Annotated in this window: 51 protein-coding genes and 1 tRNA gene (1 of these 52 running past the window's edge); 34 read left to right on the top strand and 18 right to left on the bottom strand. The window is 69.6% G+C overall.

Annotation, left to right across the window (positions count from 1 at the left end):
* From QJS31_RS11000 to QJS31_RS10965, 8 genes are all read left to right on the top strand, one after another.
* Positions 1–801, top strand: the 3' portion of a protein-coding gene (locus QJS31_RS11000) for a hypothetical protein (protein WP_029924304.1). 69 nt of this gene lie to the left of the window's left edge; 801 of the gene's 870 nt are visible here — the last part of the coding sequence; its start codon lies beyond the left edge, outside the window; the stop codon is at positions 799–801.
* Entirely contained in the window at positions 798–1,442 is a 645-nt protein-coding gene (locus QJS31_RS10995; RefSeq protein ID WP_306356588.1) for a hypothetical protein, read from the top strand. The genes QJS31_RS11000 and QJS31_RS10995 overlap by 4 nt, the downstream gene beginning before the upstream one ends.
* Positions 1,443–1,625: 183 nt before the next feature.
* Positions 1,626–1,916: a hypothetical protein gene (locus QJS31_RS10990; protein WP_029924306.1), complete on the top strand. Its 291-nt coding sequence runs from the start codon at positions 1,626–1,628 to the stop codon at positions 1,914–1,916.
* On the top strand, positions 1,916–2,185 hold the full coding sequence (locus tag QJS31_RS10985) for a hypothetical protein (protein WP_029924307.1): 270 nt from the start codon (positions 1,916–1,918) through the stop codon (positions 2,183–2,185). Before QJS31_RS10990 ends, QJS31_RS10985 begins: the two co-directional genes overlap by 1 nt.
* Before the next feature lie 17 nt (positions 2,186–2,202).
* Entirely contained in the window at positions 2,203–2,814 is a 612-nt protein-coding gene (locus QJS31_RS10980) for a hypothetical protein (RefSeq protein WP_306356587.1), read from the top strand.
* The gene (locus QJS31_RS10975; protein ID WP_306356586.1) at positions 2,811–3,641 is read left to right on the top strand and encodes a hypothetical protein; all 831 of its coding nucleotides are present in this window, start codon (positions 2,811–2,813) and stop codon (positions 3,639–3,641) included. Before QJS31_RS10980 ends, QJS31_RS10975 begins: the two co-directional genes overlap by 4 nt.
* A gap of 34 nt (positions 3,642–3,675) precedes the next feature.
* Positions 3,676–5,142, top strand: a complete 1,467-nt coding sequence (locus QJS31_RS10970) for a hypothetical protein (protein ID WP_306356585.1) — start codon at positions 3,676–3,678, stop codon at positions 5,140–5,142.
* Complete coding sequence (locus QJS31_RS10965) at positions 5,139–6,629, top strand: SCO6880 family protein (protein WP_029924311.1); 1,491 nt, start codon at positions 5,139–5,141, stop codon at positions 6,627–6,629. The genes QJS31_RS10970 and QJS31_RS10965 overlap by 4 nt, the downstream gene beginning before the upstream one ends.
* A gap of 1,014 nt (positions 6,630–7,643) precedes the next feature.
* Here QJS31_RS10965 and QJS31_RS10960 read toward each other — a convergent pair.
* Both QJS31_RS10960 and QJS31_RS10955 read right to left on the bottom strand, forming a co-directional pair.
* Positions 7,644–7,781, bottom strand: a complete 138-nt coding sequence (locus tag QJS31_RS10960) for a hypothetical protein (RefSeq protein ID WP_306356584.1) — start codon at positions 7,779–7,781, stop codon at positions 7,644–7,646.
* An 84-nt stretch (positions 7,782–7,865) separates the two neighbouring features.
* Positions 7,866–8,033, bottom strand: coding sequence for a hypothetical protein (locus tag QJS31_RS10955; RefSeq protein ID WP_306356583.1), 168 nt, complete (start codon positions 8,031–8,033; stop codon positions 7,866–7,868).
* Positions 8,034–10,094: 2,061 nt separating this feature from the next.
* Between QJS31_RS10955 and QJS31_RS10950 the strand changes: the two genes are divergently transcribed.
* The 5 genes from QJS31_RS10950 to QJS31_RS10930 all read left to right on the top strand — a co-directional run bounded on the left by QJS31_RS10950 (position 10,095) and on the right by QJS31_RS10930 (position 15,332).
* On the top strand, positions 10,095–12,110 hold the full coding sequence (locus tag QJS31_RS10950) for a hypothetical protein (protein ID WP_306356582.1): 2,016 nt from the start codon (positions 10,095–10,097) through the stop codon (positions 12,108–12,110).
* Positions 12,107–12,415 carry a transposase gene (locus QJS31_RS10945; protein WP_039815235.1) on the top strand — a complete coding sequence of 103 codons (309 nt, stop codon included), beginning with the start codon at positions 12,107–12,109 and terminating at the stop codon, positions 12,413–12,415. The genes QJS31_RS10950 and QJS31_RS10945 overlap by 4 nt, the downstream gene beginning before the upstream one ends.
* Before the next feature lie 89 nt (positions 12,416–12,504).
* On the top strand, positions 12,505–13,053 hold the full coding sequence (locus QJS31_RS10940; protein WP_306356581.1) for a hypothetical protein: 549 nt from the start codon (positions 12,505–12,507) through the stop codon (positions 13,051–13,053).
* 36 nt (positions 13,054–13,089) lie between these two features.
* Positions 13,090–14,949, top strand: a complete 1,860-nt coding sequence (locus tag QJS31_RS10935) for a type IV secretory system conjugative DNA transfer family protein (RefSeq protein ID WP_282783519.1) — start codon at positions 13,090–13,092, stop codon at positions 14,947–14,949.
* On the top strand, positions 14,946–15,332 hold the full coding sequence (locus QJS31_RS10930) for a DUF4913 domain-containing protein (protein WP_282783517.1): 387 nt from the start codon (positions 14,946–14,948) through the stop codon (positions 15,330–15,332). Before QJS31_RS10935 ends, QJS31_RS10930 begins: the two co-directional genes overlap by 4 nt.
* A gap of 128 nt (positions 15,333–15,460) precedes the next feature.
* Here QJS31_RS10930 and QJS31_RS10925 read toward each other — a convergent pair whose 3' ends face one another.
* Positions 15,461–16,015: a hypothetical protein gene (locus QJS31_RS10925; RefSeq protein ID WP_039815232.1), complete on the bottom strand. Its 555-nt coding sequence runs from the start codon at positions 16,013–16,015 to the stop codon at positions 15,461–15,463.
* Positions 16,016–16,483: 468 nt separating this feature from the next.
* The gene (locus QJS31_RS10920) at positions 16,484–17,374 is read right to left on the bottom strand and encodes a peptidylprolyl isomerase (RefSeq protein WP_306356580.1); all 891 of its coding nucleotides are present in this window, start codon (positions 17,372–17,374) and stop codon (positions 16,484–16,486) included.
* Between the two features lie 148 nt (positions 17,375–17,522).
* Here QJS31_RS10920 and hisS point away from each other — a divergent pair, with 148 nt between their 5' ends.
* From hisS to QJS31_RS10905, 3 genes are all read left to right on the top strand, one after another.
* Positions 17,523–18,797, top strand: coding sequence for a histidine--tRNA ligase (gene hisS, locus QJS31_RS10915; protein WP_282783511.1), 1,275 nt, complete (start codon positions 17,523–17,525; stop codon positions 18,795–18,797).
* A 246-nt stretch (positions 18,798–19,043) separates the two neighbouring features.
* Positions 19,044–19,691 (top strand): hypothetical protein, encoded by a 648-nt coding sequence (locus QJS31_RS10910; protein ID WP_282783509.1) that lies wholly within the window; start codon positions 19,044–19,046, stop codon positions 19,689–19,691.
* A gap of 148 nt (positions 19,692–19,839) precedes the next feature.
* The gene (locus QJS31_RS10905) at positions 19,840–21,915 is read left to right on the top strand and encodes a M13 family metallopeptidase (RefSeq protein WP_306356579.1); all 2,076 of its coding nucleotides are present in this window, start codon (positions 19,840–19,842) and stop codon (positions 21,913–21,915) included.
* Positions 21,916–21,969: 54 nt separating this feature from the next.
* Here the strand turns inward: QJS31_RS10905 and QJS31_RS10900 are convergent, their stop codons facing one another.
* Positions 21,970–22,290, bottom strand: coding sequence for a hypothetical protein (locus QJS31_RS10900; protein WP_306356578.1), 321 nt, complete (start codon positions 22,288–22,290; stop codon positions 21,970–21,972).
* On the opposite strand from QJS31_RS10900, the gene QJS31_RS10895 reads away from it, so the two are divergent.
* Together QJS31_RS10895 and QJS31_RS10890 are read left to right on the top strand one after the other, a co-directional pair.
* Positions 22,271–23,017, top strand: coding sequence for a hypothetical protein (locus QJS31_RS10895; RefSeq protein ID WP_306356577.1), 747 nt, complete (start codon positions 22,271–22,273; stop codon positions 23,015–23,017). The two genes, QJS31_RS10900 and QJS31_RS10895, sit on opposite strands and share 20 nt — an antisense overlap.
* Positions 23,018–23,434: 417 nt before the next feature.
* Positions 23,435–24,817: an MFS transporter gene (locus QJS31_RS10890; RefSeq protein ID WP_282781319.1), complete on the top strand. Its 1,383-nt coding sequence runs from the start codon at positions 23,435–23,437 to the stop codon at positions 24,815–24,817.
* Between the two features lie 460 nt (positions 24,818–25,277).
* Here QJS31_RS10890 and QJS31_RS10885 read toward each other — a convergent pair.
* Positions 25,278–25,349 (bottom strand) — tRNA-OTHER (locus QJS31_RS10885).
* A gap of 54 nt (positions 25,350–25,403) precedes the next feature.
* The gene (locus QJS31_RS10880; protein ID WP_282781318.1) at positions 25,404–26,528 is read right to left on the bottom strand and encodes an erythromycin esterase family protein; all 1,125 of its coding nucleotides are present in this window, start codon (positions 26,526–26,528) and stop codon (positions 25,404–25,406) included.
* Positions 26,529–26,609: 81 nt separating this feature from the next.
* On the opposite strand from QJS31_RS10880, the gene QJS31_RS10875 reads away from it, so the two are divergent.
* On the top strand, positions 26,610–27,332 hold the full coding sequence (locus QJS31_RS10875; RefSeq protein WP_282781316.1) for a TioE family transcriptional regulator: 723 nt from the start codon (positions 26,610–26,612) through the stop codon (positions 27,330–27,332).
* Positions 27,333–27,396: 64 nt separating this feature from the next.
* Positions 27,397–28,422 (top strand): alpha/beta hydrolase, encoded by a 1,026-nt coding sequence (locus tag QJS31_RS10870; RefSeq protein WP_372341776.1) that lies wholly within the window; start codon positions 27,397–27,399, stop codon positions 28,420–28,422.
* 94 nt (positions 28,423–28,516) lie between these two features.
* Here QJS31_RS10870 and QJS31_RS10865 read toward each other — a convergent pair whose 3' ends face one another.
* Positions 28,517–29,269, bottom strand: a complete 753-nt coding sequence (locus QJS31_RS10865; protein WP_282781314.1) for an alpha/beta fold hydrolase — start codon at positions 29,267–29,269, stop codon at positions 28,517–28,519.
* Positions 29,270–29,345: 76 nt separating this feature from the next.
* Between QJS31_RS10865 and QJS31_RS10860 the strand changes: the two genes are divergently transcribed.
* A complete protein-coding gene (locus QJS31_RS10860) occupies positions 29,346–29,951 on the top strand; it encodes a TetR/AcrR family transcriptional regulator (RefSeq protein ID WP_306356576.1) in 606 nt (201 codons plus the stop codon).
* Positions 29,952–30,294: 343 nt separating this feature from the next.
* Here the strand turns inward: QJS31_RS10860 and QJS31_RS10855 are convergent, their stop codons facing one another.
* The gene (locus tag QJS31_RS10855) at positions 30,295–31,167 is read right to left on the bottom strand and encodes an LLM class flavin-dependent oxidoreductase (RefSeq protein ID WP_282781310.1); all 873 of its coding nucleotides are present in this window, start codon (positions 31,165–31,167) and stop codon (positions 30,295–30,297) included.
* A 52-nt stretch (positions 31,168–31,219) separates the two neighbouring features.
* A complete protein-coding gene (locus QJS31_RS10850) occupies positions 31,220–32,101 on the bottom strand; it encodes an alpha/beta fold hydrolase (RefSeq protein WP_282781308.1) in 882 nt (293 codons plus the stop codon).
* Between the two features lie 90 nt (positions 32,102–32,191).
* Here QJS31_RS10850 and QJS31_RS10845 point away from each other — a divergent pair, with 90 nt between their 5' ends.
* Together QJS31_RS10845 and QJS31_RS10840 are read left to right on the top strand one after the other, a co-directional pair.
* Complete coding sequence (locus tag QJS31_RS10845) at positions 32,192–33,031, top strand: N-formylglutamate amidohydrolase (protein ID WP_282781306.1); 840 nt, start codon at positions 32,192–32,194, stop codon at positions 33,029–33,031.
* A 40-nt stretch (positions 33,032–33,071) separates the two neighbouring features.
* Positions 33,072–34,076, top strand: a complete 1,005-nt coding sequence (locus QJS31_RS10840) for a malate dehydrogenase (RefSeq protein WP_282781304.1) — start codon at positions 33,072–33,074, stop codon at positions 34,074–34,076.
* 15 nt (positions 34,077–34,091) lie between these two features.
* On the opposite strand, the gene QJS31_RS10835 is transcribed toward QJS31_RS10840, so the two are convergent.
* Positions 34,092–34,964 (bottom strand): TIGR03619 family F420-dependent LLM class oxidoreductase, encoded by an 873-nt coding sequence (locus QJS31_RS10835; protein WP_282781302.1) that lies wholly within the window; start codon positions 34,962–34,964, stop codon positions 34,092–34,094.
* A gap of 247 nt (positions 34,965–35,211) precedes the next feature.
* On the opposite strand from QJS31_RS10835, the gene QJS31_RS10830 reads away from it, so the two are divergent.
* On the top strand, positions 35,212–35,961 hold the full coding sequence (locus tag QJS31_RS10830; RefSeq protein WP_282781300.1) for an SDR family oxidoreductase: 750 nt from the start codon (positions 35,212–35,214) through the stop codon (positions 35,959–35,961).
* Positions 35,962–36,520: 559 nt separating this feature from the next.
* On the opposite strand, the gene QJS31_RS10825 is transcribed toward QJS31_RS10830, so the two are convergent.
* Positions 36,521–38,254 (bottom strand): hypothetical protein, encoded by a 1,734-nt coding sequence (locus QJS31_RS10825; protein ID WP_306356575.1) that lies wholly within the window; start codon positions 38,252–38,254, stop codon positions 36,521–36,523.
* Positions 38,251–38,580 (bottom strand): type VII secretion target, encoded by a 330-nt coding sequence (locus QJS31_RS10820; protein ID WP_282783978.1) that lies wholly within the window; start codon positions 38,578–38,580, stop codon positions 38,251–38,253. Before QJS31_RS10820 ends, QJS31_RS10825 begins: the two co-directional genes overlap by 4 nt.
* 136 nt (positions 38,581–38,716) lie before the next feature.
* Between QJS31_RS10820 and QJS31_RS10815 the strand changes: the two genes are divergently transcribed.
* The 4 genes from QJS31_RS10815 (at position 38,717) to QJS31_RS10800 (ending at position 43,945) form a co-directional block, all read left to right on the top strand.
* Positions 38,717–39,709 carry an NAD-dependent epimerase/dehydratase family protein gene (locus QJS31_RS10815; RefSeq protein WP_306356574.1) on the top strand — a complete coding sequence of 331 codons (993 nt, stop codon included), beginning with the start codon at positions 38,717–38,719 and terminating at the stop codon, positions 39,707–39,709.
* A gap of 31 nt (positions 39,710–39,740) precedes the next feature.
* The gene (locus QJS31_RS10810) at positions 39,741–40,781 is read left to right on the top strand and encodes an Rv2578c family radical SAM protein (protein ID WP_306356573.1); all 1,041 of its coding nucleotides are present in this window, start codon (positions 39,741–39,743) and stop codon (positions 40,779–40,781) included.
* Positions 40,782–40,889: 108 nt separating this feature from the next.
* Positions 40,890–42,866 carry a 2-oxoacid:acceptor oxidoreductase subunit alpha gene (locus QJS31_RS10805; RefSeq protein ID WP_306356572.1) on the top strand — a complete coding sequence of 659 codons (1,977 nt, stop codon included), beginning with the start codon at positions 40,890–40,892 and terminating at the stop codon, positions 42,864–42,866.
* The gene (locus QJS31_RS10800; protein ID WP_306356571.1) at positions 42,866–43,945 is read left to right on the top strand and encodes a 2-oxoacid:ferredoxin oxidoreductase subunit beta; all 1,080 of its coding nucleotides are present in this window, start codon (positions 42,866–42,868) and stop codon (positions 43,943–43,945) included. Before QJS31_RS10805 ends, QJS31_RS10800 begins: the two co-directional genes overlap by 1 nt.
* A gap of 23 nt (positions 43,946–43,968) precedes the next feature.
* On the opposite strand, the gene QJS31_RS10795 is transcribed toward QJS31_RS10800, so the two are convergent.
* A complete protein-coding gene (locus tag QJS31_RS10795; RefSeq protein ID WP_282783988.1) occupies positions 43,969–44,559 on the bottom strand; it encodes a hypothetical protein in 591 nt (196 codons plus the stop codon).
* 595 nt (positions 44,560–45,154) lie between these two features.
* Positions 45,155–46,078: a neutral zinc metallopeptidase gene (locus QJS31_RS10790; RefSeq protein ID WP_282783990.1), complete on the bottom strand. Its 924-nt coding sequence runs from the start codon at positions 46,076–46,078 to the stop codon at positions 45,155–45,157.
* A 190-nt stretch (positions 46,079–46,268) separates the two neighbouring features.
* Between QJS31_RS10790 and aspS the strand changes: the two genes are divergently transcribed.
* Together aspS and QJS31_RS10780 are read left to right on the top strand one after the other, a co-directional pair.
* Entirely contained in the window at positions 46,269–48,065 is a 1,797-nt protein-coding gene (gene aspS / locus QJS31_RS10785) for an aspartate--tRNA ligase (RefSeq protein ID WP_282783992.1), read from the top strand.
* 219 nt (positions 48,066–48,284) lie between these two features.
* The gene (locus tag QJS31_RS10780; RefSeq protein WP_282784399.1) at positions 48,285–49,100 is read left to right on the top strand and encodes an NPCBM/NEW2 domain-containing protein; all 816 of its coding nucleotides are present in this window, start codon (positions 48,285–48,287) and stop codon (positions 49,098–49,100) included.
* Between the two features lie 25 nt (positions 49,101–49,125).
* Here QJS31_RS10780 and QJS31_RS10775 read toward each other — a convergent pair whose 3' ends face one another.
* On the bottom strand, positions 49,126–50,430 hold the full coding sequence (locus QJS31_RS10775; RefSeq protein WP_282784401.1) for a hypothetical protein: 1,305 nt from the start codon (positions 50,428–50,430) through the stop codon (positions 49,126–49,128).
* Positions 50,431–50,625: 195 nt separating this feature from the next.
* On the opposite strand from QJS31_RS10775, the gene QJS31_RS10770 reads away from it, so the two are divergent.
* Entirely contained in the window at positions 50,626–51,795 is a 1,170-nt protein-coding gene (locus QJS31_RS10770) for a phosphotransferase family protein (RefSeq protein ID WP_029924359.1), read from the top strand.
* 78 nt (positions 51,796–51,873) lie between these two features.
* Here QJS31_RS10770 and QJS31_RS10765 read toward each other — a convergent pair whose 3' ends face one another.
* Positions 51,874–53,517: an alkaline phosphatase gene (locus tag QJS31_RS10765; protein ID WP_282784403.1), complete on the bottom strand. Its 1,644-nt coding sequence runs from the start codon at positions 53,515–53,517 to the stop codon at positions 51,874–51,876.
* 117 nt (positions 53,518–53,634) lie between these two features.
* Here QJS31_RS10765 and QJS31_RS10760 point away from each other — a divergent pair, with 117 nt between their 5' ends.
* Both QJS31_RS10760 and QJS31_RS10755 read left to right on the top strand, forming a co-directional pair.
* Positions 53,635–54,981: a replication-associated recombination protein A gene (locus QJS31_RS10760; RefSeq protein WP_372341774.1), complete on the top strand. Its 1,347-nt coding sequence runs from the start codon at positions 53,635–53,637 to the stop codon at positions 54,979–54,981.
* 131 nt (positions 54,982–55,112) lie between these two features.
* Positions 55,113–55,688, top strand: a complete 576-nt coding sequence (locus tag QJS31_RS10755) for a Uma2 family endonuclease (RefSeq protein ID WP_282784411.1) — start codon at positions 55,113–55,115, stop codon at positions 55,686–55,688.
* Between the two features lie 67 nt (positions 55,689–55,755).
* Here QJS31_RS10755 and QJS31_RS10750 read toward each other — a convergent pair whose 3' ends face one another.
* Entirely contained in the window at positions 55,756–56,433 is a 678-nt protein-coding gene (locus QJS31_RS10750) for a CatB-related O-acetyltransferase (protein ID WP_372341775.1), read from the bottom strand.
* Between the two features lie 53 nt (positions 56,434–56,486).
* On the opposite strand from QJS31_RS10750, the gene QJS31_RS10745 reads away from it, so the two are divergent.
* Positions 56,487–57,671, top strand: a 1,185-nt coding sequence (locus QJS31_RS10745; protein ID WP_306356570.1) for an alanine--tRNA ligase-related protein, incomplete at its 3' end; no start/stop codon positions are given.

Here is a 57,671-nt window from a genome sequence, read left to right as displayed (position 1 = left end):
CGCGCTCCGGTGGTACGCCTGCGCAAGCGGCGCGAACACTCCGGCGACGGCGAACCCGACCCGCGCCCGATCCTGGTGGTCGGCGGCTGCGGCGGGGCCGGAACCACCACCACCGCACTCGGGCTGGCCGGGGAGTTGAGCTCGGCCGGAGCGCAGGCGGCGGCCGTGGACGCCACCTCGGCCGGAAGCGATCTGGCCCTGCGGGGCGCGGACGAACACCTGAGCCCGATCAGTCTGCAGGCGTGGCTGTACGGCCGCGGGGACGGTGAACCCGCGCCGCTGAAGGAATGCCTGTCGCGCGCCACCTCCGGCATCGGACTGCTCTGGCGCGACGCCGCCCCGCTGCGCCGCCGCGCCACCTACCTGACCGTGGCGCGCGGCATTCACGACTCCGGCTACACCGGGGTGTACGACGGCGGCAATCCCATTGCCAGCCGCCATCTGCGGCCGTTGCTGGAGGACGCCGATATCGCGCTGGTGCTCGCCATTCCGGCGCGCGCCGACGCCGCCAACCGGCTGCGCCTGACCTTGGAGTGGCTCGACGACAACTTCAGCGGACAGGGCGAGGGGCAGGGCGACGGCATCGTCGGCGACACCGTGGTGGCCGTCTCCCATCAGCTGCCCCATGGTGACTCGCGGGTCGCTGATCATTTGCGGGAACATCTCACCGGCTGGGTGCGGGATATCCGTGAGATTCCCTACGATCCGCACCTCGCGCGGGGTGAACTGGTGCGGCACAGCGACCTCGCGCCGGAGACACGCCGTGCGTATCGCCGCCTGCTTGCTGGAGTGGCATCATGACCGCAGCCATGAAGGAACACCGATCCGAACCCGCCATGGCGGCAGGTGTCGTGCCGCCGCCCGAACCACTTCGCGCACCCATCTGGGACCGACCGGTCCCCGGCGCCGGACGTGCTCCGCTGGTCTGGCTGCTGGGTGTGCACGGCGGGGCGGGCGCGTCCACGCTCGCGCATGTGCTCGCGCCCGCGGCGGATTCGCATCGCCGCTGGCCCGGAGGTTTCGACCGCGAATCACCGTTCGTCGTACTCGTCGCCCGCGAAACGATCTCCGGCCTGAGCCGCGCCCACGACCTGCTGCGCCAGCACCTCGCGGACCTCGCCGGTCCCTGTGAGGTGCTCGGCCTGGTGACCGTGGCGGCGCGCCCGGGCCGCATTCCCGCGGAGATCCGGCGCTACCGCGATCTGGTGGGTTCGCTGGCCGGTCAGGTGTGGCAGGTGCCGTGGCACGAGGAGTGGACGCTGGTCGAAGCCGACCAGTTGCCGGTCTGGTCGCCCGGTGACCCCCTGCCGCAGCAGCGGAAGCGCAAATCCGATCCGCTGCACGAGGTTCCGCTCGATATCCGCGAGCTCGGTGCGGGCATCGTGGCGGCGGTCCGGGAGGCGCTCGCCGAACCGGACCCGGAATTGGACGACGACGACTAGACCCCGGGAGAGCGATATGCGCCGAACACTCGATCTTTCGCCCCGACCGGGGTCATGGGATGCTGTAACCCGCAGCGTCCCTTCGCATTTGGATAAGACCATCGAGTCGGTCGCTGCCGGGGCCGCGCGGGCCACGGTACGCGACAGTGTGATCGACGATGTGCTAGTGGAGAAGGACAGATCATGAGCATGCTCCTCGCCGTGCACGACGCGTACGGTGCCGTCCTCGCGCAGGTCGGGAATCCGACCCCGGAGGCCCCGCCCGCGTCGGACAAACTATTGAAACTTGTTCGGTATTTCACCTGGTTCGTGCTGTTGTCCGGAATCCTCGGAATCACCTACGCGGGCGGCAAGTTCGCGTGGGAGAAGTGGACAGGAGGCGGTTTGGAATCCCCGAAGATGGTGGCTGGCGCCATGATCGGCGGCATCATCGCCACCAGTGCCGGCACGATCATGAATGCGGCGATCGGCTGATGTCCGCCTCCGCGGTGGTCACCGTGCTGGCCTACAAGCAGATGCCGGCGGACGTGATCCGGCCGATCATGCAGCTGATCGACTGGCTGCTGTGGTGCGTACTGCTGTTCTGCATGGCGTGGATGATCCTGTCCGCGGGCAAGCTGTGGTACGCGTTCCGCGGCGACATGGCCGCCAACGAGGCGACGCACGGGGTGGTGATGAGTCTGATCGGCGCCATCATGGCGAGTTCGGCCAGCGGCATCGCCCTCGCGTTGCTGCCAACGTAGGGACGCAACGGATTCCGATGGCTCCCACCCTCGCCCCCGCCCGCCTGCGCCGTGCCGTCGGCGTTCTCGGCGTCGCCGTGCTGGCCACCGCCGGCTGCGACGGCGAGGTGGCGGACCCGTCCGCGCCCTCCGGGGTGCGCTGGCAGGTGTACCAGGGGGTGTCGCTGCCGCACACCGACCAGGGTCCGAGCAGCGACTCCGGGGGCGCCGCAACGGGTTTCGAACGATCCCGAGCCGGTGCCGCCGTCGCGGCGATCACCCACACCATCCGATTGCTGGTGGCCACCGACACCCAGTGGCCGACCGTGCTCGACGCCGCGGCGATACCCGGCCCGGCCCGGGACGGCTGGGCGGTCACCAGAACACAACTGTCCATTGCCGGGCCCGCCGCACCGGAGTACGCGCCGCGGCTGCTCGGCTTCCGCATCACCGGCTACACCGAGGACAGATCCACCGTCGATGTCTACACCGAATACGCCGACAGCTCCCGGGCGGTGAACCACACCACCGTGGAATGGTTCCGAGACGATTGGCGGCTGCGGCTGCCAGAGCCCGACTCGACCGCCCCGACGGTCGAGGCCATCGATGAATTGCCCACCGACATAGTGACCGTGGAGGCACCGAAATGAGCGAGAAGGAGCCGTCCGAGCGCGGCGGCGTCTCGTTCGGTGTCATCGCGTCCGCGGCCCTGCTCGCCCTGATCCTGATCGCGGGCGTGGTCATGTGGGTGGGCCGCGACGACGACCCCGGCGAGCCCGCGGCGACGGGCGACGCACCCCCGGCCGTGGCGGGCGACACCGGGGCCACCGGATTCGCTCAGCCGGAGGTCGACATCTTCGGACGGCGCGTGGACGTGCCGAACAATCCGGCGGGGCAACCGCTGACGCAGGACGCCTCCGCCCAGCGGGAGCCCTCCGATCCGGACTGGCTGACCGCCGCGCCGCGCGGCACCACCGGACCGGGCGGCTGGCAGCGGGTATTCGGGGCGTCGGTGCCCTTCTCCACCTCCGACGGCCCGACCCGCCTGGAAGACGGTCTGGCCGTGGGGTATTCGCACACACCGCAGGGTGCGGTGCTGGCGGCGGCGCAGATCACCTATCGGCTCAACGCTCGCCCCGCCGACCGCACCCTGTACGTGCGCCAGGTGCGGGTGTCGGCCCAGCAGGTCGCCGCCTACGACCAGGCGCTGGCCGACGAACGGCTGCCGAAACAGCAGCCGGAGAAGGTGACCCGCTACCTGGTGGCGCCGGATGCCTTCCAGGTGGAGAACTATGCCGACGACATGGCGATCGTGCGGCTGGCGGCGCGCGGTCCCGTGGTGGACGGCAGACAGCTGTGGGCGGCGGTACGCCTGATCATGGTGTGGGACGCGGGGGACTGGCGGCTCAAACCGGCGACGGCGCGCGGCTCGCAGACCGAATACGTGGATTCGCTTGCGGGGTGGACGAAATGGTGAATGACCTGGCAGCAGATCAGGAGAGGTGGATCACATGCTGAGGCGCATCGTCACGATCCTCGCGGTCGTGTTCACCGTCATGGTCGCGACTCCGACGGTATCGCACGCTCAGTACGGTTTCGACCAGGCCTGCAACGAATTACACGACTCCCTCGACGGCCTCGGCATCCCCGGCATCTCCCTCGGTGATGCCGCGTCGGCGGCCTGCAAGGCCGGCAATGTGGCCACGCACCCGGGCGACGCCGCCGCGGCCGTCCGGGACAAGGCGTGGGACTCCACCTTCGGCAAGGTGGTGGACTCGCTCATGAACGGTTTGGGCGAAGCGTTGATCCTGGCGTTGACCTTCTGGATGAAGGTGCCCAACGAACGGGTCTCGGACTCCGGGGCGCTGTTCACGAAGATCAACGACTACACCTATCAGGCCCAGATACTCCTGCTCATGGTGTCGGTGATCATCTCCGGGGCCAGACTCGCGGAAGCCAAACGCGGGGCGGCCATGAGCGAGGCCGCCGAATCCTTCCGCATGTTCGCGCGCGTGATCTTCAGCTCCTGGATGCTGGGGGCGGTGATCGTCGCGGGCACCCAGGCATCGGATCGCTTCTCCGAGTGGGTGATCAACGACGCCACCGACGGCAATGCCCAGAACCTCGCCGAACTCATGGTGAAAACCGCCAAGCTGCAAGCGTTCTCGCCGGGCCTGGTGCTGATCATCGCCATCGTCGGCCTGCTCGGCGCGCTGGCGCAGATCGTGCTCGCCATCGTGCGGCAGGGGTTGCTGGTGGTGGCGGCGGGCGTGCTGCCGCTGGCCGCGGCCTCCTCCGGGACCAATACCGGAAAACAGGCGTATCCACGCCTGATCGCGTGGATCATCGCCTTCATGCTCTACAAACCGGTGGCGGCGATCGTCTACATGATCGCCTTCACCACCGCCGGGCACGTGGACGAACTGACCACCACCGCGGGTCTGCCGGACGCCGACCAGGCGCAGCGCATGCTGGTCGCCATCGTGCTGCTGTGCAGTGCCGCGTTCGTGCTGCCGGTGCTCATGCGCCTGGTGACCCCGGCGGTGTCCATCGTCGGCAGCGGCGGTTCGGGTCTGACCGCCACCACCGGCACCCTGGTCGGCGTGGCCGCCCTGGGCGCGGTCGGCAGCCGTGCGGTGGCGGTGAAGTCCACCGCCGCACCCGGCACCGCCGGATACGTGAATCGCGGCGGCAAGCCGCCGGGCGGAACCGGAGGCGGCGGACCGCGACCCGGAGGCGGCGGACCGCGGCCGACACCGCCGCCGCGCGGTGGTGGTGGCGGGGCCGCCGCGGGCAATCCGCAGGGCGGCGGGCAGGCAGGCGTACCGTCCGGTGCGTCCCGCGTGGCGGGGCGGGTCGCGTCCATGCGATCCGCGACCGCCGGAGCCAACCGTGCCGAAACCGCCATGGGCGATATGGCCGGTGACCGCTGGACCAACCGTTCACCCGACCTCGGCAGGAGCACCATTCCGCGATGACCACCACCGAGAGCTACGAGCGCCGCGCCTACGGGCTGTGGCAGAAGCCGCGCAGCGCGGGCCTGTTCGGCCTGCGCTGGGGTGAGACCGTGGTCGGCTTCGCCGTCGTCATCACCGCGCTGCTGACCGCGCTCGTCGCGGGGCCGAAACCCGCGTTCGTGGTGGCGGGATTCGGTTTGGTCGTGATGGTTCCACTGGTCTGGCGGACGGGGGGCCGCTCCGGATACGAGAACGGATTGATGATGTTCCATTGGTTGCGTGGCCGCAGCAAGGGTGAGCATGTGTACCGGGGCGGTCGGTTCTCCCGGATTCCGGGCGGCGTCACCCGACTGCCGGGTCTGATGGCCCCGTCGCGGCTCTACGAGGGCATCGACGCGGGCGGCTACAGCTTCGGCATGATCCACCTACCGCAATTCGGGCAGTACACGGTGGTGTTGCGCGCCTGGCCGCAGGGGCACGAGGCGGTCGACCAGCCCGTCATCGACCGCTGGGTGTCGGCATGGGGCACCTTCCTGGCGTCGCTGGGGCAGACCTCCGACATCGTCGCGGTGGTGCCCGTCATCGACACCGTCCCCGAGACCGGAAACCGTTTGCTCACCGAGGTTTCCGCCATCACCCGGCCGGAAGCCCCGGATCTGGCACAGCAGGTGATGTACGAGCTGGCCACCGAACTGCCGCAGGAGCGGGTGCAGCTGCTGCCGCGGGTGGCCATTACGTTCAAGGCCACCACGGCGGAGCGGCGGAAGAATCCCGCGGAGGAGGCCGTCGAGATCGGCCGTCGCCTGCCCGGGATCTGCGCGGCGCTGGCCGAGGCCGGGGTGCGCGCGCAGCCCATGTCGGCCGACGAGGTGATCTCCTTCATCCGGCGCAGCTACGATCCGGCCGCGCAGGCGGATCTGGAGGTGGCGGCGGGCGAACCCGGTGGGCACGGGCTGGATTGGGCCGATGCCGGGCCGGTGTCGCACGAGGAGCGCTGGGACCACTTCATCCACGACGGCGGCCGGTCGGTCACCTGGGAGATGGACACCGCGCCCGAGGGTGCGGTGGACGAGCGGGTGCTGCAACGGCTGCTCGCACCGAATCCCGAGGTGCCGCGCAAGCGCATCGCCATCGTGTACCGGCCGCACTCCGCCGGTGACGCCGCCCAGATCGTGGACGACGACTACAAGAACGCGCTGGTCGCGCAGCAGAGCGAGCGCGGCGTGGTGTCGGCGGCGGCCACGCTGCGGGTCGGCGCGACGCAGCAGGCGCGTGAGGAGCAGGCCCGCGGACACGGTGTCACCCGATTCGGCGCGCTGGTCACCATCACCGAGCCGCTGCGCGGTGACCTGCCGCGGATCGAGGCCATCACCCGCGACCTGTCCACCCAGGCCCGACTGAAGATCCGGCGCTGCTACCGCTACCAGGCGGCCGCGTTCGCGGCCTCGCTCGGCTGCGGCGTCATCCTGCCGGAGCACGCCACCATCCCGAAAGCGCTTGTGGGGTAATCCACCATGGCCCGTGACGTCGAACCACCCGTCCGCGAACGCGATGCCGCGCCCACCCGGCGCGGCGGTCGCCGCGACATCCCCAGCCTCCCCGTGGAACCCGCGGAGACGCCCCGGGACCGCGCGCCGTCGGAACCCGCCGACCTCCGCCAGGGCCAACCCCGCCGCCGCGACCACGAACGCCCCCGCCGCGGCACCCTGCCCGACCGCCGCCTGCTCCGCCGCGAACCCCCCGCCGACCCCGAGGCCCTGGAACGCGAACGTGCCCGCGAGGCGGCAGCGGGCGCCCGCACCGTCCCCCGCGAGCCGTCGCGCCGCGAATCCGCCGGTGCCCCGGTAGCTTCGGAGCCGACCACCGCGCGCCCAGCCACGTCGGATCCCGCCGCACCGAAGCCCCGAGCACGCCGCACCTCGGAAGCCGGTCGCCCCGCGCGGACATCCTCCGGCACCGACCGCCGAGCCGAACCCCCCGCGCGTGACGCGAAGACCGCTGCGCCCGACCCGAAGTCCGTTCCACGCGAGGCGACAAGCGCCCCCCGAGACGCCGGCCCCGCCACCCGTGCAAAGGCGGCCCGCGACGCCGCCGCACCGCAGCGGCCCCCGCGCGAAAGCTCGGCCCCCACCCGCGGTGCGCGCGACGATGTGATGCCCGCGCGGGGCTCGCGTGACGGTGCGGCATCCGGACGGGTCCCGTCTGACCACGCGGGGTCGGCACGCGGTGCGCGCGACGATGTGATGCCCGCGCGGGGCTCGCGTGACGGTGCGGCATCCGGACGGGTATCGCCTGACCACACGGGGTCGGCACGCGTAGCGCGTGATGGTGCCGCCGCGCGTCCGCCGCGGGGCGGCCCTGCGGCGCGTCCGGCGGACGGTGACGCGGCCGCCGGGCGGCCGGGGCGCGCCGAGGTGATTGCCGCCGGGGAGACCGGGGACCTCGACATACCGACGCGACCCGCCGCGAGTTCGGCACGGCCGGCGGGCGATTCATCCGAGACAACCGCGACTCCTACCGAATCACGCCTGGCGCGTGTTCGCCGCGCCCTGCTGCCGAAGCGTGCCGCCCGGAAATCCGCGCAGCGCGATCCGGCGTCGTACCCGCCGCTGGACATGGCCGAGGCCGTCACGGCCGCCGGGGAATTCGACCCGTTCCACGCGGACCGACCCGAGCCTGTCCGAGAGCTCGCGGAGGGTGCGGCGGACACCGTGGGTTCGCGTGGGGACGCGTCGGCGTCGGATTCACCGCGCGCGCACGGCATGTCCGAGGATGCGGTGCGGGCGCGGCGGGCCGAGCTGGAATCCGCTGCGACCGAACCGAAGCCGATCGACGCCGCGGATCGCGCCGCCGCGCGCGCCGCGGATGCCGAGCGTCAGCACGCCGACCGCACTCGAGCGGATCCGGAGCACGCCGCTCGCACCCCGGGTTCGAAGGGCGCGGACACCTCCGATGCCGCATCTTCGCGTCGCGCCGGGAAGAGCGCGCGAGCGGCATCGGCCGCGTCCGCCGGCACCGCTGCGGGAACCGTTCCGCCCCGGCGGGGGAAGCTGAGCCCGCCGACGCTGTGGGACGACGAGGCAGCCGGTGCCAGCGGCGAATCCGAGATGCGCCCATGGTCGGAAACCGATGGGGGAGCGGCACCCTCGCCCGAAGACGCATCGCGCGGCGCGGTGCGCTCCGGCGGCCCGACGCGGCGCGGAGTGGTATCGTCCGGCAAGGAGCGTGGCCGCGACGGTGCCGAACGCGCCCGAACGGCGGCCGCCGCCAACCCCGCGAACCCTGCGGCCGCCGTCAACCCCGCGAACCCTGCGGCCGCCGTCAACCCCGCGAACCCTGCGGCCGCCGTCAACCCCGCGAACCCTGCGGCCGCCGTCAACCCCGCGAACCCTGCGCCCGCCGTCAACCCCGCGAACCCTGCGCCCGCACCGCGTGACACCGGCGGTGATGACGCCGCGCGGCCCGGGCGGCGCGCGGATCGCGCCACGGGCGGTGCGGCATCGGATACCGACGTCCGGGACGAGACCCGTGCGCGAGGCGCGACCGGGCGATCGGATGCGACCCCGCCGGAAGCGGAGGGCGTGCGGAGGGAACATCGGCGACACACCGCAGCGGAACATGCTGGTGCGGCAGCGGCTTCGGCTGGTGCGGCAGCGAAACCCACTGTGGCCCAACGCGAGATCGAGGTAGGTCCGGCAGCGGGGGCCGCACACGGCGCGATCGCGCTCGGTACCGCGGCGACCGTGGACCGCGATGACGCGCGCGATGCGGCGGTAACCGATGCGGACCAGGCGGGAATCGGACCGGCCCGTACCGGCGCAGTGAACCCGGAACCGACAGCACGGGACAGCCGCCGCGAAACCGCTCCCACCGGTCACGAGCGCGATATCCGCGGACTTGCCGATCCCGGTCGCATCGATACCGAGCGCGCTTCCGGTCGCCTCGATACCGAACTTGCCGATTCCGGTGCCGATGATGCTGAGCTCGTCGGTGGTGAGCGCGGCGAGCCGGAACCCGCACCGTTCGATGAGAACCGCACGGCCGCACCCGCCGTGCGGCGGCAGCGCGACGACGAGCCCACGGGCGGGGCGGAGTTCTCCGTCCGAGAGTGCCGCGATTCCGGTGCGATTCGGCGTGGGCACGGAAATACCGGCATGGATTCGGAATCGGAGCAGCCTGCTGACGTATCCCACTCTGCCGCGCGCACGGCGGTCGCCGAGGTTTCCGGCGCTGATGCGCGTGGCCCGGTTGCTGACGGCTCAGGTCCCCGGTCGCGCGAGGTGGCGCCTGGCGAGGCCGCCTCTGACGCCTGTGGTCCGGCGGCTGACGCTTCCGGTCCCGACGCACGTGAGGCGGTCGCTGACGCTTCCGGTCCCGACGCACGGGAGGCGGTCGCCGACGCTTCCGGTCCCGACGCACGGGAGGCGGTCGCCGACGCTACCGGTCCCGACGGACGGGAGGCGGTCGCCGAGGCTTCCAGTTCCGATGGACGTGGTCCGGTGGCCGACGGCTCCGGTCCCGAGTCGCGCGAGGTGGTGGCTGACGGATCCCGTTCCGTGGCGCGTGGTCCGGCGGCGGATGCTTCCGGTTCCGACGCGCACGAGGCCGGTGCTGCCGGGGCCGGGGGGCGTGGTACCGAGGGCGCGCGGCGGGTGGAGCGTGTGGGGGAGCGTCGTGGGCATCGAGAGGTGGAGGCCGCTGTGCGTGATCGGCGTGTGAGTGAACAGCCCGGACGGGAGCGTCGGGAGGAGGAGCCGGCGCGGCGGGAAGGGCGGCGGGCCGTTGCTCCGGGACGGGAGCGTCGGGAGGCGGAGCTCGCGTCCCGACGGCGCGGGGAGGACGGGGCACGGGAGCGGCGTGCAGCCGACGACGGTGCTCGCGAGCGGCGGGACGGGGAAACCCGGCAGCGGCCGCGAGCGGAACACCCGGTGCGTGAGCGCGGGCGGGGTACGGATCTGCCGGAAGGGGAGCGCATGCGCAAGGCGGAACCGGGGCGGGATCGTGCCAAGGACGCCGGTGGGCGACGCCCCGTCGAGGGGGATCGACAGCCCGGCCGCGAGAACGGACGCGGGCGGGCCGTCGAGGGCGACCGCGTGCACCTGGGTGGACGCGCCGCGACACCCCGACGACCGCGACGGCCCCGCCACGAAACCCCACCGGTCGAACGGACCGGCCGCGGCCGCCGAACCGGCCGGGGCGCGGACAAACCCGACCGGGCCGCACTGGCGGCTGAGCGCGCCGAGCAGCGGCAGCGAGCCAAGGCGCGCAAGGGCGGCAAGCAGAAGCAGTCCGGTCCGAAACTGCTCGACGACTCCACCCGTGCCCGGCTCGAGGCCGTCGCCCGGGAGAAGAACGGCCTCGGCGCGGCCTGGGCGGCGTTCCGGCTGCACACCGACGATCTGCGCCGCCGCAACTTCGCCGCCCGCGTGGAGCGCATGGAGTACGGCAGCCACGACGAATTCGACCGCACCACAGCCCAACTCACCGACCGCGGCTATCTCGGTGAGGGCGGCGGCCGGATGAACGTGATCGGCCGCCCGGTCGAATACCGCGCCACCACCGCGCAGGTCGCGGGCCTGTGGCCGTGGTCGGTCGGCGCGGGCGCGCCACTGATCGGCACGCCGCTGGGGTCGCACCTGCACACCGGCGCTCCGGTCTGCTTCGACCCCATGAACTGGTTCATGCGCGGCAGCTTCATCACCGCGCCGAGCCTGTTCGTGCTGGGCCTCAACGGTTTCGGCAAATCCTCGCTGGTGCGCCGCATCGTGCTGGGCGGTGTCGCACAGGGCATCACCCCGCTCATCCTGGCCGATGTCAAGCCCGACTACCGCAAACTGGTGGAGTTGGTCGGCGGCCAGGTCATCGATCTCGGTTACGGGCACGGCAAACTCAATCCCCTGGCCGCGGGCGTGCTCGGCTCCATCGTCCCTCGCTTGTCCGAATTGCCCGCTCTGCAAACGCAGGTGGTGCAGGAGATGCGCGCCCGCCAGGTCACGCTCATCGCCGGTCTGGTCGAACTGGTGCGCGGCGCCCGGGTACGCGACTACGAGGAAACCCTCATCTCCACCGGCCTGCGCATCCTCTACCGCGAGGGCAGCGGCTTCACCCCGGACCAGCCGCCCATCCTGGAGAACCTGCTCGAGGTCATCGTGGCGGGCGGCGACGAGCTGAAACTCGATGCGGGCGCGGACGACGACACCGAGTACCAGAACGCCATCAAGGGGCTGCGCCGCTCGCTGCGTGCGCTCACCCAGGGTCCCTTCGGCGCGGTCTTCAACGGCCACACCACCACGCCGATCGACACCGCGGCCACCGCCGTCTGCATCGACGTCTCGCATATCCCCAACGGGGACAAGAAGCTCAAGGCCGCTGTCATGCTGGCCTGCTGGGCCGACGGTTTCGCCTCCGTGGAGGCGGCCCATGTGCTGGCCGACGCGGATATGGGTCCGCAGCGCTACTTCCAGGTGGTGATGGACGAGCTGTGGCAGGTGCTCGGCCTGGGCGACTTCATGGTCGACCGCGTGGACGAGTTGACCCGTCTGCAACGCAGTATCGCCACCGCGCTCATCATGATCAGCCACACCATCAAGGATCTGCAGGCGCTGGGTTCGGAGGCGGCCATCGCCAAGGCACTCGGCTTCCTGGAGCGGGCGCGCGCCAAGATATTCGGCGCGCTGCCGGCGGAGGAGATCGCGCGGCTGGATTCGACGGTGCCCTTCACTGCTGCCGAGGAGGAGATGGTGACCAGTTGGTCCGCGCCGCAGGCGCTGACGGGTGAGGCGCTCAAACCGGGCCAGCACCGCCCGTCCGCACCCGGTACCGGCAAGTTCCTGCTGAAGATCGGCGAGGACCGGCGACCCGGCATCCCGTTCCATATGGAGTTCACGCCCTCGGAGCGGGAGAGCGGCATCCACGACACCAACCAGCGTTTCAGCGAGTTCACCGAATCCACCTCGCACCGTGGCTCGGACGAGGAGGGTGCCGCATGATGCCGCATCGGTCGTACCGAAGAGTCTCCCCGGAGGTCCGGCAGGCCGCCGTCGAACAGGTCATCGCGCTGACGGGCAAGCTACGCAGCGAATCCGAGGCGTGCCGGGTGGTGGCCGATCAGATCGGCGTGCACACCAATTCGGTGCGCAACTGGGTCCGCGCCGCCGAGGGACCGGGCCTGGAGCGCATGGACGCCACCGCGCTGCGCCGCAAAGTGGCGCTGCTGCAACAGCAGTTGGCCGCCGCCGCCGAGATGAACCGGACCCTGGTCGAAACCCTCAACGACGCCAAGCGCGGCATATGACGGCATCCGGCACCGGACACGCCGACTCGGGAAAACCGCAGGTATCGCCCCGCGACCGGCGGGGACGACTAGCCTGGAACGGTAGTCCGGTGAAACGCGCGAACCTGGTGGTGATGCTGGTGGCGAGCGTCGCGGTGTTGGTCATGTCCTGTGGTTCCGACGGCGACGATCCCGGATCCGCGCCGGGCTGGAGTCCGCCCACGTCCACCACCAGGCTGTTGGAGGAGGCCCCGGCTCCCGACCCGTCGACCCCGGAGGGGGTCGCGGTGACGGCGCTGCACGAGATCTTCACCTGGCATCCCGCCACCGAGGGTGAGGGCGCGGCGCTGGCGCGGGCGCGGGAATGGCTCGGTCCCAGCTTGATCCGTACCCTGGACAGCACAGCGACCGCGGTCGAGACGCCGAAGGCGACCGTGCGGTGGGCCGAGTGGAGCAGCGCCGGCGCCACCGTCGAGGCATTCACCTTCGCCTCCGGCGTGGCGGCGCCGGGCACCGACCCGAACCGGCAGCAGTACAAGATCGGCATCGAACAGACCGTCGTGTACCCGGACGGGCGGCGCGAACCGCTGCCGCCGACGACGGTCGTCGCCACCGTCGTCCGCACCGCGGACGGCTGGCGGCTCGACGAATTCCGTTGAGCGGCAACGACTGACAGGTCATCCCAGGAGGCAGAGATGGCGAAGAAGAAAGTGCAGGATCCGGCCGTACCCGGTCCGGATGCGACCCTGTATCTGATCTACGCGGGCTTCGCGCTGTTCGGAACCCTGTGGGTGGCCCTGCAACTGGGCAATCAGCTCTCCACGCCCCCGCAGGATCTCCCGATCAACCCGATCGCCCTCGGGTTCGGATTGGGCCGCGGCGAGCTGACCTGGCCCACCGCGTCCACGGTCATCGTGGTGCTGGTGGTGCTCGCCGCCGTGACCTACCTCGTGGTCAAGCGGAAGATGAAGACGCGCAAGTCCGTCGGCCGACTGGCGGTGGACGACAAGGCCGACCACATGGGCAGCGGCAGCGCCATCGGCCCGCTCACCGAGGCCGGGGTGCGGGACAAGGCCAAGCAGCTGGGCATGCGACTGGGGCGCGACGACACGCCGGGCGTCCCGATCGGCGTGGCCGTCGCGGACGGCCAGATGGTGTACGGCTCCTACGAGGACCTGCACGTCGACATCTGGGGTCCGCGCCAGGGCAAGACGACCTCGCGGGTCATTCCGGCCATTCTCACCGCCATCGGTCCGGTGCTCACCACCTCCAACAAGCGGGACGTGGTGGACGCGACCCGGGATGTGCGCGAGGGCAAGGGCAGTCGTACGTTCGTCTTCGACCCGCAGGGCGTCGCGGACGAGGAACCGACCTGGTACTGGGACCCGCTGGCATGGGTGGACGCGCACAGCCCCGGGTGTGAGGTGCGCGCGGTACGCCTGGCCGGTCACTTCGCCGACGGTGACGACAGCTCCGGGCCGCAGGTCACCACCGACTCCTACTTCGATCAAGAGGCCGAGGACCTGCTCGCCGGCCTGTTCCTGGCCGCCGCCGTGGACAACCGACCCATCATCCAGGTGTGGGACTGGGTCAACAACTGGCGTGACACCGAGCCGGTGGAGTTGCTGCGCCGCGCGGGCCAGCACTTCATGGCCTCCGGTCTGGCGCAGCAGTTCAACGTCGACGACCGCACCCGCAGCGGCATCTTCGGTTCCGCCAAGAAGATGGTGCGCTGTCTGAAGCTGTCGAATGTGCACCCGTGGATCACGCCGGGTGACACCCGTACCCGGGACGGCCGCACCGTCAACCGGATCCAGTTCGACGAACTCGAGTTCATCGAGGGCAACGGCACGCTCTACAGCCTCTCCCTGGAGGGCCGCGGGTCGGCGGCGCCGCTGGTCAGCGCCCTCACCGAGGCCGTGATCGACGTGGCCACGCACAAGGCGTCGCGCTCGCCGGGCGGTCGCCTGCCCATTCCCATGCTGGCGGTGCTCGACGAGGCCGCGAACGTGGTGCGCTGGAAGGATCTGCCGAAGCAGTACTCGCACTTCGGATCTCGCGGCATCGTGGTGATGACGGTGTTGCAGTCCTGGGCGCAGGGTGCGCGCTGCTGGGGCGTCGACGGCATGGAGGCACTGTGGGCCGCGGCCAATATCAAGGTGCTGGGCAGCGGCGTGGACGACAACAAGTTCCTGCAGGAGCGCTCCGAGCAGATCGGCGAGTACGAGACCATCTCGGCCTCGGTCTCGGAATCCAAGGGCGGCAAGAGCTATTCTCGCTCGCTGAGCTCGTCCAAGACCTTCAATGTGCACGCCCTGGCCACTCTGCCACGTGGGCGCGCCATCGTATTCTCCTCCGGCACACCGCCGGTACTCGTTCGGACCGTGCCGTGGTGGGAGGGCGAGTACGCTGCCGAAGTGAAGAAGTCGATCGCTCACCACGATCCGTCTCCGCACAAGAAGACCGAGATCGCCGACCTCATCGGCGCTCCCTCGCTGATCAAAGCGCCTCCGGGGCACGACGCCGGACAGATTGAGGAGGTCAGGCCGCTGTGAACGAACAGCAGCAACAGCCGATGGTCTACTCCAGCGTGGTGGAGTTCGTGGAGAACTACCTATCCCTGGTGTACCGGCGGCAGGTGACCGATATCAGCGATACGGTCTGGTGCCCGGAGTGGTGGAAGCACGCGGAGGCGGTGGCCCGGCTCGACGCCATGTGGCGGGCATGGGAGCACTACCGCCTGGACGGCAAGACCGGTCTGTCGGTGTGGTTTCTGGATCACGCGGACCCGCATATGGCGAAGCTGTTCGACCCCAAGGGGCCGTTCAAGTATTGCAGTGTGCGCAACGGGCACAAGGATATGCTGACGCCGCTGCCGCTGAAGTCGCCGCAGCAGGGCCTGTTCAGCGATCCGACCATGGGAGATTTCCGGATCTGAGCCGGAGCCGGGATCATGCGACCGAGCGCCGTCGCCGACTGGCGGATCGTCTGTCGAGAACGGATCCGATCCGCCTGAGCGCTCCGTCGCACTCCCCGACCAGTAACCGAAGAAGGATCAGCGCCGCGTCAGGAACGCACGCGCTGTAGTCCCCGAGCTTCCTGTTCGCGAGCCCGCCGCTGTACCGCCGCGGCCTCCTCCTGTCGAGCCCGTACCGCGTCGGCCGCCGACTGCGCCTGCCCAACCTCGAGCAGCATCCGCACGGCGGCGAGCTCGGGTGCGATGCCCATGCGAGTCAGGTGCTGCGCCAAGGCGGCACGCCGCTCCACGGAGTCGTATCGAACCAACGGTTTGGACATCGCTGCCTGCGTGGCGGCCATGCGGGTGGCCTCGGCCTGCGCGGCGAAACGGTCCTTCTCCAGCGAAACGCCCTTGTCCAGCGGTGGCTTCTCGATCATGCGAGCGAGTTCCACATTGCGTGGATCCTTGGCCTTGGAGTCAGCGGCCTCCCGGAGCTGACGCTCACGGGCTTCCTTCTGACGGGCCTCGGTAACCTTGACGCGGGCTTCCGCTTCTTTCTGGCCACGTTCCCGGGTGCGCAGCGCGACAAGTGTCGCGAGCTGCAACATTTGCCTCATCATCGCCGCGGTTTCGCGGCCGATGTCGTCGAGTTCCTCGGCCATTGCCTGCTCCCCGATGCTGCAGTGATCACTATGGATGATTGTGGTGCTTCGTCACGGACATCGCCACACGAACGGTGGTTCGGGTAGCGGTGTCCCGCCTGCAAACGTGGACACCGGGAGCACTCGAGGCGCGGCACTTGCCCGGTGGGGGTCGCCCGATGGGATTACTACGCCGCTTCGTACTCCGTTCTATGAGGTTACCAGCGAGAACTCGGATACCGCCGTACGCGCGCGTCGCTATCCAGCATATATCGCACAATTCCGACATGAACCGGAAAACTTCGTATTTTCTTTGGTTAGGAAACCCTTACGCCGAAGGTTCGATCATGGGTTTCGGGCGGGTCGCCGGAAAAGAACCGGCCCCGGCGCACCAGGTGCGCCGGGGCCGAATGTCGCTGGTGGTCAGTCGATTCCGCAGTACCCACCGGGTCGTTCGTTTAAACCCGCGAGCGGTACCGATCTGTCGGATCAGTCGATCTGCACCGACTCCAGGGTGACCTGTAGGTTCGGCTTACCGCCACCCGGGCTGGGCTCCATCGAGCCGTCGTCGCCGGCGGCGGCGATCTTGTCCAGGGTCTCCAGACCGGTCTCGTCGATGGTGCCGAAGATGGTGTACTGCGGCGGCAACTGTGAATCGCCGAAGACCAGGAAGAACTGGCTGCCGTTGGTGCCGGTGCCGTCCGGGCTGGGGCCGCTGTTGGCCATGGCGATGACGCCGCGCTGGTACTTCACCGGCACCGACTGGGCGGTCGGGTCGCCGGGGGCGTACTGGTCCGTCGGGTACTCGTTGTCGAAGGCGTAGCCCGGACCGCCCATGCCGGTGCCGGTCGGGTCGCCGCACTGCAGGATCTTCAGACCCGACGTGCTCAGTCGGTGGCAGCTGGTGCCGTCGAAGTACTTCTGACTGGCCAGGCTCGCGAAACTATTGGTGGTGCAGGGGGATTCGGCATTGTTGAGGGTCAGGCCGATGGGGCCCTGGCTGGTCTGCATGCTCACGCTCAGCGTGGCGTCGTCGCCGGTGGTCCGGATGCCCTCGGTGCGGGGCTTGTCCACCGGGCGGGCCGCCTCGCCCGAATCCCGATACGTGCAGTTCACCAGTTCCGGCTTGGGCGTGGCCGACGGGGGCGCGGAGGCCAGCGACGCCTCCGGGGTCTCCGACGTGGTAGCGGTGGTGGCCGTATCGTCGTCACCACGGGTCAGGTAGTAGATGCCGACACCCGCCGCCACCGCCACCACGACACCCAAGGCCGATGCCGCGATGGTGAGCTGCTTGCGCTTGCGGGCCCGCGCGGCCCGATTGGCCAGTTGACGCTCCAGCTTGCGTTTCGCCGCAGCGCGTCGCTGTTCATTGCTCGGCACTAGGTGGTCCCTCCGTGGTCGGTTGTATCGGCATAAGAGTGTGCCATCAGTTCCTGAGGCCATCCTGTACAACCGCCGCACGAGCCCGCGAGGTCGGGCCGGGTAAACCGGTTGGACTTGCGAAATACCGGTTTGGAAGACTGGAGACGTGACCGATACCAGCAGCTTCAAGGCCCCGAAGGGTGTCCCCGATTACCTGCCGCCGACCTCGGCGGAGTTCGTCGCCGTGCGCGACGGCCTGATCCGCGCCGCGCGACTGGCCGGGTACGGGCATATCGAGCTGCCGGTGTTCGAGGAGACCGCCCTGTTCGCCCGGGGGGTGGGCGAGTCCACCGACGTGGTCAGCAAGGAGATGTGGACCTTCGCCGACCGCAAGGGGCAGAGCTACACGCTGCGTCCCGAGGGGACGGCCGGGGTGATGCGCGCGGTCATCGAGCACAATCTCGACCGTGGGCAGCTGCCGGTGAAGCTCTGCTACGCCGGGCCGTTCTTCCGCTACGAGCGGCCGCAGGCCGGTCGGTACCGCCAGTTGCAGCAGGTCGGCGTGGAGGCCATCGGGGTCGACGATCCGGCCCTCGACGCCGAGGTCATCGCCATCGCCGATGCCGGATTCCGCGCGCTCGGACTGACCGGGTTCCGGCTGGAGATCACCTCCCTCGGTGACGAGACCTGTCGTCCGCAGTACCGGGAGCTGTTGCAGGAGTTCCTGTTCAGGCTGCCCTTGGACGAGGAGACCCGCCGCCGGGCCGAGATCAACCCGCTGCGCGTGCTCGACGACAAGCGGCCGCAGGTGCAGGAACTGGTGGCCGACGCGCCGCTCATGATCGACCACCTGTCCGAATCGGCGAAGGCGCACTTCGACCAGGTGCTCGGCCTGCTCGACGCGCTCGGGGTGCCGTATGTGGTGAATCCGCGCATGGTGCGCGGACTCGACTACTACACCAAGACCACCTTCGAATTCGTGCACGACGGGCTGGGCGCGCAGTCCGGCATCGGCGGTGGCGGCCGCTACGACGGGCTGATGGCCCAGCTCGGCGGGCAGCCGCTCTCCGGTATCGGCTTCGGCCTGGGCGTCGACCGCACGGTGCTGGCCCTGCGGGCCGAGGGCACGTCGGCCGGTGACGCCGCCAGCTGCGACGTCTACGGCGTCCCGCTCGGCGATATCGCCCAACAGCACCTGGTGGTGCTGGCCGCGCGACTGCGCGCGGCCGGAATCCGCACCGACCTGGCCTACGGTGGCCGCAGCATGAAGAGCGCCATCAAAGCGGCCGACAAGTCCGGCGCCCGCCTGGCGCTCGTGCTCGGCGACCGTGAGGTGGCCGAGGGCGAGATCGGCCTCAAGGACCTGCGCACCGGCGAGCAGCGCCAGGTCGCCCTGGACGATGTGGTGGCGGAGGTGACCGCGGCGCTGGCCACCGAGTGATATTCCGGCGGTCGGCGCGGGGGTTTCGTGGTGCCGAGTGGTGCGGTGGGCGCGGGTCATTCGTGGAGCCGGGTGAACGCGGATGTCGGGTTTCGTGGAGCCGGGTGAACGCGGGCGTGGGGTTTTCGTGGTGTCGGGGTGAAGGTGGGCGCGGGCGGTGGGGATGCTGGTAGCGTCCCGGTCGGTGTGCGGGCCGCTGTGTCCGCGCGGACGTACACCCACCCTCACCTGGACGAATGCGCACCCGTGACTGAACAACCGAATGTCGAGCCCACCCCGGCGGTGGGGCTGGACCTCATCGCTCCCGAGATGTACGCCCCCGCGCTGCGCCGTTTGGCGCTCGCCGCGCTGGGGGTGGGGATAGGCGTCGGCCTGCTCTCGGCCCTCTTCGTGAGCTGGCCGATCGCGCTGGCGGTGGCGCTGGTGCTGGGGCTGCCGACCGCCCTGTACGCACTTGCCGCGCAGCGCCGCCGAATGTCGCTGGCGGGCACCGTGATCCACGCCCAGACCTGGCGCGGGAAACATACGCTCGATATCGCGGCCGCCACCGGTGTGGAGGTGCTGGTCTACTCCGGCCGCCTCAGCCGGGTGGTGCTGCGCGTCACCGCCGCGCCCGACACCCGCATCATCCCGCTGGCCATGTACACCGATGCCGGGGGTGGCCGCGAACTCCACCTGCTGGGGCTGCGCCGCCTGGCCGACGCCCTGGCGGCCTGCCCGCTGGCCGCCGCGCTGGCCGTATCGGGCGTGCTGGTGCACCAGCTGCGGGCCGAGGCCCGCGACGCGGTGGCCGAGGAGCGCCCCCTCTACCGGGCCGCCCGCATGGTCCGTGACCGCGACGCGGTGCAGCCGGTGGTACTCAGTGATCGCGATATCGCCGAACTCGTGAAGTAGTCGAACAGCCCAGCCGTAGGGACCGAAGCAAGCCCAGCCGCCGTGGCGCAACCAGTCTCGGCCTCGGGGCCGGGTCAGGGTCGGGTCAGGGTGGAGATCATCCGGCAGCCCGATCCCACCGCGACCCGCCGTCCTTACTGTCGTGAATATGACTGGGCGCGACAGAGTTTCGGGCGAGCATCCGCACAGACCCTGCCGGTTGGACCGGCGTCGGTTCCTCGGCACGGCCGCGGCGGTACCGCTGCTGGTGGCCTTGGCCTCATGTTCGTCGGCCGCACCGCGCCGTTCGACCGGACCGGATCTGACCGGAATGGACCCGGCCGTCCGACCGCAGGATGACCTGTACCGGCATGTGAACGGCGCGTGGTTGCGCGAGGTCGAACTGCCTCCCGACAAACCGGCCTACGGCGCGTTCGAGGAACTCATCGACGGCACCGAGGATCGGCTGCGGGAACTGCTGGAGGAGCCGTCGGGGGCGCGGCGGGGTACCGACGAGCAGCGGCTGCACCACCTCTACCGCGCCTTCCTCGATACCGCCGCCCGCGACCGTGCCGGTATCGAACCCCTCGCCGATCTGCTGTCGGAGATCGAGAAGGCCACGGACAAAACCGATCTCGCGCGGATCGCCGGTAAGCTCACCACATTCGGCGCACCCGGGCCGATCGGCGTCCGCATCCAGCCCGATCGCAAGGATCCGAGTCGGCACCGGGCCTACCTCGTACAGTCCGGACTCGGCATGCCGGACCGATCCTTCTACCTCGACGCCGAATACGACGCCCAGCGCGGCGCGTACCGCACCTATCTCGAACGCATCGCCACCGCGGCGGGTATGGCGGCCCCGGCCGAGATCGCCGCTCGCACCCTCGCGTTGGAGACCGAGATCGCCCGCGGCCATGTGGAACTGGTGGAGCTCATCGCGTCGCTGTCCTCCTACCAGCCGTATGCGTGGCGGCAATTGCCGGAACTGGCACCGGGATTCGACTGGGACGCCTGGCTGGCCGGAGTGACCGACGCTCCGGCGGCGTTCGACACGATCGTGGCCGATCAGCCCGGTCACCTCACCGCGATGGCTCGCCTCTGGGCCGCTACCGATCCGGCCACGCTGCGCGACTACCTGCGGCTGCTGGTCGTCACCCGCTACGCGCCCACGCTGTCCACCCCGTTCACCGAGGCCCACTTCGAGTTCTTCGACCGCACTCTGGAAGGCACCCGGCAACCTCGCCAGCCGTGGCGAACCGCTCTGCGAGTGATCCGGGAACGGCTCGGTGACGCCCTCGGCCGCCGGTACGCCGAACGGTATTTCCCGGCCGAATCCCGCGCACTCGTCGAGGAGTTGGTCACCGACCTGCTCAGCGCCTACCGCACCGCGTTGTCGGAGACCACGTGGATGTCCGAGGGCACCCGCAGGGAGGCGCTCGCCAAGGTGGACCGGGTCGTCCCGCTGGTGGGCTACCCGGAGAACTGGCGCGACTACAGTGGCCTCGACTTCCCCGACGGCTCGCTGATCGCTGCCCTGCGCGCCGCCGACGCCTTCGAATTCCGCTGGCAGCTGGCCAAACTCGGCCGACCGGTGGATCGTGCCGAGTGGAGTATACTGACCCCCTCCGACGTGAACGCCAGTTACAGCTGGGAACTGAACCACATCTGCCTCCCGGCGGCCATCCTGCAGCCCCCGTTCTTCGACCCGGACGCCGACGCGGCGGTGAACTACGGCGGCATCGGCATGGTGATCGCCCACGAGATGGGTCACGGATTCGACAGCGGCGGCTCGAAATTCGACGCCGGCGGCAGTCTGCGCGACTGGTGGACCGCGGCGGACAAGGCCGCGTTCGAGGCCAAGACCCGGCTGGTGATCGAGCAGTACGATCCGCTGGTTCCGGCGGGGCTCGCCCCGGAACACCATGTCGACGGGGCGCTCACCGTCATCGAGAATCTGGCCGATCTGCGCGGTATGGCCACGGCGCTGGCCGCCTTCCGACTGGCCGAACGGCGGCGCGGCAATGCGACCCCAGACTACCGTCCGGTCTTTCTCGCCTACGCCCGCATGTGGCGGGCGGCGGCGAGCCCGGAGTACACGGCCACCATGCTCGCCCTCGACTCGCACTCACCCGCCGAATTCCGGGTGAACCAGGTGGTTCGCAACATGCCGGAGTTCTACACCGCGTTCGAGGTGCGGTCGTCGGATCGACTGTATCTGGCGGAGTCGACGCGGGTCGCCATGTGACACTCCGCGGGTGATTGGCCGACCGTGTTGCAGGGGTGGGGGAGAATCGGCACATCACCGCCCGTCGAAAGGATCGTCCGTGCGCAGCCACCCGCCGAGTCCCACCCGCCGCACCCGCGAGTCGGAGGCGTAGGCGACGGTGGCGGTGTTCGACGCGCAGGCGCTCATCGATTCGGGCCGGCGCCGCATCTGCGAAGGATGCGGTTTCCTGGTCGGGACGAATACGCCCCGCTGTCCGCGCTGTGGGCATACGGCCGCCGCCCCGCCGACGTCGGACCAGCCGACGACACCGACCCGGTCGACGACCAGGACCCAGCCGAGGACGAGCGCCCAGCCGACGGGATCGGCCAGCCGGGTGCCCCGCCAGCGTTCCACGGCCGCGCGCAAGCGGGCGGCCCGGTTCGACGCCGCCGTCGGGGACGGCGAAGTCACCGAGTACGGGCTCGGCGGTATGGCCGGGGTGCCGGACCGCACCATATGGATCGTCTCCCACGGTGTTCCGAAGGCCCAGGGCTCCATGGTCGCGATCGGCCCCGGTCAGCTCCGGGCCGCCGACAAGGATATGTACGTCTGGCGCGACACCATCGCCGCGGACGCCCTGCTCCGAGTGGGTATCCGCTGGCGGCCCATCGACGCACCGGTCCATATCGACGTGTGCTTCACCCTGCCGTTCCCGCAGCGCTTCGAGGACCAGTCGGAGCGGATCGCCGGACTCGACCCCGAGTGCCCGCCCCGCATCCCCGCCATGCAGACTCCCGACCGCGACAAACTGCTGCGCGCGGTGCAGGACGCGCTCTCCCTGCCGAATCCGGGCAATCGCAGCGAGGCCGAATCCCAGGGCATGGCCAGCCGCTTCAAACTGGTCACCGACGATTCCCGCTTCGTCTACGGCTCGGAGGCGAAAACCTATCCGCGCCCGGGACATACGCATTCATGGGCGCTGGACCGGCCGGGCGCCGTGATCCGGCTGTCCATGATCGACGCCGATGTCGACCCCATGCCCCGGCCCACCCTGCGCGATCCCGGCGCGCTCCCGCCTCGGGTGGCGGCGCTGCACGAGGAGGTCGTGCGCCGCAATCGCCTGTCGAGCCTGGGCGGTTGACCCGGCTACGGGTTGTCGCGGGTCTGCGCTCTCCGACCTGATCGAGTCTCAGCGCGGCAGCCACGAGGACGAGCTGCCGCCGGGCACGGACGACCGCTACCAGCCGGGTCGCAGGTGGCTACGTCGGCAGGGGGTCCGGATCTGGCGAGATCGATTCCACCCGATCGCATTCCGCGCGGCGTAGCGGATCGTTCTCGACGCGCTACCTCCTTCTGGGAAACGTAGTATCCTCGTGCGAAACAATAGCCCGGAGGGTGAGATGGCAGGCCGGGTCCCGTGGTCACGGACGCGTGCCGTGACGCCAGCACAGCCAGGAATCGGAATCACTTGTTCAACAGAGATATTCGGCGATTCGCCTGGACGGGGCGGTCCTCCCAACGGCGACACCGGCCACCTTTTCGGGCAGCAGCCGATCCCATGGCCGAAACCGTGTCCCCGGTGGACGCTGCTCCCGTCCCGAACGGCTCCATCGACATCGTCGTATCCGCCGGCCGTCCGTCCCGCATCGTCGATCTGACGAAATCCGCGCCACTGGGATGGTGGCCCGCCATCGCCGTCGGGCTCGTCGCGTTCATCGATCGGTTCGAGATAAATCTGATCGCCGGGGCGCTGCCCGCGATCCAGGCCCACTTCGGGTTCGGTGACACCGCCGCCGGAGCGATACCGACCGCCGCGAGCATCGCGGGCGCCGTGCTCCTGTTGCCCGCTGGGCGTCTCGCCGACCGTGCGCCGCGCGTCGCCACCATATCGATCGTCGTCCTCGTGTGGTCGCTGTGTTCCGTCCTGAGCGGCCTGGCGACCACATTCGTACTGTTCTTCCTCGTGCGCGTGCTGATCGGCGCCGCCGGACAGCTCTACAACCCGCCCGCGTCCAGCCTGCTCGCCGACTACTATCCGGCTCGCAGCCGCGGCAAGGCGTACGGGTTCGAGCGCGCTGGCTACTACCTGGGCCTGCCGACCGGCGTCATCCTCGGCGGGGTGCTGGCCGAGGCCCTCGGGTGGCGCATGGTGTTCTTCGTTGCCGCCCTGCCCGGCCTGGTGGTCGCGGCGTTGGTGCTGACCGTCCGGGAACCGTTGCGGGGCTTGGGGGATCGCCTCGACCAGTGTCGCATCGGCGAGTCTGTGACAGCCGGCACGCCCACGCCTTCGGTCTCGCTGCTCCGGGAAGCGCGGGAACTGCTGAGCATCAGGACGCTGGCCGGAGTGATCATCGGCCAAGCCCTGCTCTCGCTCGGAATCGGGGGTGTGTTCTATTGGCTCCCGACACTGCTCGAGCGTACCGAGGGCCTCGGCTACGACACCGCTTCCGGGCTCGCGGGAGCGATCGGCGGTACCGGCATTGTCGTGGGCATCATCGCGGGCAGCAGATTCGGTGACCGCGCCCATGCCGTCCGGCCCGGCCGACGGATCACCGTCGCCACCGTTTTCCTGCTGACCGGCGCCTTCGCCCTCGCGGGCGCTCTACTCACGCCCGGTGTTCCGGCGCGTGCCACCCTGATCGCTCTGGCCTGCGGCGGATTCGCCGGTGCGATCCCCAATCTCACCGCGGTCTCGGCCGATGTGGTCCCCGCCGTCCGCCGTGGCCTGGGATTCGCCCTGCTCACCTTTCTCGTCACCCTCGGTGGCGCACTCGGCCCATTCTTCGTCGGCCTGACCTCCGATCTGGTGAGCGCCGCCGGCTACGGCGGCGAACCGCTCGTCCCCGCCATGCTGGTCCTGGTACCAGCGATCTTCATGTCCGTGCTGGCCCTGCTGCGGATCGGCGACCGCTACGAGCTCGACGCACGCGCCGCCGGTTGAGCAGCCGTCGGTGACCGCGTCCGCGATGCCGACGTCTGCCATGGCCCTCACCAGCAAGCTGGCTTCCATGTACCCGTCGAGTGGCGTTCCGATCGCGCGATACGACCGGTGGCCGGCCCTCGACGCCATCACCGAGTTCGAGGTTGTTCACCACACTCACGATGGTCACCAGGTCAGGCTCATTCCGCTCAATCCGGCGTACCGGTCCTGTCCTCGACCGCCAATGGCTGAGCAGCGGCTATACGAGCTGAAACGGGTCCTTCGGGGCGAGCGCGCGTAGTCGCGGCCCGGGCGGAGACCGGCATGCCTCCTCTGCCGCTCCGCCCGGGCCTGTCCGGCCAGCACGATATGCGGATGCCGGTACTACCCAGCATCGCTGCTATTGCGGCGAAACCCTGTTACCGCCAAGACGATTCGACGCACTCTGTCAGTACCATAACCGTGTGTCCGGCGGGCGGGGTCGTGGAGGCGGGAATCGAACCCGCGCCCGTCCACTTGCTGGTGGGTGTTCTACCAATTGAACTACTCCACGGACAGAAGCAGGATATCGCCGAGTGGTATTGTGCGACAACAGAGTTGCGGGGGATCAGGCGATGTGGAGCACCGCGTCCGTGCCTTCCAGGATGGACTGATCGAGGGGGAAGTAGCCCTGCGGTTGGGTGACGTCGGTGCGGACGCGGGCGGAGGGGAGGTCGCGGGTGGGTAGGAGGCCCCAGGTGGGGAAGCGGTGCTGGAGGAAGCCCTCGAAGGTGTCGGCCGCGGGCTCGTTCAGTTCGATGGCGTCGCTGTGGCCCAGGCTGCCCGCGATGAAGGTGTAGCGGTCGCCGAGGAACTGGGCGGCGATGGCACCGGTGGGGAACCAGGTGACATCCAGTTCGCCCATGGGCATATGCGTCTGCGTGCGCTGCAGGTGACTGTTGTGGGCGAAGACCAGGGTGGGGCCGCGATCGGCTTCGATATCGCGGATCTCGAGCAGGTTCCGCGCCATGAGTACGTCCCGGGTGCTGCTGAGCAGGGAGATCCGGGCCTCGGGCTGGAGTGGGCGGGCGGCTTGGCGGTGGTAGCGGAGCAGTCCTAGCGCGGCGGTGAGGTGGGCTCGGGCGCGCAGCCACCGGGCGCGTGAGGTTTTCGCGATCAGTCCGGGGGAGCGGCCGTACAACTGGCTGAGCATATCGTCACCGATCGCCGCCAGCTGCTGCGCCTCGGCCGTCGCGCCCGGCGATACCGTCGGATCCAAGACCGCCTCCGTGCGGCTCCACCGTTCGTCCTCGCCGAGCAGATCCGCCAGCTCCAGATCGAGTTCCAGGTAGTCCCGGGCGAACTCGAGGTAGCGGCGGGGGCTGGGGGCGCTCATGGTTTCGAGCGGAGCGTCGATGCCGTGGAAGGCCACCCGCTGCTCGGGTGGTCGACCCTCGTTGTACTGGCGCAGCCAGACGACCAACTCGCGATTGGCCTCCAGCTCGCCGAAGCCGTGCGAGATGCCCTCGCGCAGCACCGTATCGAGATCGCCGATGCCCTCCTGGACGAAGTCGTCCACGGCGAAACCGGCGACCCGATCGGATTCCAGTGCGACGGAGCGGAAGCCGCACTCCACCAGTCGGGCGAACAGGTCGTTGCGCAGCCGCGCGAAGGCGGGTTCGAAATGCGTGGGTTCACCCAGGCCCACGAGTTCACATGACGGGGTGAGGAAGTCTCGAATGTCCTGGCTCATGTATTTCGATCGTATCGGTGAAACCTCGGTGGAAACTTGCCCAACGGTTACCCCGTATTCAGCAGGTAAACTCTCAAATCGATGGTCACTCTGCGCCCCGCTGATCTCGCGCGTGAGCACGGCATCTCGACCCAGGCCGTCCGCAACTACGAGCGGGACGGGTTCCTGCCGCCCGCGCGGCGCACTCCCAGCGGCTATCGGGTCTACACCGAGACGCACGCGGCGGCGTTGCGCACCTACCTGGCGCTGATTCCCGCCTTCGGGCACGCGGCGAGCGGGCGAATCATGAACGCGATTCACGACGGCGCGCTCGACGACGCGCTGACGGTCATCGACCGCGGCCACGGACAGTTGCGGCGCGACCGCGAGACGCTGGTGTCGGTGCGGGCGGCGGTCGAGCAACTCACCGCGGCGCCGCGCGAGGCCACGGGGCGGACCGGCACCCGGACCATCGGCGAGCTGGCCCGACTGCTCGGACTCACCCCGGCGACCCTGCGCACCTGGGAGGAGGCGGGCATTCTGGCTCCGGATCGCGAACCGGTCACCGACTATCGGCTGTACCGCCCGGCCGATGTACGCGATGCCGAACTGGCCCATCTGCTCCGGCGCGGCGGATACCCGCTGGCGTCCATCGCGACGGTGGTCCAGCAGATTCGCGCGGCGGGCGGCACGGACCGGCTGGCCGCGGCCCTGGCAGGGTGGCAGCGGCAGCTCACCGCGCGCGGCGTCGCCATGCTCGAGGCGGCCGGGCAGCTCGGAAGCTATCTCCGTACCTCGGGCATCGATACCGGGCCGCACGGCTGAGCGAGGCGGTTACGGTACCAGGGTGATTCGTCGACACCTCCCGTACGGCAGGCGGGCCGCCGCCCTGATCGCCGCGTTCGTCGCGCTAGCCGGAATCGGACTCGTGACGCCCACCGCCGCGGCGGGCGATCCGGTCATGGACTCGCGACAGCTGCTGGCCGATCCGGTCGCGCCGAACGGTTCGCGAATCATGAAGGTGACCTTCACCGACGACCGCACGCTCCGACTGTTCGTGTACTCGGCCGCGATGGAGCAATACTTCCCGGTCGATGTGCGGCGCCCCGCCGACGCCTCGGTGCCGCGACCGACCCTGTATCTGCTCAATGGCGCCGACGGCGGTGAGGGTACGGCGAATTGGCAGACCAAAACCGATATCGTCACCGGCTTCCTCGCCGACAAGAACGTGAACGTGGTGCAGCCGATCGGCGGTGCGTTCACCTACTACACCGACTGGATCGCACCCGACCCGGAGCGCGGAAAGATCAAGTGGCGCACCTTCCTCACCGAGGAGCTGCCCCCGCTCATCGATGCCGCACTGGGCACCAACGGCGTCAATGCCGTTGCCGGACTGTCGACTTCGGGTACCGCCGTGCTCAATCTGCCCATCCACAAGCCCGGCCTGTACCGCGCGGTCGCCGCCTATTCCGGCTGCGCGCAGTCCGCCGACCCGGTCGGACGCGAGTTCGTCAAGCTGGCCGTGGAGGTCTGGGGCGGCGGCGATGTCGAGAATATGTACGGCCCCGTCGGCGCCCCCGCCTGGACCGAGAACGACCCGGTCGTCAACGCCGACGGGCTCCGCGGCCTCGACCTGTACCTGTCCACCGGCAACGGCCTCCCCGGCATCCACGACGTCCTGGACAGCAAATACTCCGCCGGCAGCGGTCCCCGCGTCCTCGCCAACCAACTGCTCGTCGGCGGCGTCATCGAGGGCGCGACCAACTACTGCACCCACAATCTCAAAACCCGCCTGGACGCCCTGAACATCCCCGCCACCTACAACTTCCGGCCCTCCGGCACCCACTCCTGGGGCTATTGGCACGACGACTTCATCGACTCCTGGCCGGTCCTGGCCCGCGGCCTGGGTCTGTAGTCACGACCGGTCGCGAGACGGGGCTTCGGGTGGGCAGGCCCGTGTCTGGGCGCGCCGCAGTGGTCATCGTCGACCCGCGCGGTCGCGGTGGCGATCACACCCCGCCGACGCGGCTCCGCGCGGCGACCCGTCCGCCCATACCGCGCCCGAGTCTCAGATGGCGGCATTCGGTGGCGATGGCGGCCGCCAGGGCCGCGGGTTGGTCGCGGGCCACCAGATGTCCGGCCTGCGGGATCTCGGTCACCGTGGCGTGGGGGGCCGTGTGCCGGAAGCGGGCGATGTCGTCGTCGGACAGCGGGGTGTCGGTGCCCGCGCGGACCAGCCGGAGGGGAAGATCGAGGGTGGCGGTGAGCTGCCGCAGGCGCGGCAATTGGGCGAGGATGTCGTCGACGAGTTCGGTGTAGCCGTCGAGTACACCGGCGTCGGCGAGGAAGCGGCGGGCGCGGGCGGGGTCGATATCGGGGACGACGTCCACCAGCACCAGCCGCGCCACCCGGTCGCGCACCGCCGGATCCGCGAGGGCGGCCAGAGTGGCGAGTCCGCCCAGGGAAGCGCCGACCACCAGGCAGCCCGGCGGCTCGGCGAGCACCATCGCGCCGACATCGCCCGCGCAGGGTGCGAAAGTCTTTCGCTCGCCGCCGGATTCGCCGTGGCCGCGCTGGTCGTAGGCCACGCACCGGAATCCCGCCGCCGAGAGCAGGGTCATGACCGGGGTCCATACCTGTCGCTGCTCACCACCGGCGTGCAGCAGTAGGACGGAAGGTCCGGCACCGATCTCCTCGCCGCGCAGTACGACCGAGTCGGGGCGGGTGAGATGTCGGGAGCGAGAAATGTCTGGGTCGGTCATGGCCGGTCCTCCTACCTTGCGGTGTCAAGGTAGACCGTAGGCGGGTTGCGTTGGCGCGTCAAGGTAAGGTGGCGGCGTGACCGCATCACGTGTACGCCGCGCTCCCGACGAAGCGCGTCGGCTGATCCTGGACGCCGCCGAGCGGCTGCTCGCCGAGGGCGGGGTGGCCGCGGTCCAGGTCCGTGCCGTCGCGGCCGCGGTCGGTATGACCGATGCGGGGGTCAACCACCACTTCGGAAATCGGGACCGGCTACTGGAGGCCCTGCTGCGCCACGGCGGCCGCAAGATCCGGGCCGGACTGCGGCAGGTGCTGGACTCGTGGCTCGACCGCGACGCCGACCTCGGTGAACTGGTCGAGGCCCTGGCGGGTTTCTATCGACAGGGGTACGGGGAACTGGCCGTCGCCCTGCACGCCGCCGGTTGGCGGGATACGGAATCGGGCATGCTCACTCCGGTCGTCGACGCGCTGCACGCGCTGCGACCCGATGCCGCCGACATTCCGATCGACGACACCCGGCTGGCCGTCGCCGCCCTGCATCAGGCACTCGCCACCGAACCACTGTACGGCGCACCGTTCCGCCGCAGCGCCGGTCTCACCGGCCGGGCGGCCGATAGTCCGGAGCGCCAAATACGCTGGTGGACAGACCATCTCGCCCGGACGCTGGGACTGGATCCGTGCTAGCGCAGGCCTGGCCGGGTGTTGTTCCTGGTGACGATTCGCGTACGCCAGTCCTTTCGCGGCGCGATGACGGCGCGTTCAGCCCCGCGATATCGATGTGGATGGCCGCGTGTCGATGGTGTGCGTGGCCGCGTGTCGAAGGTCCGTGACTGCGCGGGCGATGGTGCGTGACCGCGCGATGACGCTGTTCCCGGCCACGCGGCGGCAGCGTGCTCGGCCGCGCGGCGACAGCACGCTGTGGCGTCGCCGATGCTCCGGCCTGACCGGGAGCGGCGGCGTGCCGATCGACGCGAGCTCGTGGCCGTCGGTGACGCCGCGGTGCCGACCGCGACGCTACCGACGCGCTTCAGGGGACCAGCGGGCGGACCCGGTCGGCGACGAAGCGAATGAAACCCTCCGGATCGGGCTCGTCGGCGGTGGGTTCGACGATGACGCTGGTGGCACCCGCCTCGGACCAGCGGGTGACGGCGTCGGCGACGGCGTGGGCGTCCCCGGCCACACCGATGCCCGCGATGGCATCGCGTCCCTGGGCGCGGAGTTCGGCGGCCACCCGGTCGGCGGCGTTCGGGCCGGTCGCGGCCAGGAGGTACACGACGATCGGGAAGGGTTGGCCGGTCACGGATTCGGGGCGAGCGGCGGCGACGATCCGGCTGGCTTCGCGAATGCCGTCGGCGGGAGTGGAACTGGTGAGGATGACGCCGTCGGCCGCCGCACCGACCAGCCGGAGGGTGCGAGGTCCGGTGGCGGCGGCCAGCATCGGCGGTGCGGCGGCGGGCGGCCAATCCAGGCCGACATCGTCGAGCCGCACGTAGCGACCCTTGACCGTCAATCGGTCACCACGCAGCAGTCCCCGCAGCGCGTCCAGATACTCGCGCAGCAGGGTCAGCGGGGAGGCGGCGCGCGCGCCCACCTGCCCCATCCAGTCCTGTACCCCGTGCCCGACACCCCAGATCCCGCGCCCGGGGAACAGGCGTTCCAGCGTGGCGATCTCCATGGCGGTCACGGCGACATTGCGCAGCGGCACCGGCAGCACGCCGACGCCGACCCGCACCCGCTCCGACCAGGCCAGTGCCGCCGCGGCGGTCGAAATGCCGCCCTCGAGGAAGCAGTCCTCCCACAGCCACAGCTCCTCGAGGCCCGAATCATCCGCTGCCCGAACCGCATTGCGCAGCCGTTCGGGGGGACGCTGGGGCCGGAACACCACGCCGAGACTCGTCATGGTCCCTGCCTACCAGAATCCGGTACTCGCGTCCGGTGGATTCCGGGAGGGCTCAGGCCCGTGCGGGCTCGTGTGCGCGCACGAAGTCCAGGAAGCGGGGGATCACCCGGTCGGGGATCGCCCAGATCATGTCGTGTCCGACGCCGGGGTAGGTCTCGATATCGGCGTCCGGTCGCAGTCGACGGACGTGGTCGGCCGCCCACCCGGGATCGTGCACGACGGTGTCACCGCCGAAGAGGACCAGCAGCGGGGCGGATATCGCGGCGAAGCGCTCCTCGGGCAGCGGACGCGCCCACGGCATCCCCTGCCGAAAGTCGAAGCTCGCCAACAGCATCGCCCACTCCGACTCGGTGAGCCGGGTGCGTGGAGCGATCCACTGGTTGAACGTCTCCATCTTCGCCCGCGTGGGGCGGAATCCGGCGACCATGAAGCGCCACAGCAGTCGCCAGCTCGGCCGCGCGAAGGTGGCCGGAGCCGGTTCCAGCAGGCTCAGACTGGCCACCCGGTCGGGGCGGTGGGCCGTGAGCACGGCTGCCAGCCATCCGCCCAGGGAATAGCCCGCCACATGGACGTGATCGGCTCCGAGTCCGGCGATCGTCTCGGCTGCCCACTCGGCGATCTCGTTTTCGTCGCGCAGCGGAGAGGTCTGCGCGCAGCGCCCGGCCCAGCCCATGACGTCGGGCGTGTACACCGTGCGGTCGTGTGCCAGCTCGGTGATGGACTGGCTCCAGAACAATCCGTTGCCCTGCATCCCGGGGAAGAGGAACAGCGGCGTTCCTTCCCCTGCTCCCGATCGGCGGACACGTGTTGTGCCGAAGGAGGTTTCGACGTCGATATCGGTCCACGGCACCGGCCACGCCGCCGCCACGGCATCGTAGGCGCGCAGATAGGCGGCCCGCGCCGCGTCATCGGTGAACCGTCCGAGCTTGGTCATGATCTCCCCTTACCGCTTGATGATACGAACATATCACGAAAATGGTATGTACGTATCATCAAGCGTGGGGACATCGAAGGGAGTGAGCGCATGACGCAGCCGTGCGTGATCCATCCGGGCGACCCGACGAGTCCGGTAGCGCTGCACGTGCCGCACGCGGGACGCGAGATTCCGCCCGACGTGCGCGCCGGAATCGCCCTGTCCGAGCCGGCCCTCGCGGCCGAACTCGCCGAATCCACCGACACCGCAACCGATTCGATCGCCGCGGCGGCGACCGAGCGGGCGGCGCGGCGGCCGTGGCGGGCGGTGCACCGCTACTCGCGGCTGGTGGTGGATCCGGAGCGCTTCCCCGACGCGAGCGAACCGATGCTGCGGCACGGGCGCGGCGCGGTGTACGAACGCACCTGCGGCGGTGCGGCTTTGCGCACGGATACGGGGCCGACGGCCGATGAACTCCTGGCGCGATACTTCCATCCCTACGCCGCCGCCGTCACCGCCCTGGTGTCCGAGCGGCTGGCGGCCACCGGCGCGGCCGTGGTGATCGACGTGCACTCCTATCCGGCGCGTCCCTCGGCATTCGAGGATGCCGCCCGGCCGCGCCCGCCGATCTGCGTCGGCACCGACGCGACCCACACCCCGCCCTGGCTCGCGGCCGCCGCGCGGCGCGTATTCGGGGCGGCGGGCGCGGTCGAGTTCGACACCCCGTACGCGGGTTGCTATGTCCCGCTGGCCCACTACCGCCGCGACCTCCGGGTCGCCGCCGTCATGATCGAGATCCGTCGCGACCTGTACCTCGACGCGCACGGCGAACCCCGGCCCGCGGCCGTCGTCGATCTTGGTTCGATGCTCGCCGAACTGGCCGACGCCGCCACTGTCTACTCGCTCACGTCGGGCTCACCAACCGGGACCGGGCAGGGTGAGCGTGATTAGGGTGAACAGCGGAGTGTCCGACAAGCGCTAGGAGTTCGTCGTGAGCAGTGCCGCCCGACCCGTGACCGTCACCGTGACCGGTGCCGCCGGACAGATCGCCTACGGTCTGCTGTTCCGGATCGCCTCCGGAGCCATGCTCGGACCGGACACTCCGGTGCGGCTGCGACTGCTCGAGATCCCGGCCGCGGTGGGCTCCCTCGAAGGGGTGGCCATGGAACTCGAGGACGGCGCGTTCCCGCTGCTGTCGTCGATCGACATCTCCGATGACCCGTGGATCGGCTTCGACGGGGCGAATATCGCGCTGCTCGTCGGCGCGCGTCCCCGCACCGCCGGTATGGAACGCGCCGATCTGCTCGCCGCCAACGGTCCGATCTTCACCGATCAGGGCACGGCCATCAATGCCAGTGCGGCCGACGACGTCAAGGTGCTGGTGATCGGAAACCCGGCCAATACCAACGCCTTCATCGCCGCGAGCAACGCACCCGATGTGCCCGCCGCGCGATTCACCGCGCTGACCCGGCTGGACCACAATCGAGCCATCGCCCAGGTGGCGAAGAAGACCGGCGTGCCCGCCGCCGATATCCACCGTATCGCGGTGTGGGGCAACCACTCCGCCACCCAGTATCCGGATATCAGCCACGCCACCGTGGCCGGACGGCCCGCGCCGGAGGTGATCGACGATCGCGCCTGGATCGAACACGACTTCATTCCCACCGTGCAGCAACGGGGTACGGCCATCATCCAGGCGCGCGGCGCGTCGTCGGCGGCGAGTGCGGCCAGCGCCGCCATCGACCACGTCCACGACTGGGTGCTGGGCAGCGCGGCCGGGGACTGGGTGTCGATGGCGGTGCCGTCGGACGGTTCCTACGGGGTGCCGGAAGGGCTGATCAGCTCGTTCCCGGTCACCTGCGCGGACGGCGCGTACACCATCGTCCCCGACCTCGCCATCGACGAATTCTCCCGGGCGCGTATCGATCTCAGCGTGGCCGAGCTGGCGAGCGAGCGCGACGCCGTCATCGAGCTCGGCTTCGCCAAGCGGTCCTGAGCCGGGTGTTCCCGGTCAGCTCAACTTGGCGATCACAGTGTCGCCGTACCACTTCAGCTTGGTGATCTTGTCCGCCAGCGATTCGGTGTCGTGCTCCATGGCATAGGAGTTGCGGAAGCCGACGATCAGATCGGTGATGCCCTTCTCCTCGAGGCGCTTCACCCCGTCGGGGGTGTAACCGTCGCGGGAGACGGCATGGATCTCGAACGGGGTGGTCAGGTCGCGCTCGGCGCGCAGTTCTTCGATGCGCGCCAGATACTTGTCCAGATCCTCGGCGCTGCCGCCCGCGTGCATCCAGCCGTCGGACAGGCGCACCGCGCGCTTCAACGCGGCGTCGGAGTGGCCGCCGATCAGAATGGGCAGCGGCTCGGTGGGGGCGGGGGTGAGCTTGATGCGCGGAATGTCGTAGAACTCGCCGTGGTACTCGAAGTACTCGCCGGTGGAGAGGCCGCGCACGATCTCGATGCACTCGTCGAGCCGCTTGCCGCGCTTCTCGAACGGCACGCCCATGATCTGGAAGTCCTCCGGCCACGGGCTGATGCCCACGCCCAGGGCGAAGCGGTTGTTGCTCAGGCGGGCGAGGGAACTCGCCTGCTTGGCCACCAGCACCGGCGGGCGGATGGGCAGCTTCAGTACGAACGGCGTCAGTCGCAGCGTGGTGGTGGCCGCCGCGATGGCGGCCGACAGCACGAAGGTCTCGATGAACGGTTTGCCGTCGAGGAACTCGCGATTGCCGTCCTTGGTGTAGGGATATTTCGAGTCCGACTCCGCGGGGTAGGCGATGCTGTCGGCGACGGTCATGCTGTGGAATCCGGCGGCCTCCGCGGCCTGGGCCAGCGGGATGTAGTAGTCCGGATCGGTCATCGCCTCCGCATAGGTGAAGCGCATCGGGTCGTCCTCTCGACAGTGGGCGGGCGAAAACTAGAACAGATTCTAGTTCTTGCACTGATGCTAGTCCGGCACCGCGGTGGTCCGCGACCGAACCGGCGATCCGAATCCGGACGGTGGACACGCCCAGGGGCGCATGGTCAGTCGTAGCGGGTGCGCCCGGGGTGCGGCGACCGCGGTCCCGGTGTCCGAGATCGGATCCGCCGGGCATTGCCCGGTGAATCTGCATCCTGTTCTAATCGCAGCCATGACGATCGCCATCACCGGCTCCGCCTCGGGCATCGGCGCGGCCACCGCCGCCGTCCTGCGCGCCGCCGGGCACGACATCATCGGCATCGACCTGGCCGACGCCGACCTCACCGGCGACCTCACCGACGCGGACGTGCGGGCGGGAATCGTCGACCAGGTCCTCGAACGCGGCGGGGGAGCGCTCGACGGACTCGTACTGTGCGCGGGCGTCGGGCCGCAGGTCCCCGACCCGATGCGCATTGTCGAGATCAACTACCGCGGCACCGTCGCCCTGCTCGATGCCCTGCTGCCCGCGCTGCGCCAGGGGGAATCACCCGCGGCCGTGGTCGTGTCGTCGGTGGCGTCGACCCATCTGGCCTGGGCGCAGAACCCCATCGCCACCGGAACCGGGGCGGAGGCGTTCGCCTCCGCCGGGGACTACGCGGGCAGCTACGCCTACGCCGCCTCCAAGAACGCCGTCACCGTCGCGGTCCGCCGCCGCGCCGCCGAGTGGGGCGCGGCCGGGGTGCGGCTCAATGCCGTGGCGCCCGGCAGCGTCGAAACCCCGCTGCTGCAAGCGGGTCTGGACGACCCCCGCTACGGCGAGGCCATCCGCAACTTCACCTCACCCGTCGGCCGCAACGGCCGCCCCGAGGAGATCGCCGACCTGATCGCCTACCTGCTGAGCCCGCGCGCCGGATTCATCCACGGCGCGCAATTCGTCATCGACGGCGGCACCGACGCCCAGGCCCGACCGGAAGCCGTGTGAGCGTTGCCGCTCGGCCGCCGCGAACGTTCCCGCGAGCGGGCCGGTCGGTTGATCCGCTCACGGTCGGCAGGTCCGCGACCACCGGGAAGGACGCGGAGTGGCGCTCGGATCCGATGCGACGTGCCCGGTCGCGAACGGCGAGAGGGTGCGGTGAGCGCTCGTCCGGTCGGCGTTTCCGGGGCGCGGAATTGTCGGGTGGTCGGTCGCCTGGACGCCTCGACACCCGCAGCGACCTCTATGCCCTCGCCGCACGGGTTCGCGCGGTGAAGCAGCCGCGGATAGCGCGGGCGCCATCCGCCCGGGAGGATCGGCGGCCCAGCCGTACGGTGTCTCCGGGTGTGATGTCGTGGAGCTGACCGGGCGGCCTGCCGGTGGTGGAGTCGCTGGTTCCCTCGGGGGTGGGCGGGGCGAGATCGCCGGTGAGTTCGGTTGCGTCGGAGTGCCCGGGCTGCGGGGGATCGATCGTGCGGTACCGCGCGTTCGGCTGCGCACCGCCTACCCGGGCCGGCGGCCGGGACCGCCGCTCACCGGGTGGGATCTGCCGCCCTGCTGCGGTGGGTCAGGATGTGGCGTCGTGGTCGCCGGAACCGTCCGCGGTGGCGGTGTCGCCGATGACTTCGGGGCTGGCCGGGCCGAGATTGCCGGTGAGTTCGGCTTCGCCGGAGTGGTTGTGGTGGGGTTGGACGGTGCGGGTGTGGTTGTCGTCGGTGCCACGCTGGCCCGCCGCGCCGCCGTAGGGCGCGCCCATGTAGCCACCCGGGGGCATGCCGCCGACGCCGGGAGCGCCGGGGGCGCCGGAGCCGAACGGGGAGCCCGCGGCGGGGGCGAGTTTGCCCCCGGGGATGGAGGAGCCGGGTCCGCCGGGCTTGGCGGCGAGTCCGCCGACACCGCCGATGCCGCCCGCGCCGCCACCTCCGGCTCCGCCGCCTCCGCCGCCGAGACCGGCGGCCTTGGTGTCGAGATCGCCCGAATTGGCCGGGATCGGGCCGGTACCGGCGGGTGTGGTGGCCTGGTCGATTCCGGACTTCAGCAGTTCCTGAGCCTGCGACAGGATCGGCTGGCCGACATTCTGCGCCAGGGACTGGGCGACCTCGGCGGGGCTGGGCCCGCCGCCCCGGCCGAGCAGCGGACCCAGTACGCCGCTCAACTGCGCTGTGTAGGTGCTCAATTCGCCGCGGGTGGCGTTGACCACCGCCACCGCCGCGCCGAGATGCTCGGTGGCCGAGGCGATCAGAGCGGCCTGACCGGGCGGGGTGAGCGCCACGGGGGCCATGGCGGTCGCCTGGGCGGCGAAGGATTGTGCGATGGCGGTGAGCTGTAGATTGCCGCGCTGGACCACCGCGGCGGCCTGTTCGGTGAGCGCGGAGATGTCGAAGCCGCGCTGGGCGGTCTCCGCGCCGTGGCTCTGTGCCTCCTGCCCGGCCGCCTGGGCGGCGGTGCCGGATGTGCCCTGCCACAACGTCTCGACCGTCTTCAGCGCACCGGTGCCGATCTGCACGGCCCCCTCGATGAACTTCGAGGACTGACTCAGCAGGGTGGTCGGGTTCACCACGCCCAACACTCCGGTGCCGAAGCCGTTCAGCAGGTCGAGGAACGGTGTGAACAGTGCGTCGAGACCCGGGATCGCGGGCAGTGCCATCCCGCTCAGCAGCGCCTGGACCGGATCGGCGGGCAGTGGCGGCAGCGCGCCCGGCGCGAGCCCCGCCCGCGCGAGCGCGGCCTGCGCGTCGGCGAGGGTGCCGGGCGGGTCGTTCAGCGCGCTGTCGAGCGCGGTGCGCGCGCCGACCAGCGCGCCGTGAGCGGAATCGAGGGCGGTTCGTCCGCCGTCGAGCACCCCCTGGGCGGAATCGAGGGCGGTTCGTCCGCCGTCCAGCGCGCCCTGGGCGGAATCGAGGGCGGTTCGTCCGCCGTCCAGCACGCCCTGCGTGGAATCCAGGGCGGATCGGCCGTCGAGCACACCGTGGGCGGCGTCGAGTCCGGAAGTCCCCCCGAGCATCCCGGAGGCGGTGTCGGGACCGGGGTGTCCGCCGAGTACCGCCGTCGGCTCGGTGGCGGCGGTGCCCGACATTCCGGCAGGTAGCCCGCCCGGAACCGGTGTCGCGCCCTGCTCGAATTCCTTGCGCGTCGTCAGATACGCGGGCGGCTCGAACGGCGCGATATCGGCGGGCAGCTGGAACAGCGGTACATCGGGAAGCGGCCCGCGCGGGCCGGTTCCGGTGGCGGGCATTGTCGCCACCGCCTCCACGGCGGTCGAGGCGGGGCCGATCACGCCCGAGGGATCGACGGGGCTCATCCCTGTCCTCCGATCGCCGTGTCCATCCGGTCCAGACCGCCCGCGAACTCGCCGTCGGTGGTCTGGATGGCGGTCGCGGTTCCGGCGGCCACCTGCCCCAGGTGCGCGTAGCGCGCCGAGAGCGCGTTGACGTCCTTGCCGTGCAGCAGCTCCGCCACCGCGAACATGGCCAGATAGTCCGCGCCGATGAGCCCGAAGACGGGCGTCATGGCGGCGACATTGGCTACAGTGTCCAGGTTGCCCGCAGCAGCGATATCGGCCGCGACACCGTGCTGGGTCGTGGCGAAGGCGCGGACCGCTTCCGGATCCACCGAGAGTTCGGTCATGACTCGCCCCCCGATCGTCGTGGACAGATAGCGGTTCCGAATATATCGGACCGGGCCGACGAGCGCGCGTGGCCTATCCACAGGCAGGATGACTAGAACTTGTTGCAATTTAGAACAGGTTCTATATTCATTGTTCATGAAGGTCGCAGTCACCGGCGCCGCCGGGTTCCTTGGCACCAATTTGCTTCGCCTGCTTACCGATCGCGGACACGAGGTGACCGCCATCGATCGGGTCCGGCCCACCGGCGTCGCGGAACCGGGTGTCACCTGGGTGACCGGAGACGTGCTCGACCCCGCCTCCATGCGCACCGCGCTCGAGGGGGCCGAGGTGGTGTACCACCTGGTCGCGGTCATCACCCTGGCCCAGAAGAACGACCTCGCCTGGCGCATCAACACCGAGGGAGTGCGCGTGGTCGCCGAGGCGGCGCTCGCCGTCGGCGCGCGCCGGTTCGTGCACGCCAGCTCCATTCACGCGTTCAACCAGTACCAGTGCGGCGGCCGCATCGACGAGCGCACCGCGCGGTCCATCAGCCCGGATCTGCCGGTCTACGACCGGTCCAAATGGCAGGGCGAGGTCGAACTGCGCAAGGTCGTCGACAAGGGGCTCGACGCCGTGCTGTGCAACCCCACCGGTGTCTACGGCCCGGTCGACTACACCCGCTCGCGCATCAACGGCACCCTGCTCGACGCGTCCAAGGGCCGCGTCCCGGTCATGATCGGCGGCAGCTTCGATCTGGTCGACGTGCGCGATGTGGCCCTCGGTCTGGTGCTGGCCGGGGAGTGCGGCCGGACCGGGGAGAACTACCTGATCACCGGCCATATGCAGACCATGTGGGATGTCACCCGGCTGGCCGCGGCCATCAATGGCAGGAAGGGGCCGCGCTTCCTGATTCCGGCGCAGGCCGTCTCGGCCGTCATGCCGGTGCTGGAACCGATGGGCAAGCTCTTCGGCAGTGACATCCTGTCCAAGGCCGCCATGGGCGCGCTCATCTCCGCGCCCGTCGTGGACGGCGCCAAGGCCAGGACTGAACTCGGTTATCAGCCGCGTCCGACCGAGGAGACGGTGCGCGACCTGATCGCCTTCGCCGACAACGAGCTCGGCAAGGTCGACACGCGGCAGATCGCTTGACAGTACCTAGAACACATGTTCGACTGGGAACGTGCGGTGGCAGAACCAGACCCTGGACGCCGATGACGGCGCGCTGCCGGGACTCGAGCGGGCTGGTCTCGTGCGCAGCGTACAGACTCCCGAGTTCGAGGGCATCACTTTCCACGAGGTGCTCTGCAAGAGCGCGCTGAACAAGCTCCCGGAGGGCGGCAGCATGCCGTTCAACTGGACCGTCAATCCCATGCGCGGGTGTTCGCACGCGTGCCGCTACTGTTTCGCGCGCGGCTCGCACGAGTACCTGGACCTGGACGCGGGGCGGGATTTCGACAGCCAGATCGTCGTCAAGACGAATGTGGTGCCCGTCCTGCGCCGAGAGGTGCGCAAGCGCTCCTGGCGGCGGGAAACCGTTGCGCTGGGCTCGAATACGGACCCCTACCAGCGGGCCGAGGGCCGCTACCGGCTGATGCCGGGCATCATCTCCGCGCTCACCGAATCGGGCACGCCCTTCTCGATTCTCACCAAGGGCACGCTCATGCGACGGGACCTGCCGCTGCTCACCCAGGCGGCGCAGCAGGTTCCCATCGATCTGGCGGTGTCGCTCGCCATCCTCGACGAGGATCTGCACCGCGGCCTGGAACCCGGCACGCCGTCGCCGCGGGCCCGCCTGGACCTCATCCGCGCGCTCGCCGACTCCGGATTCGCCGTGAATGTCATGGTGGCACCGGTGATTCCGTATCTCACCGACGGCAAGGCGCATCTGGACGCGCTGTTCGAGGCCATCGCCGACGCGGGCGCGGCCGGGGTCACCGCCTTCCCCATGCATCTGCGCGGCTCCACCCGCGACTGGTTCCTGGAATGGCTGGCCGCCGAGCATCCCGCGCTCATCCGACGCTACCGACAGCTGTACGGTCGCGGGAGTTCGGTGACACCCGAGTATTCTGCTTGGCTGCGCGGCCGTGTCGAGCCGCTGCTGGAGAAACACCGTTTGAACCGTGCACGTCCGGCCGAGCCCGAGCTACGGGCCGTCGCCGAATCCGCATCGCGGCCCGCCGCGGAGCGGACGCCCGACCGGCAACTGGCGCTGTTCGCCTGATCCGGCTGAGATTCACCAGAACAACCGCTGATTTCGCGGGTGTGTCGCGAATACAGCGGAGTAGTTTGGCGTTGATACCTCACAGCGACGAGGAAGTGATGCAGGCGCATGGTTTCGCAGCACGACGATGAACCCCTGGCACCGGCCGGATCTCCGGCGCCCGCGTCCGGAAACGGCGGCGTCACAGAGAAATTGGAAAGGGTGGTAATTCGCTTCGCGGGTGACTCCGGTGACGGCATGCAGCTCACCGGTGATCGATTCACCCACGAGGCCGCCGCCTTCGGCAACGATCTCGCGACCCAGCCCAACTTTCCCGCCGAGATCCGAGCGCCGCAGGGCACGCTGCCGGGCGTCTCGTCGTTCCAGATCCAGATCGCCGATTACGACATCCTCACCGCCGGTGACCAGCCCGATGTGCTGGTGGCGATGAATCCCGCGGCGCTCAAGGCGAATCTGGAGGAGTTGGCGCGCGGTGCCACCGTCATTGTCAATACCGACGAGTTCACCAAGCGGAATCTGGCCAAGGTCGGCTACAGCGGCGATCCGCTCGCCGATGACACGCTGTCGGATTTCGTGGTGCACCGGGTACCGATGACCTCGCTGACGCTCGGCGCAACCGAACCGACCGGTATCGGCAAGAAAGACGGGCAGCGCGCCAAGAATATGTTCGCGCTCGGTTTGCTGTCCTGGATGTACGGGCGGCCGATCAGCGGCACCGAACAGTTCATCCGGGAGAAATTCGCCGCCAAACCCGAGGTGGCGGAAGCAAATATTCTCGCAATTCGGGCGGGCTGGAATTACGGCGAAACCACCGAGGCATTCGCGAGCACCTACGAGGTTGCCCCGGCGACGCTGCCGCCCGGCACCTACCGGCAGATCACCGGCAATACCGCCCTGGCCTACGGCATCGTGGCGGCGGGGCAACTGGCCGGTTTACCGGTCTTCCTGGGCACCTACCCGATCACCCCGGCCTCCGACATCCTGCACGAGCTGAGCAAGCACAAGAGCTTCGGCGTCACCACCTTCCAGGCCGAGGACGAGATCGCCGGAATCGGTGCGGCGCTGGGTGCTTCGATCGGCGGCGCGCTGGGGGTGACCAGCACCTCCGGCCCCGGTCTGGCGCTCAAGAGCGAGACCGTCGGACTGGCCGTCATGACCGAGGTGCCGCTGCTCATCGTGGACGTGCAGCGCGGCGGACCGTCCACGGGCCTGCCGACCAAGACCGAACAGGCCGATCTGCTCCAGGCGCTCTACGGGCGCAACGGCGAATCGCCGGTGGCGGTGCTGGCACCACGCTCACCCGCCGACTGCTTCGACACCGCCGTGCAGGCGGCGCGCATCGCGCTGACCTACCGCACCCCGGTGCTGCTGCTGTCCGACGGGGCCATTGCCAACGGGTCGGAGCCGTGGGCGATTCCGCGGGTGTCGGATCTGCCGCGCATCGATCCCGGATTCGAACCCGATGCCGACGACGAGGGCGGCTTCCAGCCCTACGCACGCGACCCCGAAACCCTGGCCCGCCCGTTCGCTGTCCCGGGCACCAGCGGCCGGGCGCACCGCATCGGCGGTCTCGAAAAGGCCGACGGCAGCGGCAATATCTCCTACGACCCGGCCAATCACGAGCTCATGGTCCGGTTGCGGCAGGCCAAGATCGACGGCATCACCGTGCCCGACCTCGAGGTCGACGACCCGGACGGGCGCGCCGAACTGCTGCTCATCGGATGGGGCAGTTCCTACGGGCCGATCGGCGAGGCGTGCCGCCGGGCCCGCCGCCGCGGCGTACCGGTGGCGCAGGCGCATCTGCGGTATCTGAATCCCTTCCCCGCCAACCTCGGTGAGGTGCTGGGCCGCTATCGCACGGTGGTCGCGCCGGAGATGAACGGCGGTCAGCTCGCCCTGCTGCTGCGGGCGAAATACCTGGTGGACGTGCAGCCCTGGACCAAGATCGCCGGAACGGCGTTCTCGGCGCAGGAACTGGTCGGCGTGATCGACGCGGCACTGGACGGATCCATCGCGGAGATGGAACAGGACAAGGCTTTCGCCGCACGGGCGCGGGCCACCTACCGCACCCCAGGGGGTAAGTGATGACCATTGTCGAGAACCCGTTCGTCGGAACCGATCTGGGGCTCACCGGCCTGTCCGGCGTGCCCGCCGCCGACCGACCGCAGAAGGTCAAGGAGTTCACCTCCGATCAGGAGGTGCGCTGGTGCCCCGGCTGCGGCGACTACGTGATCCTGGCGACCGTGCGCGGTTTCCTGGCCGAACTCGGGCTGCGGCGCGAGAACCTCATGTTCGTCTCGGGGATCGGCTGCTCCAGCCGCTTCCCGTACTACCTGGAAGCCTATGGGCTGCACTCGATCCACGGCCGCGCCCCGGCCATCGCCACCGGACTGGCGGTGACGCGGCCCGATCTGTCCGTCTGGGTGGTGACCGGTGACGGCGACGCGCTCTCCATCGGCGGCAACCACCTCATCCATGCGCTGCGGCGCAATGTGAACATGACGATCCTGCTGTTCAACAACCGGATCTACGGGCTCACCAAGGGGCAGTACTCGCCGACCTCGGAAACCGGCAAGATCACCAAGTCCACCCCGATGGGCTCGGTCGACCACCCCTTCAACACGCTGTCGGTGGCGCTGGGCGCCGAGGCCACCTTCGCCGCCCGCGCCCTGGACTCCGACCGCGCCGGACTCACCGAGGTGCTGCGCGCGGCGGCCGAACACCGGGGCACCTCCTTCGTGGAGATCCTCCAGGACTGCCCGATCTTCAACGACGGCTCCTTCGACAACCTGCGCAAGGAGAACGCCGCCGCCCACCTCGTTCCGCTGCGTCACGGCGAACCGATCCGCTTCGGCGCCGACGGTGAGATGGCGGTGGTGCGCGAGGGGTTCGGGCTGCGCGTCGCCCGCGCCGACAGCGTCGCCGACACCGATATCGTCGTCCACGACGCCTACACCGACAGCCCCGAATACGCCTACGCCCTCTCGCGGCTGTCCGATCAGGACCTCTCGCACGTGGTCACCGGCGTATTCCGCAGCGTCTCCCGCCCGACCTACGACGACGGCGTGCGTGCCCAGGCCGAGACGGCCCGGGAACGCAAGCCGGTGGACGACGACGCCCTGCAGAGTCTGCTCACCGGTCGCGAAACCTGGACCGTCGGATAGCTTTTCAGCGGTCGGACAGCGGTTCAGCGGTCGGCGACGAAGGCGTCGAGGAGTTTCTCCGACAGTGTGGCGAACCGGGTGCGGTTTGCCCGCTGCTCCTCGGTGAGGCCGTCGGTGGTCTCCGGGTCGTAGACGATGACGTGCGCGTCTTGATCCGGCTGCTGCGGGGTGTAGTCGAGAATCATGCTGCTCTGGTTGGAGACGCCCGCATTCCCCATATCCAGGGTGGTCAGCGCCCGCGTCTCGGTGATCGCGGCGGTGACCACCTCCTGCGGAATGGTGCCGGTGATCTCCTGCGGCGGGGTGTTCGCGCTCCGATCCGGATCGGCGGCATCCGGACGCCGAATCGCCCGCCCGTCGGCCTGCACCTCGAGCAGCGGCCGCAAATCGGTGCGGCCGATGAGCCAGCCGTTCGGGATCGACGTGAGCGTGAACAGCATCGGACCCGTGACGGGCGCCGGTGCCGCCGGAGCCACGGGCGAGGCCGGCGCCGGTTCCTGCGCACCGCCGACCCCGCCGCTCACCGTGAGCGCGGCGGCGGTCACCACGACCGCCGCCACCGACCGCAACACGTTCCGCCGCCCGAAAAGTCCTGTAGCACCGCGTGTTCCCATGAACCAATCCCTCCGTACCGGCGAACCTCCCGCCCGCCGACGGTGATTGTCCACCGAAGGGCCACCGCTGCGCGACCCGCGCACGACCGGCCCCGCTCAGAACGCTGCCGACCAACAAGACGTCCGCAAGCCTTCCGATCGACACGTGGCAACTGATCTCGCACCGCTCGGGGTAACTCCTGGGTACGCCTTGATTGGATCGGCATACGACCGCTGGCACGCGTGTATGAGTGTCGACGGCCGTCAGCCGTGCGCTGAAGTGCCGGGGAGGCGGATGAGCGGACGACCGCCAGCACGCGTGCCCGAGTGGTGACGGCTGTCGGCCTTGCGCTGAATGGCGGGGCCGATAAGCAGACGACCCTCAGCACGCACGGGTCCCGACGGCTCAGCAGTGTGCGCTGAGTTCGAGGGTCGCGGCGTGGCGGGCGAACGCGCCGACGTCGCGTGCGGGCGGCAGGCGGGCACACGACCGCTCGCACGCGCGGGCACGTGTCGCAACGGCTCTCCGTCGCGTGCCGAAGTCGCGGAGACGTGGGCGTGCGCGTTGATGTCGTGGTGCGGGTGTGCGCGCTGATTTCGCGGGGAGTCCGGCCCGCTAGCGCAGCGCGGGTGGGTTGCGCAGGTCGCGGGCCGAATAGGTGTCGCAGGCCGCGACTTGGCCGGTCTTGTATCCGGCGAGGAACCACTTCTGGCGTTCCTCGGCCGAACCGTGCGTCCACGCTTCGGGATTCACGCGGCCGGTGGCCTGCTCCTGGATGCGGTCGTCGCCGACGGCGGCCGCGGCGGAGAGAGCGTCGTCGATGTCCTGGTCGGTGAGTGGTTTCAGGAACGGCTGGGTGCTGCCGGGCGCGTTCTGCTTATCGGCGAAGTAGGCCCAGACACCGGCGTAGCAGTCGGCCTGGAGTTCGGTGCGCACGGCGCCCGATTCGGGGCCGCGGGGGTCGCGCTGGGCGCGGCCGAGGTCGCCGAGCAGGTTCTGGATGTGGTGGCCGAATTCGTGGGCGACCACGTACTCCTGGGCGAGCGGGCCGGTGCTCGCGCCGAAGCGGGTGCTGAGTTCCTGGAAGAACGCGGTGTCGAAGTAGGCGGTCTGGTCGGCGGGGCAGTAGAACGGGCCGACGGCGGAGGACGCCTGCCCGCAGCCGGTGTTCACCACGCCGGAGAACAGCCGCACCGCCGGTTCGGTGTAGCGGCGGCCGGTCTGCTGGCCCAGTTCGTCGTCCCACACCGCGTCCAGGCTCTGCACGGTCAGCACCACCCGGCAGTCGACGTACTTGTTGGCGTCCGCGCCGGTGCGGCAGTGTTCGGGCGTCCCCGCCACGCCCTGGTCGGTCTGCCCGTTCTCCGCGCCGGTGAACTGGCCGAGCACCGATCCCGGATCGCCGCCGAGCAGCAGCGTCACCACCAGCGCGATGAGACCCACCGCACCGCCGCCCAGGACCAGCCCGCCGCCCATGCCGGGACCGCCGCCGGAGGAGACCCGGTCCGGGTCGATCTGCATACCTTCGTTGAAGGTCATCGTGCTAGCTCCCGTCTGCGGTCGCCTCGATATTGCGGCAGGACATGAGGATTGAGCGGATCGGAAATCCGCCGTCTTACAGCTTGGCACGGGGAGGTGGATATCGGTTTCCACTCCGGCGACGTGTCTCTCTACGATGGACCCGGCGCCTGTCACTCTCCGGCGCCTCGAATCCGTCGAAAGGACTCCCGTGCTGCGCACCCACTTGGCTGGTTCGCTGCGAAGCGAGCACGCCGGTCAGACCGTCACCCTCACCGGTTGGGTGGCCCGGCGGCGAGACCACGGTGGCGTGATCTTCATCGATCTGCGCGACGCGTCGGGTGTCTCGCAGGCGGTGTTCCGGGAGGGCGAGCCCGCCGAGCAGGCGCACAAGCTGCGCAACGAGTACTGCGTGCGGATCACCGGCGTGGTCGAGGACCGGCCCGAGGGCAGCGGCAACCCGAACCTGCCGACCGGGCAGATCGAGGTGAACGTCAGCGAGCTCGAGGTGCTCAACGAGGCCGCGCCGCTGCCGTTCCAGCTGGACGAGACCCCCGGTGAGGAAGCCCGGCTCAAGTACCGCTACCTGGACCTGCGCCGCGAGGGGCCCGGACATGCCATCCGGCTGCGGTCCAAGGTCAACGCCGCCGCCCGCGACGTGCTGGCCAGGCACGCCTTCGTCGAGGTCGAGACGCCGACCATGACCCGGTCCACCCCGGAGGGCGCGCGCGACTTCCTGGTGCCCGCGCGCTTGCAGCCGGGCAAGTTCTACGCGCTGCCGCAGAGCCCGCAGCTGTTCAAGCAGCTGCTCATGGTGGCCGGTGTCGAGCGGTACTACCAGATCGCGCGCTGCTACCGCGACGAGGACTTCCGCGCCGACCGGCAGCCGGAGTTCACCCAGCTCGACATCGAGATGAGCTTCGTCACCCAGGAGGATGTGATCCTGCTGGCCGAGGACATCCTGGTGGCGCTGTGGAAGCTCATCGGCCACGAGATCGCGACGCCGATCCCGCACATGACCTACGCCGAGGCGATGCGCCGCTTCGGCACCGACAAGCCGGACCTGCGCTTCGGCGTCGAGATCACCGAGATGGCGGAGTACTTCAAGGACACGCCGTTCCGGGTGTTCCAGTCGCCGTACGTGGGTGCGGTGGTCATGCCCGGCGGGGCGAGCCAGCCGCGTCGCCAGCTCGACGCCTGGCAGGAGTGGGCCAAGCAGCGCGGTGCGAAGGGCCTGGCTTATGTGCTGATCGGCGAGGACGGCGAGCTCAGCGGTCCGGTCGCCAAGAACCTGAGCGAGGCCGAGCGCGAGGGCCTGGCCAAGTTCGTGGGCGCGAACCCGGGCGACTGCGTGTTCTTCGCCGCCGGTGAGGCCAAGTCCAGCCGGGCCCTGCTGGGTGCGGCGCGCGGGGAGATCGCCCGCAAGTGCGGTCTGATCGACGAGAACGAGTGGGCCTTCGTCTGGGTGGTGGACGCGCCCATGTTCGAACCCGCCGCCGACGCCACCGCCAGCGGCGATGTGGCGCTGGGCCATTCGGCCTGGACCGCGGTGCACCACGCGTTCACCTCGCCCAAACCGGAATACCTGGACACCTTCGACACCGATCCGGGCGCGGCGCTGGCCTACGCCTACGACATCGTCTGCAACGGCAACGAGATCGGCGGCGGCTCCATCCGCATCCACCGCGGTGACGTGCAGGAGCGGGTGTTCAAGGTGATGGGCATCAGCCATGAGGAGGCGCAGGAGAAGTTCGGCTTCCTGCTCGACGCCTTCCAGTACGGCGCCCCGCCGCACGGCGGCATCGCCTTCGGCTGGGACCGCATCACCGCCCTGCTCGCCGGCGTCGACTCCATCCGCGAGGTCATCGCCTTCCCCAAGTCCGGCGGCGGCGTCGACCCCCTCACCGACGCCCCCACCCCGATCACCCCACAGCAACGCAAGGAAGCGGGCCTGGACGTGAAGGTGGACGAGAACGGCGTTCCGATCGTCGAGGGCAAGAACAAGTAGGTCTCCGTGCGGAGTCGATGAGCGCGCGCCGGGAATCCCGGCGCGCGCTCGTGCGTCGTGCCTCGGACGCCACGGTAAGACTGGACGGTTGCTTGTGAGTTGTCCTGTGCCCCTTCGGATCTCGCCGAGTTCGGCGTGTAACGCCGGGCCGTGTGCCGAGATATCACCGGTGCGATGACCAGCAGGGCATCGTGAGGTACACCGACCCCGAGGTGCTCCGTGCCCGATCCCGAAGATCACGACGATCCCGATGAACGGCGGCGCGCCGAGTCGGCCGCGACCCAGCACATCTCGATCACCACCTCCAACGGCAGCGTGAACTTCTCGCACGGCAGCACCGGTGCGAACCAGTCGGCCTCGAATGGTGCGCACGATCCGAAGTCCCCTCGGCGCGGCCGGTGGACGCTGATCGGCACCTGGGTCGCGGCGGTCGCCACCGTTGTCGGTGTGGTGGTCGCGGTGGTCCTCGCGGCCCCCTGGAAGCCCGAACCCGAGGCGGGCATCCCGCACAGTACGGCCCCCGTGCCGAGTGCGGAGCCGATCACGCCCACCGCGGCGGTCACGACGACCCGCGCCTCGGTCACCTCGACCACTCCGGCCGGTGAACGCTGGTACAACCTCGTCGAGTACCGGTCGGTGGTGTGGAACAACGGCTTCGACACCGTCGATCCGGTACAGATCGGAACCGAGAGCTTTCCCGGCAGCATTGTCGGCTACTACCCGTCGAGCCTGAGTGATGCGATGAACAAGGCCATCTGGGTGTTGGGCGGCAACTGTTCCAAACTGTCGGTATGGATCGGCAAGGACGCGGCGTCGCCCTATTCGGCCGGTGCCGGGCGATTCGTGGTGCGCGGTGACGATGCGGATCTGTTCACCGGGGAGAAGGGCATGAGCGATCCGGCCGAGGAGGTGTCGGTGGATCTCACCGGCGTGGTCCGGCTGACCCTGCTCGACACGCGGCGTTCCCAGGACGCGAAGAACGCCTGGGGGACGCCGCGGGTCTACTGCTCGGCGCCGCCGGGGAAGAAACGCTGACGCGGTTCGGCGGGTCCGGTGATGGTCACAGCGGGGCGACCAGGCCGCCGGTCAGGGTGCGGTAGGCGTAGGTGACGGCGATGGCCGATACCGGGCCGGCGACCAGTAGGCCCAGGCCGCAGAGGAGGGCGCCGATGGTGGTCATGACGGCGACGACCAGGGCCAGGAGCACGGTGGGGACCGGGTTGCGGATGACCAGTTGGGCGCTGGACTTGATCGCCTCGATGGGGCTCATGTCCTCGTCGATGACGAAGTTCAGGGCGAACATGCACAGCACGCCGACGATGACCGCGGGGAAAACACAGGCCAGGGAGGCGATGAAGCAGCCCACGAGGACGATCAGGGCGGTGAGCAGGACGTTGCCCGCATTGACGAAGCCGAAGAAGGAGGGGAAATCGGTTGGGGTGCCGTCGGTTTCGTAGAGTGCGCCGCGGATCATGGCGGCCTGGAGCAGCCAGACCATGAGCGAGGCGATGGCGAAGACCAGCAGCACCACCGACAGCGATTGCACGTCGGCGATATTCACCAGCAGCACGACCACCAGGTAGGCGATCAGCCCGACCATCACGATGCCGAGCCACGGAACGGGATTGAGGCGGAACCGATCCCAGCCGTAGGCGATGGCGCGGCCGACGTCGAGCTTCTCGCCGGTGGCGTGGTGCGGTCCGCCCGGCTGGGCGGAACCGACGGAACCCGGGGCACCCGGCGGCGGACCCGACGGGGTCGCGCCGGGCGGCATCGCGCCCGACTGTGCGGCGGCACCCGGTTGGGTCGGGGCACCGTAGGTCTGGCCCGCCCCGTACTGCTGGCCCGGGGTCTGGCCCGCCCCGTAAGGCTGCCCCGCGGGTTGGCCCGTGCCGTACGGCTGCTCCGGGCCGGGCTGGGGCGCAGCGCCGTAGGGCTGTCCGGTGCCGGGCTGGGACGGAGCGCCGTAGGGCTGCCCCGCGCCAGGTTGGGACGGAGCGCCGTAGGGCTGTCCGGTGCCGGGTTGCGGTGGCTGTCCCTGCGACGCGCCCGACTGCGGGGGTTGGCCGTAGCCGGGTGGCGGCGGCATACCGGGACCGCTCGAACTGCCCTGCGACGGCATGGGTGGCGGCGGCTCCACGGGCTCGCTGCCGTACTGCGCCGCGCCCGGCCCCTCGAACTGGGGGTAGCCGCGCGGGCCCGGCATTTCGTGGCGGCCGTGCTCGGGACCGTTGCCCGCACCCGCCGAATGCGGTGTCGGCTCGGTGTTTTGATGGTGGCCGGAACGGGTGGGTTGCCGCTCATCGCCCTTCTGTGAGGGCGTTTCGTCCGATTCGCTCGGTGTGTCGGGCGGTGTGCCGGTCATCGTCACGGACCTTTCACATTTACCGGTTTACGGTGTGGCGCACAGCAGTTGAAGATGAGACAACCGGACCGTAATGGTTGTGTCAAGCAACCAGCGCCGTGTGGGCAAACCCTTGACGCGGACACGCCGAACGACGCGCGAAAGGTTGCGCAACCGCTCGCTGAAAGTGACCTGGAGCGAGTAACTTGGGACGCGATGACCGCACTATTGGCCGAACGCGCCGCCGAAGTCGTGTCCGCGGCACAACAGTTGCTCACAAAGCGAATGGGTGCTCCGGTAAAGCTGAGTGATCCTATGGAACTCAGCGGTAGTGGTAGGACGACAGTCCTACGCGTGCGTGTTGCGGAGAACGCATTTTCACTTCCGCGAACCCTGATTATCAAGCAGGTTCGCGGTGCCGCGCAGGAGCGACGCACCGGAGGTATGGCCCCCGGTGTCGCCAGTATCGACTCGGCATTCCTTCGGGAGGCGGTGTCGTACCAGTTCACCACCGCACTCGGACGCGACCACCGGCCCGGGGCGTACCTACTCGGCTACAGCCTGCCCGACCGCCTGCTCATCCTGAGCGACCTCGGGGAGAACTCTCCGCTCACCGCGGTGCTCCAGGCCGGGCAGGAGCCCGCCGGGCGCAATGCCCTCATGGCATTCGCGCAGGCGCTGGGCCGCATGCACGCCGCGACCGTGGGCCGCGAGGCCGATTTCGTCGCCCTGCTACGCCGCGTCGACGTGGTGCACCGTGTCGACGGCATCGCCCAGCAGGCCGAATCCGCCGTCGCCGAGGTGCCGCTCATGCTGCAGCGCGAACTCGGCATCGACGTGCCGGGTGAGATCGCCGAGCGCATCGTGCGCGGTAACCGGCTGTTCTCCGCGGGCCGCTACCGCGCGTTCAGCCCCTCCGACCTGTGCCCGGACAATGTGATCCTCAACGAGGAGGGCGCACGGTTCCTCGACTACGAGTGGGGCGGCTTCCGCGACGCCACCCTCGATATCGCCTACGCCCTGGTCTCCTTCCCCGGCTGCCTGTGCGATGTCGAACTGTCCCGCGAACGCGCGCGTCAGATGGTGGAGGCGTGGCGCTCCGAGGTGGTGGCGGTCTGGCCCTCGCTCGCCGACGACGAGGTGCTGGCCGAGCGCATTCTCGAGGCCCGGCTCATCTGGGTGTGGCTGTCGACCTACTGGTTCCTGCCCGCCGACCACACCCGCATCGCGGCCGCGCGCGAACACGGACTCTCGATACCGCGCTCCGCCGCCCTGATCAACCGCTGGGCCGCCCTGGCCGAGGACGCCCGCTGCATCGGCGACGACACCCTCGGCGACTTCGCCGAGCATGTGTCGGCGACCCTCGAGGAGCACTGGGAGGAGTAGGGCGTTCGGATCGCCCGCCGCCCGGCGGGCTCCGCCCAGCTCGTCCCCGCTGCGTGCGGCGGGCGGGCCGCACCGGCGTCAGTCGAGCAGCGGCGCGCTGCGCGGCTCCACCCGACCGCCCCGGCGGACGGCGAACGAAGCACCGTGGCGCACACCGGTATTCGGGTCGGCCACATCACCGACGTAGAACCAGTCCATCTGCGCCTGCTCGGCGTCCACATGCAGCACGCCGTATCCGTGTGAATCCACCTCGACGTAGCGCAGGTGCCGGTTCACCGATTGCAGCGCGCCCTCGGCGGCCACCGAGACGGTGCGCGGCGGGGTCCGCATGATGTCGCCGACACTCTGCGAGGTCACCGACGGCACGACGAATTCCGCGCCCGCCGTGGGGCTCGCCGGGTAGGTGGCCGCGTCCAGCGGCAGGTCGGCGGCCCAGGAGGAATGGATATCGCCGGTCAGGAAGACCACATCGCCGACCTGGTTGTCGGTGATGGCGGTGAGCAGGCGCTTGCGGTCGGCGGTGTAGCCGTCCCACTGGTCCAGGTTGGCGGGAATGCCGCCCTCCGGAATGCCGATCAGCTGGGTGAGCGCGGCGGTGGTGGCCGGATCCAGCGGCGGGAAGACCAGCGGCGCGATCATGACCGGATTGCCGACCAGCTTCCAGGTCACCGGCGCGGACACCAAACCGTTGGTGACCCAATCCATTTGGGCCGGGCCGGTGATACTGCGGTCGGGAGCGTCCACCTGTCGCCAGCCGGGGCCCGCCTGCACCTGCTGGGTGCGGTAGCTGCGCAGATCCAGCATGGACAGTTCGGCCAGCGTGCCGAATCGCAGCCGCCGGTAGAGGCGGCCGTCGGCGCCCGCGCGCACCGGCATCCATTCCAGATACGCCTGGAGCGCGGCCGCCCGCCGCTGCTGCCAGTCGCCCTCCGCACCCGGCGTGTGGTTCTCCGCGCCACCCGCCCACGCGTCGTTGGCGGTCTCGTGGTCGTCCCAGATGCAGATGAACGGCAATGTGGCGTGCAGGTTCGTCAGATCGGGATCGGTCTTGTACTGAGCGTGGCGAATGCGATAGTCGGCCAGCGAGACGATCTCGTGCGCGGGTTCGTGTCGCCGCGCGGAGCCGAGTCGGCCACCGTATTCGCCCGCCTCGTACTCGTAGAGATAGTCGCCGAGATGGACGACGGCGTCCAGATCGGTGCGGACGGTCAGATGCCGGTAGGCGCTGAAGAAGCCGGCCTCCCAGTTGGCGCAGGAGACGACGCCGAAGCGCAGCCGGTCGGGGGCGTCGCCGGTGGCGGGGGCGGTGCGGGTGCGGCCGATCGGCGAGGTCTGATCCAGGGCGGTGAAGCGGTAGCGGTAGTCGCGACCCGCGGCCAGGCCCGAGACGTCCACCTTCACGGTGTGATCGGAATCGGCGGTGGCCGTGTGGGTTCCGGAGGCGACGACGGTGCCGAACCCCTCGTCGGTGGCCACCTCCCAGCGGACCCGCACCGGCTCGCCCACGCCGGAGCCGGGCGTGGCCGCGGCCGACGGGGTGACGCGGGTCCACAGGATCACCCGATCCGGCAGCGGGTCCCCGGAGGCCAGACCGTGCTGGAACACCGGATGCTCGGCGCGGGCCGTGGCCCTGGTGAGCAGGGTGGCCGCGACCGCCGCGGTGCTGCCGGTGAGTACGGTGCGTCGGTCGAGCCGGGCGGAGTTGATCGCGGGGAGAGGCACGGCAACGATCACACCCGATCGGTATGCCCGAGGCAAACTTGGACACGTGAACAGTCGGTGAAGGAGTGCGGACCTGCGCGTCCGGTTGTGTCGGGGCGGCTCGGTAGGGTTTCGCCTGTGAGTGAAGGGCTGTTCGACGCGCCAGGGGCCGAGCCGGTGTCCGACCAGTACACGTCGTCCTCGCCCACCGCCGACCGCTTCGCGCCCCTGGCCGTGCGCATGCGTCCGCGGAGCCTGGACGAAGTGGTCGGGCAGCGGCATCTGCTCGGCGCGGGCTCACCGCTGCGCCGGCTGATCGAGGGTTCCGGTGCGGCCTCGGTCCTGCTGTTCGGCCCGCCCGGCACCGGCAAGACCACCCTCGCCTCGCTCATCTCGCAGGCCACCGGGCGGCGCTTCGAGGCGCTGTCCGCGCTGTCGGCGGGGGTCAAGGAGGTACGCGCGGTCATCGACGTGGCGCGGCGGCGGCTGCTGCACGGCGAGCAGACCGTGCTGTTCATCGACGAGGTGCACCGGTTCTCCAAGACCCAGCAGGACGCCCTGCTCGCCGCCGTCGAGAACCGCATCGTGCTGCTGGTCGGCGCGACCACCGAGAATCCGTCGTTCTCCGTGGTGTCACCGCTGCTGTCGCGCTCGCTGGTGCTGCAACTGCAATCCCTCACCGCCGACGAGGTGCGCGAGGTGCTGCGCCGGGCGGCCGCCGACCTGCGCGGTCTGGCGGGGGAGTACACCGTCACCGACGCGGCGCTCGACCACATCGTGCGCATCGCGGGCGGCGACGCGCGGCGCGCGCTCACCGCCCTGGAAGCCTCCGCCGAATCCTCGCTGGACGGCACCGTCGACGTGGACCTGGTGGAGGCCAGCGTCGACAAGGCCGCCGTCCGCTACGACCGCGCCGGTGACCAGCACTACGACGTGATCAGCGCCTTCATCAAATCCCTGCGCGGCTCCGACGTGGACGCGGCCCTGCACTACCTGGCCCGGATGATCACCGCGGGCGAGGATCCGCGATTCATCGCCCGCCGCTTGATGATCCAGGCCAGCGAGGAGGTCGGCATGGCCGACCCCACCGCGCTGCAGACCGCCGTGGCCGCCGCCCAGGTCGTCCAACTCGTCGGCATGCCGGAAGCGCAACTCGCGCTCACCCAGGCCACCATCCACATCGCCACCGCCCCCAAATCCGGCGGCGTGGTCAAGGCCATCGGCAAGGCCATGTCCGACATCTCCGCGGGCAAGGCGGGCGCGGTGCCCCCGCACCTGCGCGACGGCCACTACTCCGGAGCCAAGGCTCTCGGAAACGCCCAAGGCTACAAGTACCCCCACGACCATCCCGACGGCGTCCTCACCCAGCAGTACCCACCCGACGAACTGATCGGCGTCGATTACTACGAACCCACCGACCACGGCTACGAACGCGAGATCGGCCCCCGCGTCACCAAACTCCGCCGCATCGTCCGCGGCAGGTGACCGAGTCGCGTGTCCAGCGTGTCGCCGTGGCGAGCCGTTGTGAAAGACTGTCTTCGCAGCACACTGGGGCATACGGTGGCCGTGTCGACAATCCGATGCGGCCGACGGAATGGAGGGTTTCGGTGACCGCCATGGCTGACCGACCGCAGATGCTCGTCGAGGATTTCGAAGAACTTGCGCGACTCGCCCAGCAAGCGGGTGAGGGGATCAGGCTCGAATTCATCTACGGCAAGCTGGGGGTCAAGCCGGTGCCCGACGGCGATCATGTCGAGATAGTCCAGTGGCTGATGGAACACGTCTTCCGGCAGCGGCCCGATCTGTCGATCTATCCGGGAAACGAGTTGAAGGTCGAGGCGTATCGAGGAGGCCGGGCAATTCCCGACGCGGTCATCGCGCCGAAGCGTTCGTTCGCAGGTCAACCGCTCTGGAAGAATCCGGATCCAGTTCTGTTGGCTGCGGAGGTAACGTCATTTGATTCGGATACCGACCGTCGTGACCGCGTGCAGAAGCCGCGTGCCTACGCGGAAACGGGAATCCCGGTGTACCTCTTGATCGACCGTGACGCTGCGGAAGTCGTGGTGTACAGCCGACCGGTCCGGTCGGTGTACTCCTCGATCATTCGTCTCCCGTTCGGTGAGCGAGTCGAACTGCCGGAGCCGATCGGAATCACGCTGGATACCGAGCCGTTGAAGGATTTCGTCCGCTGAGGCGATGCGTGTCCGATGCCCGTACACGGAGCGTGGGTAGGCATCGGCGGCATCGCTGGCGCATGTGTTACGGCGTGATCAGCCCGTTCTCGATCGCGATCTTCTCGATGTCCTGCGGGGTGCCCGCCATGATGGTGCGCACGTGCGTCGTGATGAGTTCGACCGGCCAGTTCCACCACGCCGCGCGGAGCAGGCGGGCGACGTCCTCGTCGGGGTAGCGCTGTTTGACCGGTTGGGCCGGGTTGCCGCCGACGATGGTGTAGGGCGGGACGTCGGTGGTGACGACCGCGCCGGTGGCGATGACGGCACCGTCGCCGATGTGGACGCCGGGCATGATCAGCGTGTTGTAGCCGAACCAGACGTCGTTGCCGACGACGGTGTCGCCCTTACTGGGGATGGACGTGATGATGTCCATGGTCTCCTCGGCCCAGGTGCCGCCGAAGATGGTGAAGGGGAAGGTGGATACGCCCTGGGTGGGGTGGTTGGCCCCGGCCATGATGAAACGGGTGCCGGTGGCGATCGCGCAGAATTTGCCGATCACCAGTTTCTCCGGGCCGAAGGCGTAGAGCACATTGCGGTTCTCGAAGTCGGTGGCCGCGTCCGGATCATCGAAGTAGGTGTAGTCGCCGACCTCGATCTTGTCGGATTCGACGTGCGGCTTCAGGAAGACGGTCCGGTCGGTATGCGGCAGTGGAAAGGGCGCTGATGGGTCCGGGATCACAGTCACCCCGGCGATGGTAGCCATCCGGCGGTGGTCGCCGAAAACCCGCTGGACCGGCAACGGTAGGCTGGATAGTTGTGCAGACCCACGAGATTCGACGGCGCTTCCTGGAGCATTTCGTTCGTGCCGGACACGCCGAGGTACCCAGTGCCTCGCTGGTCCTGCCCGACCCCAACCTGCTGTTCGTCAACGCGGGCATGGTCCAGTTCAAGCCGTATTTCCTGGGCCAGGAGGCACCGCCGTACACCCGGGCGACCAGCGTGCAGAAGTGTGTGCGCACCGGTGACATCGAAGAGGTGGGCGTCACCACCCGGCACAACACGTTCTTCCAGATGGCCGGAAACTTCTCCTTCGGCGACTACTTCAAGGAGGGGGCCATCACCCTCGCCTGGGAGCTGATCACCAAGTCCCAGGAAGAAGGTGGCTTCGGCTTCGACCCCGAGCGCATCTGGGTCACCGCCTACGAATCCGATCCGGAGGCGGCCGAGATCTGGCACCGCGTCGCGGGCATCCCCACCGAGCGCATCCAGTTCCGCGACGGCAAGGACAACTACTGGGATATGGGCGTGCCCGGTCCCGGCGGCCCCTGCTCGGAGATCTACTACGACCGCGGTCCGGAATACGGTGCGGAAGGCGGCCCGGTCGCCGACGAGGACCGCTACCTCGAGATCTGGAACCTGGTGTTCATGCAGGACATCCGTGGTGAGCAGAGCCCCAAGCAGGGCTTCCCTCCGGTCGGGTCGCTGCCCAAGAAGAACATCGACACCGGTATGGGCGTCGAGCGCGTCGCCATGCTGCTGCAGGGCGTGGAGAACGTCTACGAGACCGACCTGCTGCGCCCCATCATCGACAAGGCCGAGCAGCTGACCGGCCGCTCCTACGGCGTGGAGCACGCCGACGATGTGCGCTTCCGTGTGATCGCCGACCACGTGCGCAGCTCCGCCATGCTCATCGCCGACGGGGTGAACCCGGGCAATGACGGTCGTGGCTACGTGCTGCGCCGCCTGCTGCGCCGCATCGTGCGCTCGGCCCGCCTGCTCGGTGCGGAGAAGCCGGTGATGGCCGAATTCATGAAGGTCGTCAGCGATCTCATGGCGCCGTCGTATCCGGAGCTGTCCACCGACTACAAGCGCATCGAGACGGTGGCCGTCGGCGAGGAGACCGCCTTCCTCAAGACGCTGAACACCGGCTCCAAGCTGTTCGACGAGACCGTCGAGCAGGTGAAGGCCCAGGGCGGCCGGAAGATCGCCGGTTCGGACGCC

The organism is Nocardia sp. CC213A, from assembly GCF_030766805.1.
GTDB lineage: Bacteria > Actinomycetota > Actinomycetes > Mycobacteriales > Mycobacteriaceae > Nocardia > Nocardia otitidiscaviarum.
Note: the sequence above shows the minus strand (reverse complement) of the source record. Positions and strands in the feature narration are given on the sequence as shown.

Excerpts from the sequence above, each read along its gene's own strand:
- QJS31_RS10995 (WP_306356588.1), top strand. The coding sequence starts at position 798 with ATGACCGCAGCCATGAAGGAACACCGATCCGAACCCGCCATGGCGGCA.
- QJS31_RS10990 (WP_029924306.1), top strand. The coding sequence starts at position 1,626 with ATGAGCATGCTCCTCGCCGTGCACGACGCGTACGGTGCCGTCCTCGCG.
- QJS31_RS10985 (WP_029924307.1), top strand. The coding sequence starts at position 1,916 with ATGTCCGCCTCCGCGGTGGTCACCGTGCTGGCCTACAAGCAGATGCCG.
- QJS31_RS10980 (WP_306356587.1), top strand. The coding sequence starts at position 2,203 with ATGGCTCCCACCCTCGCCCCCGCCCGCCTGCGCCGTGCCGTCGGCGTT.
- QJS31_RS10975 (WP_306356586.1), top strand. The coding sequence starts at position 2,811 with ATGAGCGAGAAGGAGCCGTCCGAGCGCGGCGGCGTCTCGTTCGGTGTC.
- QJS31_RS10970 (WP_306356585.1), top strand. The coding sequence starts at position 3,676 with ATGCTGAGGCGCATCGTCACGATCCTCGCGGTCGTGTTCACCGTCATG.
- QJS31_RS10965 (WP_029924311.1), top strand. The coding sequence starts at position 5,139 with ATGACCACCACCGAGAGCTACGAGCGCCGCGCCTACGGGCTGTGGCAG.
- QJS31_RS10950 (WP_306356582.1), top strand. The coding sequence starts at position 10,095 with ATGCGCAAGGCGGAACCGGGGCGGGATCGTGCCAAGGACGCCGGTGGG.
- QJS31_RS10945 (WP_039815235.1), top strand. The coding sequence starts at position 12,107 with ATGATGCCGCATCGGTCGTACCGAAGAGTCTCCCCGGAGGTCCGGCAG.
- QJS31_RS10935 (WP_282783519.1), top strand. The coding sequence starts at position 13,090 with ATGGCGAAGAAGAAAGTGCAGGATCCGGCCGTACCCGGTCCGGATGCG.
- QJS31_RS10925 (WP_039815232.1), bottom strand. The coding sequence starts at position 16,015 with ATGGCCGAGGAACTCGACGACATCGGCCGCGAAACCGCGGCGATGATG.
- QJS31_RS10905 (WP_306356579.1), top strand. The coding sequence starts at position 19,840 with ATGACTGGGCGCGACAGAGTTTCGGGCGAGCATCCGCACAGACCCTGC.
- QJS31_RS10890 (WP_282781319.1), top strand. The coding sequence starts at position 23,435 with ATGGCCGAAACCGTGTCCCCGGTGGACGCTGCTCCCGTCCCGAACGGC.
- QJS31_RS10880 (WP_282781318.1), bottom strand. The coding sequence starts at position 26,528 with ATGAGCCAGGACATTCGAGACTTCCTCACCCCGTCATGTGAACTCGTG.
- QJS31_RS10875 (WP_282781316.1), top strand. The coding sequence starts at position 26,610 with ATGGTCACTCTGCGCCCCGCTGATCTCGCGCGTGAGCACGGCATCTCG.
- QJS31_RS10865 (WP_282781314.1), bottom strand. The coding sequence starts at position 29,269 with ATGACCGACCCAGACATTTCTCGCTCCCGACATCTCACCCGCCCCGAC.
- QJS31_RS10855 (WP_282781310.1), bottom strand. The coding sequence starts at position 31,167 with ATGACGAGTCTCGGCGTGGTGTTCCGGCCCCAGCGTCCCCCCGAACGG.
- QJS31_RS10850 (WP_282781308.1), bottom strand. The coding sequence starts at position 32,101 with ATGACCAAGCTCGGACGGTTCACCGATGACGCGGCGCGGGCCGCCTAT.
- QJS31_RS10845 (WP_282781306.1), top strand. The coding sequence starts at position 32,192 with ATGACGCAGCCGTGCGTGATCCATCCGGGCGACCCGACGAGTCCGGTA.
- QJS31_RS10835 (WP_282781302.1), bottom strand. The coding sequence starts at position 34,964 with ATGCGCTTCACCTATGCGGAGGCGATGACCGATCCGGACTACTACATC.
- QJS31_RS10830 (WP_282781300.1), top strand. The coding sequence starts at position 35,212 with ATGACGATCGCCATCACCGGCTCCGCCTCGGGCATCGGCGCGGCCACC.
- QJS31_RS10825 (WP_306356575.1), bottom strand. The coding sequence starts at position 38,254 with ATGAGCCCCGTCGATCCCTCGGGCGTGATCGGCCCCGCCTCGACCGCC.
- QJS31_RS10820 (WP_282783978.1), bottom strand. The coding sequence starts at position 38,580 with ATGACCGAACTCTCGGTGGATCCGGAAGCGGTCCGCGCCTTCGCCACG.
- QJS31_RS10815 (WP_306356574.1), top strand. The coding sequence starts at position 38,717 with ATGAAGGTCGCAGTCACCGGCGCCGCCGGGTTCCTTGGCACCAATTTG.
- QJS31_RS10805 (WP_306356572.1), top strand. The coding sequence starts at position 40,890 with ATGGTTTCGCAGCACGACGATGAACCCCTGGCACCGGCCGGATCTCCG.
- QJS31_RS10800 (WP_306356571.1), top strand. The coding sequence starts at position 42,866 with ATGACCATTGTCGAGAACCCGTTCGTCGGAACCGATCTGGGGCTCACC.
- QJS31_RS10795 (WP_282783988.1), bottom strand. The coding sequence starts at position 44,559 with ATGGGAACACGCGGTGCTACAGGACTTTTCGGGCGGCGGAACGTGTTG.
- QJS31_RS10790 (WP_282783990.1), bottom strand. The coding sequence starts at position 46,078 with ATGACCTTCAACGAAGGTATGCAGATCGACCCGGACCGGGTCTCCTCC.
- QJS31_RS10775 (WP_282784401.1), bottom strand. The coding sequence starts at position 50,430 with ATGACCGGCACACCGCCCGACACACCGAGCGAATCGGACGAAACGCCC.
- QJS31_RS10770 (WP_029924359.1), top strand. The coding sequence starts at position 50,626 with ATGACCGCACTATTGGCCGAACGCGCCGCCGAAGTCGTGTCCGCGGCA.
- QJS31_RS10755 (WP_282784411.1), top strand. The coding sequence starts at position 55,113 with ATGGCTGACCGACCGCAGATGCTCGTCGAGGATTTCGAAGAACTTGCG.
- QJS31_RS10750 (WP_372341775.1), bottom strand. The coding sequence starts at position 56,433 with ATGGCTACCATCGCCGGGGTGACTGTGATCCCGGACCCATCAGCGCCC.